Consider the following 56340-nt stretch of genomic DNA (forward strand, 5'->3'; position numbering starts at 1 on the left):
CAACCAGAGGCCGGAAATGAAGAACATCCAGAAAACCAGCATGCCTGCACAGATGCTGGGGTACAGCCGCCTGTGCTCTGAAAGTGTGTCATTGATCTGCAACGTCCAGGCGGACAACGCGTAAAGAATGATTGTCAGAAAGATAAGAGTGGCCCAGAAAATGGACAGCAGAAAAACCTGAAACGCCACGAATTGCTCCAGGGCCGGCGGGCAATTTCCCGTGTTGGAAGGGACGCAGGCCCACAATTTCAGGCCCAGCGGCCCAATGACCAGGCACAGGGTCAGTGCTGTTCCCATTGCGAGCATTCCACGCCAGAAGACCCGCCTGAGATAGGTCGGCGCCGATCGGCTTTGCCCCAGCCCGACAATGGCCCCGCCGGCGTACAGCCCGAACAGAAGCCAGAACAACAGGGCAGGGTTCTGGAAAACCGAGACAGGTATCCGGTCGGTCATGACCGCTGCGGCACCAATCAACAAAAAGACGTTCAGCGTCGCAACCGCACCGAAGAAGATCCATGTGAAAAGATGTACCAGCTGTGCCGCAAGTGTATTCCTGCCATTGGGCTGGTCCGAGGCAACGCCTTTGCGGATGTGGGTTTGCTCGACATTGTCCATCGCCAGATATCCCAACGCCAGAACGACCCAAATCAGGTCCAGCACGGTTTTGATCGCTCCTTTCGGGGCCGGAGAGCGATCAGCCCAATAAACTTCGGCAAACAGGGCCTTGTCCTGAGGAACAGCCGGGTCAGTCACCGTGCGCAGATTGACTTCGAACAGCTCTGCATTTCTTGGATTTCCGTCGAAGGTGGATTCGGCCAGTTCGATCATACCGCGTTCGACTTCGATCGGTGGTCTGGGGTTTCCATCCAGCCAGGTTGTTGCTGCGCCAACGACCTGATCGACGGTTTCGCCGGGTTTTTGTTCACCGATTCCATGTACCGTGAGGATCAAATGTCGACCCATTGCGTTCTCCAAAATCTCTTTAAGTAACGGCAGGAGCGTATCACGAATGGCGCCAATGCCCAAAAATGACGTTTTGCGTGGTCTTGCACATTCCCGCGCTTGTGCTTGGCGCTATGATCTGAAACCGTCGGTCCATGGCGATGATTTCCGTTGAAACTCAGTTCGGACGACTTGGTGTTGAAGAAACAGACGGAGCCCTTACACGGCTTGTCTGGAACGGCAGGGACAAGGGTGAGCCGACTACGCTGCTGCGCGAAGCCGCCGCCCAGTTGAGGGCCTATGATCAAGGGCGTCTTGACCGTTTCGATCTGCCGTATCGCATTGACGGATCAGAGTTTCAAAAGCAGGTCTGTGACCTGATATATGCCATCCCGCTTGGAGAAACGCGCACCTATGGCGATATCGCCAAAGAACTGGGGCAACCCGCCCAGCCGGTTGGCCAAGCCTGCGGATCAAACCCCATTCCCGTGATCATTCCCTGCCACCGGGTACTGGCCGCAAATGGCCTGGGCGGTTTTTCGGGCGACGGTGGTGTTGAGACGAAAGTTGCCCTGTTGCGGCATGAGCGGGCGGCAGGTCTTTTGATCTGAGCGTCGAAATTCGGTTGCAATCCGCTTTTTGCAGACACAACTTGTAACTATTGCTGAATTTGAAGGACCGCATTGCATGACCACTGAACAAGACCGTGCAGCCCGCAAGAAGGCCATTATCGACCGGTTGATGTCGCTTGAAGCGCAAGAGCTTGCAACGGCGCAGGCGCATTACGATGCATTTTTGAAAGATGCCCAGTTGGACGACCGGGAAGGTCACGACAAGGATGACATTGCCGCATCGCGGGAAAACGCCGATCTGGCGGCTGCCTTTGATGCCCCGGTCCATGCGCATCATGCAAAGATTGATGTCATCGAAAATACCGATTTCAGCCTTGCCGACACGGTCAGGCCAGGAGCTGTGATCAAGTTCAACAACCGCAGATTTGTTGTGTGTGTTTCAACAACGCGGTTTGAAGTGGATGGCAAGACCTATATGGGCATTTCAACCCAAAGCCCGATATATCTGGCGATGGCAGGTCTGCAAAAGGGCGACGTCTTTACCCATAACGGCACCGAATTCGAGGTGCAGGACGTTCTGTAAAACGGGACGGGCAGCGCTGCGTCAGGCGCGGCGCTGCGGAACAACCTGTTGGGCGATGCCTGCGAAGGTCAGGTACAGGCTGGTGATGACCAGCCCCCAATGGGCCCAGCTTTCGGGGTGAAAATCGACCCATGCGGCCCAACCCGCGAAGAACGTCCATGCCAGCGCCATCGGCAAAGTCAGGCTGCGCCAGCGCTCGGTGCGCACGGGATGAACGAATTTCAGCGGCAGAAACATGGCCAGCGACAGCAGGGTGACCAGCAGCAGGATGATCCAGAAATTCGGTTCCAGTGCGAAGATCACGATCACGAACATGTTCCAGCACCCGGGAAAACCGGAAAAGGAATTGTCCTTGGTCTTCATGCGTGTATCCGCGAAATACATCGCGCTGGCAAATGTGATGACGATGATCGCGAACCATCCGGTCCAGCCGTCCATCAGCCCCGATTTGAACAGGGCAAAAGCCGGGATGAACACATAGGTCAGGTAATCGATGATCAGATCCAGCAGAACGCCGTCGAACTCGGGCGCGTTGTGCTTGACGTGATAATGTCGCGCCAGCGGGCCATCTATACCGTCTACAATGAAAGACACGACAAGCCAAAGATACATAAGGCTCCATTTCTCTTCAACGGCAGCCAGCATGGCCAGCATGGCAAAAACAGCGCCTGTTGCTGTAAAGAGATGAACGGAAAGAGCTTTGAATCTGAGTGTCATGCGAGCGTCATGACTGATGCGCGTCCGAGATGCAAACCAAAAGCCCGGGTTTTCGAGTCATGTGCACGTCAGGCTTTGGGATGCGCCCGGTTGTAGACCTCCATCAACCGCGCAGTGTCCACTGCCGTATAGGCCTGCGTCGTCGACAAGGAGGCGTGGCCAAGAAGCTCTTGGATGGCACGCAGGTCGCCTCCGGCTGACAGCAGGTGGGTGGCAAAGCTGTGCCGCATCGCGTGGGGTGTTGCGGTTGAGGGCAACCCCAATTGCATACGCGCCTTGGCCATAACCCCTTGGATTGCACGTGGGTTCAATGGCCCGCCACGGACACCTCGAAATAGGGCTTTGTCCTGTGCTTGTGGATGGGGGCATAACTTCAGGTATCTGTCGACCGCTTCGCGAGCGGCAGGAAGAACCGGTACGACCCGTTCTTTGTCGCCTTTCCCGACGATGCGCAGCGTGGCGGGCAAAGGCACGTCCGCTCCGGTCAGGGACAGCGCCTCGGATATGCGCAGGCCGCATCCGTACAGCAGCGTCACAACCGCGACGTCGCGCGCCGCGACCCAGTCGGATGTGGATTGCAGTTCCACCGTATCGATCATGGCGCGGGCTGCATCTTCGGCCAGTGGCCGGGGCAGTTTCTTGGTGAATTTCGGCGCGCGGGTGGACAGAACGGCGGTGGGCTCGAACCCCTCACGCTCTGCCAGCCAACGGTAGAAGCTTTTGACCGCCGACAGTTTGCGCGCCAAAGACCGCGCGCTGACGTCCGCGCCGCGCTGATCCGCCATCCAGGCGCGCATATCCGACACTGTGATCCGTTCCAGCGCCTTCAGGCCATGCCGTTCGGCGTGATGCAGGGTCATGAACGTCAGAAACTCGACGACGTCGCCACGATAGGCGTTTAGCGTATTCTCGGATCGTCCGGCCAGTGCGCTCAGGCCGTCCAGCCAATGCTGAAGCGCGTCGCGGCAGGCAGGCGAGATCAGGCTCACGACAACCAGTGGCGCATCGAGCGTTCGAACACGCCGGCAAAAAAGGCCAGAAGATCGGTGCCCAACTGCGGTGTGAAATGCCGCGGGTCGCGGGCGGCCATGACGATCATGCCAGGCAGGCGACCGGCCCCGAGGTCCAGCTTCAGGCAGGCCTCGGAACGAAGCTGATCGGCCTGTGACCCGAAAATACGCCGACTCGGCTGATGGATTTCCCGCAAGATCACATCCCGCGCAGGACCGCCGCGATCAATGGTCAGGTACCGGTCGATGAAACCGGGTTCCGCGATCGTCAGGACCCCGCCCAACGTGTCGATTGCGGGATCGTTCTGAACCACGGTTGTTTCCAGAACCAGCGTAACGCTGTCGACGCGCAGGATGTCCGCCACATCGGCGCCCAGCGCGCGCAGGAAATCTTCGAACTCGACAGGTTCCAGCAATCGCAGAATGGCGCGGTGGACCTGATTGGTGCCCGCGAGGTTTTCATAGGCCGCAGCGATGACGGAACGGTGGGTGTCTTCCAGCCGATCCAGCCGGGCCTCGAGCCGTTGCATCGCAATGCCGCGCAGGTCAATCACGTTGTCGCCGCGCGCTTGCTCGTTGGCAGCGACAAGCGCCTGCATCAGGTCTTTGTCGTCCAGTACGACATCCGGCTCGGCCAGAATCGCCGCGCGGAGGTTATCCTCGAGTTTGGGGGTGCTGCTCATGTCCCGTCCGGTCTTTTTTGTTGTCGCGGCTTATAACATGCCGGACCGGATTTGCCTTGGAAAAAATGCACGCAAGGGTGGATTTCCTTGCATGCTGTGGCAAGGGTCTCCCGCCCGCCATGCCCGATCACAGATCAGGCATTTGGCCGTTGGGCCGGGCGCGGCGCCTTTCGGCACCGCGCGGTCGGGTCTGAGATCAGAGGATCTTCTGACCGGTTTTAGCCCAGTCTGCGAGGAAGGTTTCCAGGCCTTTGTCCGTCAAGGGATGGTCGGCCAGTTTCTTGATCACGGCAGGCGGTGCGGTGATCACATCGGCCCCGATGCGGGCGCTGTCGGTCACGTGGTTGACGGTACGGATCGATGCGGCAAGGATTTCGGTCTCGAACCCGTAGTTGTCATAGACCTGACGGATGTCTGCGATCAGGTCCATGCCGTCGAGGTTGATATCATCAAGCCGTCCGATGAATGGCGAGATGAATGTCGCGCCCGCTTTTGCAGCCAGAATCGCCTGATTGGTCGAGAAACAGAGCGTCACGTTGACCATCTGGCCTTCGTCGCTGAGCGTCTTGCAGGTTTTCAGGCCGGCCCATGTCAGCGGCACTTTGACGGCGATATTCGGCGCGATCTTGGCCAGTTTGCGGCCTTCGGCGATCATGTCGTCAGCTTCGGTGGCGACAACCTCGGCCGATACCGGGCCATCGACCAGATCACATATCTCTTTGGTCACTTCCAGAATGTCGCGACCTGATTTCAGGATCAGCGAAGGGTTGGTGGTTACGCCGTCCACCATGCCCAGATCGTTCAGTTCGGCAATGGCGTCGATCTCGGCGGTGTCTACGAAGAATTTCATGAGGGCAGTCCTTTGATGGGTTGGCCTTGGTCGCGGATGGCTTTACCTCAAAGAGACCCCTGCTGGAACCCCCTGCGAAGGATATGCCGTGAGCGCTAACGGATTTTTCGACCAAGGAGAGCTGGTTGCGGTGCTTACAACGCAGCCGCTGGACCGGACGCTGGATTACAAGGCGCCCGAAGGCGGGTGCGTTCTGGGCGCTTTTGTCGAGGTTCCTTTGGGCCCGCGCAAGGTGCTGGGGGTGGTTTGGGGGCCGGGGCAGGGCGGCTTTGACCTGAGCAAGGCGCGCTCGGTGATCCGGGTTCTTGACGTTGCACCGATGCGTGAAGAGATGCAGGTGTTTCTGGAAAAGGTCGCCGATTACACTCTGACTCCCATGCCCGCGATGCTGCGTCTGGCGACGCGGGCACCGGGCTTGGGTGATCCGCCCTCGATGCGCAAGGTCTATCGGTTGGGTGAAGGTCAACCAGACCGAATGACCGATGCCCGGGCCCGGGTTCTTGAGGTATTACGCGACTACGGCGGACTGGCTTTTACCTTGAAGGAACTCGCCGAGCAGGCGGGTGTAACGTCATCTGTTGTCAAAGGGTTGGTCAAACAAGGCGCCGTGCGCGAAGAGGACAGCCCGCGCGACCTGCCTTATCCTCATCTTGATCCGGACCTTCCCGGGAAAGACCTGACAACGGATCAGGCTGCGGCGGTCGAACGGCTTCAGGCCGGGCAGCGGACCGGCGATTACGGCACCACGCTGCTGAAAGGCGTTACCGGTTCCGGTAAGACCGAGGTTTATTTGGAGGCTGTGGCCGAGGCACTGCGCATGGGGCGGCAGGCCTTGGTTCTGCTGCCCGAGATTGCCCTAACCGCAGAATTTCTGACCCGGGTCGAGGCGCGGTTCGGTGCGCGCCCGGCGGAATGGCATTCCGGCGCAACCATGACGGAACGGCGGCGGGTCTGGCGGATGGTCGGGCAGGGCAATGCGCAACTGGTCGTTGGCGCCCGGTCGGCGCTGTTTCTGCCATTTCGCGATCTGGGGCTTCTGGTCGTCGATGAGGAACACGACACGTCCTACAAACAGGAAGACGGCGTGCACTACAGCGCACGCGACATGGCGGTTCTGCGCTCGGCGATCTGTGGCGCGCGGGTGATTCTGGCCAGTGCGACACCTTCGCTTGAAAGTTGGGCCAATGCCGAGGCGGGCAAGTACGAAAGGCTTGACCTGACCTCGCGCTTCGGAGCGGCGGTATTGCCCGAGATGAAGCCCATCGACATGCGGGCCGAGCAGATGTCGCCCGGAACGTGGGTTTCTCCGTCTTTGCGGCAAGCGGTGCAGCAGCGGATCGAAAAAGGTGAACAATCGCTGTTGTTCATCAACCGCCGTGGCTATGCGCCGGTCACCTTGTGCCGGGCCTGTGGCGAGCAGATCGCCTGTGATCAGTGCGACGCACGCATGGTCGAGCATCGGTTTCTCAAGCGATTGATGTGCCACCAATGCGGCGAAACCAAGCCGATGCCCGAAGCCTGCCCCTCCTGCGGCGTGGAGGGTAAGCTTGCCCCGGTCGGGCCGGGGATCGAACGGCTGGCGGAAGAAGCCGAGGCGACCTTCCCCGAGGCGAAAATCGCGATGCTGAGTTCCGATCTTTTTGGTTCAGCCCGGGCATTGAAAGCCAAGATTGAAGAGATCGCCGCCGGGGATGCCGACATCATCATCGGTACGCAATTGGTGGCGAAGGGGCACAACTTCCCCAAGCTTACATTGGTCGGTGTGATTGACGCTGACCTTTCCCTGCACGGCGCGGATCTGCGCGCCGCTGAGCGTACGTTTCAATTGATGCGGCAAGTGGCTGGGCGCGCGGGACGGGCGGACAAGCCGGGGCAGGCGCTTTTGCAGACCTTTCAACCGGAACACCCGGTGATCCGGGCCATCCTGTCGGGTGATGAGGAAGGGTTCTGGAAAGCCGAGGCAGCGGGTCGTCAGGCGGCAGGCGTGCCGCCCTATGGTCGCATGGCCGGGATCGTGTTGTCGGGCCCCGAGGTCGGGCCGGTGTTCGATATCGGCAATGCAATGGCCCGCAACGATGCGCCCCTGCGCGCCATCGGTGCTCAGGTCTTTGGCCCTGCGCCTGCACCCATTGCGCGTATACGCGGTCGCCACAGAGTGCGCTTGTTGGTGAAAGCCCCGAAAGGGGCGCCGATTCAAGATGCCATCGCCCGCTGGATCGCCCCATTGCGTCTGAAGGGCGATATCCGCCTGACCGTCGATATCGACCCACAGAATTTTTACTGACCTCTGCATCTGTGCAGGGTGATTGTGCGCAGCCCGCTTCCCTCTCGCCAAAGCAGCGAAATGGGCGTAGAGGGGTCTCATGCTGAAACCCATGCCCCTTACCAAGGCGCAGAGCCTGCCGTTCTGGCGCCGCCCCATCACGCTGTTGTTCATGATGGCGCTGACCATGCCCATTGCGTTCAACGCTTGGAGCGCGCTGCTTAACAACTTTGTTATTGAGGTGGCGAACTTTGATGGCGCGGATATCGGTCTGCTGCATACAGTGCGCGAGATTCCGGGGTTTCTGGCGGTTGGCGTGATTGCCGTCATCATTTTCATTCGCGAGCAGGTGCTGGCGATGATCTCTCTGATAATGCTTGGTGTCGCAACGGCGGTGACCGCGTGGTTTCCCAGCCTGGGCGGGTTGCTGTTTGTGACCTTGTTCAGTTCGATCGGGTTCCATTACTACGAGACCGTAAACCAGTCGCTTCAATTGCAGTGGCTGCCCAAGGATCGTGCTCCGCAGGTGCTGGGATGGCTGGTTGCGATGGGATCGGCGGCGACCATGGTGGTGTATGGGCTGATCGTACTGACCTGGGATCGCTTTGATCTGTCCTACAACTTTGTATTCATGGCGTCGGGTGGAGTTACGGCTGCGCTGGCACTGTTCTGTCTGTTCGCCTATCCGCAATTCGATGCGCCCACGCCGCAGACCAAGAAGCTGATCCTGCGTCGCCGGTATTGGCTGTATTACGCATTGCAGTTCATGGCAGGCGCGCGGCGGCAGATATTTGTCGTCTTTGCCGGGTTCATGATGGTCGAGAAATTCGGCTTTAAAGTGCATGAGCTCACCAGCCTCTATCTGATCAATCTGATGATCAACATGATGGCCGCCCCATTGCTGGGAAAGGCGGTGGCAAAGTTCGGTGAGCGGCGCACGCTGATATTTGAATACACCGGTCTGGCCATCGTGTTCGCAGCCTATGGCGGCATCTATTGGTTCGGCTGGGGTGTTCTGCTTGCGGCAATCCTTTATGTGATCGACCACGTGCTGTTTGCGCTGGCTTTGGCGTTGAAAACCTATTTCCAGAAAATCGCCGACCCTGCTGATATCGCGCCGACCGCTGCGGTGGCCTTTACGATCAATCATATTGCGGCGGTGTTTTTGCCCGCTTTGCTTGGCCTGCTTTGGGTCGTGTCGCCGGGCGCCGTGTTTGGCCTGGCTGCGGCGATGGCGATCGTTTCGCTGCTGTTGTCGCTGTTGATCCCGCGTCACCCCGAGCCCGGCAACGAGACCATCCTGACCAAATACGCTCCGGCCCCTGCGGAATAGGTCTCGGCGCTTGACCTTGACGGCGCGGCGTCCTAGGCGCGGTGTCAATCGAGACAGGAGGCCCCAATGCCCACATTCACCGCACTGACGACGCTGACAGGTAAGAAGGCCGCCGAAGGTCTGGGCGAGGCAATGGAACGTCTGGAGCCCGAGCCAACCGGCGTTGGTGTATTCGAGGTCGAAGACGGATCCGGCCTGTGGGAGGTCGGCGGATATTTCACCGAAGCCCCTGACGAGACCGCACTGGCGGTTCTGGCAGCGGCGTTCGAGGCCAAACCGTTTGTTGTTTCAGAGCTGCCGGAAACCGACTGGGTTGCGCATGTACGGCGCGAGCTTGCGCCCGTCGAGGCGGGGCGTTTCTTTGTCTATGGAAGCCATGATGCCGACAAGCTGCCCGAGGGCCGCATTCCATTGCTGATCGAGGCCGCAATGGCCTTTGGCACCGGCCACCATGGTACGACGTTGGGGTGCCTCAAGGCCTTTGACAGATTGCTGGACGAAGGGTTCACCGCGACGAAAGTGGCGGATATCGGCTGCGGCACCGCCGTTCTGGCCATGGCCGCAGCCCGGGTTTGGGACGGCGACATCATTGCCAGTGACATTGATGAAGTGGCCGTTGACGTGGCCGAAGCCAACCTCAAGGCGAACGGGATGTCCGGTGCCGTACGGTGCGTGGAAGCCGCTGGTTTCGACCACCCCGATCTCAGGGCGCACGCGCCCTACGACCTGATCTTTGCCAATATTCTCAAAGGTCCTTTGGTCGCCCTCTCGCCGGAAATCGCGGCGAATCTGCGTCCCGGAGGGTATGCAATCCTGTCGGGGATCCTCAACGAACAGGCCGATGATGTGGTGTCCGTTTATTCTCAAAATGAATTCAATCTTACCCATAGGGACGAGATTGGTGAATGGACGACCCTAATCTTAACGAAACAGGGCGCAAACTAGGCCATTTGCAGGAGTTTTGTGGAATTTTGCCACGTTTTTGTCGTAATCTCTTTTTACCGTTTTCTGACTGAAGTCGAGGGGGGCGGTTTTTGGAGGCTGCCATGACGGGTAAACAACTGGAGTTCACTCAGCGCGTTAATCGCCTGAACAAAAAACATCAAAAGATGAGCCGTGGCTATCGCGCGACGATGCGAAAGGATGGCCTGGTGGTCATGAAGCCGCAGCGGGTAAGCTCGGCAGTGCCGGCCAGGGTGCTGTTGCTTACGCTTCTGAGTGTTGTGGCGTTCAAGGCGTTCCTTTTGTCCAGCCTTGGCCCGACCGGATACCAATATCGGATCGACAGTTTAAACGAAGGCACATCGGTCGAAAAAGCAGGTGCCTGGGTGATGCAGATTGACCCGGTGTCGCAGGCGATTGCCGTGCAACTCAACAAGATTTTATACTGAATCTCAGTTTTGACTCAGTTTTCGGACGAAAAACACCGCGTGCCCGGGGCGCGCGGTGTTTCTGTTTGCCCCTCAAGGGAGGAGGAAGGGGCGTATGCGAGTGGTGGTCGGTATTACCGGCGACCTTGGGCGATGGCGTCGATGTCGCCACGGCACAGGCCGATATCTTCCAGTTCACGATCGGTTAGACCGGTCAGCGCGTTGCGGGTAACGCGGGCGTCATTCCATTCGACGGCGGCGTTCACGGCCGATACAAAAAATGCGCCGATACGGCCAACGAGGCCGAACGAGCCAGTGGAGGCGAAGCGGGTGGTGTCCAGTGCAGCCATATCCTGTTTCCTTCTGGTTGGTGTTCACTTTGCGGTCTTGCGATCTGCCCGGCATTTAGTGCCGCCAAATCGCCCGCACAAGTTCAGTTTTTGCATGTGTCCTATGCGTTTCCTGCAATGCTCCAAAAGGCTGTAATCCCCTTAAATAATTGGTGAAAACGCGTTCACAAAAGTGTCGAATTCGGACTTTTTGAAGTCGCAAATGGCGTGTTGAGTCGCCTATAGGACAGGTGTGTCGTTTTCAGGCTTTGGGTCAATTCGCTTGGAAAATGTTCACGCTTCGTGCTAGGCGTTGAAAAAAGATCACAGAACCCGAGCAGGCCGAGGCAAAACATGCGAATTCTGGGCATTGATCCGGGGCTTAGAACCCTGGGGTGGGGCGTCATCGAATCAAGTGGCAGCCGCCTGAGCCACGTGGCCAACGGTTTGTGCAAGTCGGATGGGGATGATCTGGGTGAGCGGCTGTTGTCTCTCCACAACCAGATTGTCGAAGTCATCGCCGATCACCAACCGGACCAGGCAGCCATCGAACAGACCTTTGTGAACAAGGATGGTGCCGGTACGCTCAAACTGGGTCAGGCGCGAGGCGTGGCGTTGCTGACGCTGGCACAGGCCGGATTGCCGGTGGGGGAATACGCCCCGAACCGGGTCAAGAAAACGGTCGTGGGTGTCGGGCACGCGGAAAAGGAGCAGGTGCTGCACATGGTCAAACTGCAATTGCCCGGATGTCAGCCCAAAGGGGCGGATGCAGCAGATGCTCTGGCGATTGCGATTTGCCATGCCTATTACGGCAAGACCCAACAGGCGCGTGTGAAAGAGGTGCGGGCATGATCGGAAAACTCACCGGAAGGCTGGACTATCGCGCAGCAGATCACGTGCTGATCGATGTCCGGGGTGTGGGCTATATCGTCTATTGTTCTGACAGGACCATGGCGGCATTGCCGGGCGTGGGCGAGGCGGTTTCGATCTACACGGACATGGTCGTGCGCGAAGACTTGATGCAGCTTTATGGCTTTCTTTCGCTGGTCGAGAAGGAATGGCATCGCCTTTTGTGCTCGGTTCAGGGGGTCGGAGCGAAAGTCTCTCTGGCGATCCTCAGCGCGCTGGGGCCGGACGGTGTCAGCCGCGCAATCGCACTGGGAGATTGGGCGGCGGTCAAGGCGGCGAAAGGTGTGGGCCCGAAAACGGCGCAGCGGATCGTTCTGGACCTCAAGGACAAGGCGCCGGGCGTGATGGCCATGGGTGGCGCCGTGACCGATGCGATGGATGGCCCCTCGAGCGAAGTTGTAGAGCCTGTCGAGGCGGCGCCTGTTGCGAAGCGGACGCCAAAACCGGCCTCTGGGGCCGCTGCGGCATCAGCGGGTGCGCTGTCTGCCTTGTCCAATCTGGGTTATGGGCCGTCGGATGCAGCAGCCGCGGTTGCCGAGGCGGCCGCCAACAACCCGGATGCAGACGAAGCGGGTTTGATCCGTGCCGCGCTGCAATTGCTGGCTCCGAAAGGCTGAATGAATGGTAGACGCTGATCCCACCGTGCGCCCCGATCCATTGCCCGAGGACAACGACCGCGCATTGCGCCCGCAGGGCTTGGATGAGTTCATCGGTCAGGCCGAGGCGCGCGCCAATCTGCGCATCTTCATCCAATCCGCCCGCCAGCGGGGCGAGGCGATGGATCACACATTGTTCCATGGCCCTCCGGGGTTGGGCAAGACGACGCTGGCGCAGATCATGGCGCGTGAACTGGGGGTGAATTTTCGCATGACGTCCGGGCCGGTTCTGGCGAAAGCGGGCGATCTGGCTGCGATCCTGACCAATCTCGAAGCGCGTGATGTCCTGTTCATCGACGAAATCCACCGCCTGAACCCGGCGGTGGAAGAGGTGCTTTACCCCGCGATGGAGGATTTCGAGCTTGATCTGGTGATCGGCGAGGGGCCCGCTGCGCGAACCGTACGGATCGAATTGCAACCCTTCACGCTTGTTGGGGCCACGACGCGCATGGGTTTGCTGACCACACCTTTGCGCGACCGGTTTGGTATTCCGACCCGGTTGCAGTTCTACACCGTGGACGAATTGCATGAGATCGTCACCCGAAACGCGCGGAAACTCGGCGCTCCGGCAGATGATGAGGGCGCACGCGAGATTGCGCGCAGGTCACGCGGAACACCGCGCATCGCCGGACGTCTGCTGCGGCGGGTGGTGGATTTCGCCATTGTCGAAGGAGATGGGCGGATCACCCGCGAACTGGCTGACGGAGCCTTGACGCGGCTGGGGGTGGACCATTTGGGGCTGGATGGTGCGGACCGCCGGTATCTGAAACTGATCGCCGAGAATTACGGTGGTGGTCCTGTCGGGATCGAAACGATGTCAGCCGCCCTGTCTGAAAGCCGTGACTCGCTGGAAGAAGTGATCGAGCCCTTTCTGTTGCAACAGGGGTTGATCCAGCGAACACCGCGTGGGCGGATGTTGGCGCAAAAGGCCTGGACGCATCTGGGCATGACTGCACCCAAACGGCAAAGCGATCTGTTCGGTTGAAGCTTGCGCTTGGAAATTTTATGCCTTCGGCGAGAGTATTTTCGAAAAGATGAAGGCCTGACCGTGACACCGGAAGAGATTGAGGCGCTGTTCACGCGCGAAAGCGGTGAGTTTCTGTTTGCCCGCTGGGGACGACCCATCGTGCCGATTGTGTTTGGTGTTGAAGAAGAAACGCTGTCCACTGTGAAGGGCGCCTTCGAGGCGGTTGTCACCTTGGCCGGTCACAAAATGGCCGAAACCGACCCCGAACTTGGTGCCAACTGCATGGTCTTCTTCTTCCGGGATTGGCAAGAGCTGCTGGACGTGCCTGATCTTGATCGTCTGATCCCCGATCTGGCACCGTTGGTCGGGCGCTTGGTTGAAGCGGATGCAAACCAGTATCGCATTTTCCGGTTCGAGGAAGATGGCGCGATCCGTGCGGCTTTTGTTTTTCTGCGCATGGACAAGCAGTTGTCCAAGGTACCGGCGGAAACGCTGGCACTGAGCCAGGTGGTGCAGACCATCCTGCTTTGGTCTGATACTGCGTTTCGGACGCAATCTCCGCTGGCCGTGGCGGGCGAAACGACGATCCTGCGCCCCGATATTGCTGCGTTGATTCGGGCTGCTTACGATCCGGTTTTGCCTGGTTCGGCTCAGGATGCGTCTCATGCGCTCAGGTTGTTTGCCCGGTTGGAGCCACTACAATGAAACATACCTATCCGGTTCGCGTATATTATGAAGACACCGACATGGGCGGCGTCGTCTATCACGCGAACTATCTGCGGTATATCGAACGTGCGCGTTCGGATTGGGTGCGCAATCTGGGCAATGACCAGAACGCGATGCGGGAAGAAGGCATTGTTTGGGTCGTGCGGCGGGTCGAGGCCGATTACCTTTCGCCCGCCAGGTTCGATGACGAACTGATCGTCGAAACCGAAGTCACGGAAATCTCGGGTGTGCGGCTGACCATGGCGCAGCTGGTCCGACGTGGCGAGACCGAGATTTTTCGCGCCTCGGTCACTGCCGTGTGCATCAACAAGGATGGCAGACCGATCCGGCTTCCGGCAGAGATTCGCGCATTGATGTAACAATTTGCGGGTCAGGGGTGGTTATGTTGGCATTTCAGCCCCAACTGCGATAGCGTTTGGCAAAACAAGGCCAAACAAACGGCCGTCAGGCAAAAACAAAGAGCAGGTTCATGGAAGCTGAAACGCTGGCGCTGGCGCAGGAGATCGATTTCTCCATGTGGGGGCTGTATGCCCGCGCGACCTTTATCGTCAAATTGGTGATGTTGATGCTGATCGGTGCATCCATCTGGTCCTGGGGCATCATCATTCAGAAGCTGATCAATTATCGCGCGGCCCGTCGCGAGGCGCAGGCATTTGACGAGAGCTTCTGGTCCGGCAACCCTTTGGACGAGCTGTTCGAGCAGATCGGAACCCAGCCGGATGGCAGTTCTGAAAAGATTTTTGCTGCCGGAATGATCGAATGGCGCAGGTCGCACCGAAATGATGGCGGATTGATTGCCGGAGCGACCGCGCGGATAGACCGGTCCATGGATGTGGCCATAGCGAAAGAGGCAGAGACCTTGCAGAAAGGTCTGCCAATCCTGGCCACGGTTGGATCGACTGCGCCGTTCATCGGCCTGTTTGGTACCGTCTGGGGCATCATGAATGCCTTTATCGAAATCGCCGAACAGCAGAATACCAATCTGGCGGTCGTGGCCCCGGGTATTGCCGAGGCACTATTGGCAACGGGGCTTGGCCTTCTGGCCGCGATCCCGGCGGTTATTTTCTACAACAAGCTCAGTGCAGACTGTGACCGCATCGTGGGCGGCTACGAAGCCTTTGCCGACGAGTTCGCGACCATCCTGTCGCGTCAGTTGGACAGCTGACAATGGGCGCGGCGGTTCAGCAATCCTCGGGTGGAAACGGGCGCAGACGCGGCCGGCGTCGCGGGCGCGCGCAACCCATGGCCGAGATCAACGTGACACCGTTTGTGGATGTCATGCTGGTTTTGCTGATCATCTTCATGGTGGCCGCGCCATTGCTGACCGTCGGTGTTCCGGTAGATCTGCCCAAGACCGCCGCCAGTGCTTTGCCCGGTGACAATGAAGAACCTTTGACCGTGACCCTGACGGCAGATGGACGTGTGCAGATCCAGACAACAGACGTGTTGCGCGAGGAACTGATCGCCAAGCTGCGGGCCATCGCCGCAGAGCGGAGCAGTGACCGGGTTTTCCTGCGCGCCGATGGCGCGATTCCTTACGCGCAGGTCATGCAGGTCATGGGCGCGCTGAACGCGGGCGGGTTTTCCAACGTTGGGCTTGTGACCGATACGGGCGGGCCGACGCTGGACGAAGGTGGAGAGTGAGGGCGCACGGTGGATACCGGCACCAAGATTTCGGCGATTGCGCATGTCAGCCTGATCGGAGTGGCGCTTTTCGGCGGTACCTTCCGGTCCGAGCCTTTGCCGATGGCCGTACAGGATGTGTCCGTGATCACCGCTGAACAATTCGCGGCCATGACGGCCCAGCGGGATGCGCCTGAGATCCCGGAGGTGCCGGCGGCATTGCAACAACCGCCCGAACCACAGGCTGATAGCACGCCGCCAGAACCTGTGGTCGAGGAACAGCCCCGCCCTGAACCCGTCGTGCCTGCCGAACCCGAACCCGAGCCTGCGCCCGTTATCGTCGAAGCACCGCCGGAACCGGACGTGCCGGATGAGCTGCCGGTACTGACAGAGCCCGAGGTCGAACCTGTCGCACAGCCTGTGCCTCCGGGGCCTGAGGCGCAGCCGCGCCCGTCCGATCGTGTTGCCCCCGAGGCCATAGCGCCACCACCGCCCGAGGCAAAACCGGATGATTTCGAAACGCCGCCCGTTTCACTGGATGAGGGCGCCGAGGTGCAGCAGGAACAACAGGATCAGACCGCGCCGGAAGAAGCGGCCCCCGAGATCGTGACCGAGGCAGAGGAAACCAAAGAGCAGTCTCCGCTTACGTCTCCGCGACCGCGGGTGCGTCCGAACCGCCCAAGCCCACCGCCCGAACCCGTTGTGGCAGAGACGCCCGAGGCGGCGCCCGAACCGAACGCGCAGGCCGACGAGGCCGCGATCAATGACGCTCTGGCCGAAGCCTTGGGCAGTGGAACCCAGCCATCCGGCCCACCGCTTACCAGCGGCGAGAAGGACGCGATGCGATTGGCCGTGTCCAAGTGCTGGAATGTGGGCTCTTTGTCTACGGATGCACTGAGTACTGTGGTCGTTGTGGCTTTTTCGCTAAACCGTGATGGTACGGTTGTGGATGGCAGCATTCGGATGCTGGACAGTTCTGGTGGGTCTGCTGGCGCGGCCAATCAGGCCTATCAGGCCGCCCGGCGCGCGATTTTGCGCTGCGGGGCCAGAGGATATGACTTGCCTGCTGACAAATACGCTCATTGGCAGGATGTTGAGATTACATTCAATCCCGAGAGGATGCGGATCAAATGATGAAACTTCTGACCAGCCTCTTTGTCGGCCTGACGCTGATGTCTACGCCGGTTCTTGCACAGAACGGTCCCCTGCGATTGGAGTTGGACCAGGGCATTATCGAACCCTTGCCCTTTGCGGTGCCGAGCTTTGTCCCCGATGGCCCGTCAGCGGCGCAATATGCACAGGACATCTCGCGCGTGGTGGCGGCTGATCTGACAGGAACCGGGTTGTTCCGCGAGATATCATCAGATGCCTTCATCAGTCGGGTCAGCAGCTTTGAGGCTCCGGTTCAGTTTGCCGATTGGAAAGCGATCAATGCCGATGCGCTGATTACGGGGGCAGTCAATGTTTCGGGCAAGAACCTCACGGTTCGGTTCCGGGTCTGGGATGTGTTTTCGGGTCAGGAATTGGGCAATGGGTTGCAATTGGCAGGCACCACCGAGGGCTGGCGGCGCATGGCCCACAAAGTGGCCGATCAGGTGTACAGCCGGATTACAGGCGAGGGCGGTTATTTTGACAGCCGCGTGGCCTTTGTTTCGGAAAGTGGGCCGAAAAACCAACGCCTGAAACGTCTGGCGATCATGGATTATGATGGCGCGAACGTGCAGTACATGACCGACAGTGCTGCTATCGTTCTGGCGCCGCGCTTTTCGCCTACTGGCGATCGGCTGCTGTACACCAGCTATGAAAGCGGAAGCCCGCGCATCTATGTTCTGGATGTGGGCCGCGTCAAACGGCAGGAACTGAAGACGCAGGACGGAACCATGAGCTTTTCGCCCCGCTTTTCGCCGGATGGCCGGTCGATCGTGTATTCCTTGATTCAGGGCGGAAACACGGACCTGTGGAAAATGGATCTAGCGTCGGGGCAAAGCACTCGTCTGACCAACACGCCGGCGATAGAAACAGCCCCCAGCTATTCGCCGGATGGCAGCCGGATCGTGTTTGAAAGCGACCGTTCGGGTACGCCGCAGCTGTACGTGATGCCCGCGAATGGCGGCGAGGCCACGCGGATCAGCTTTGGCTCGGGTCGTTATGGCACGCCGGTATGGTCGCCGCGCGGCGATCTGATTGCCTTTACCAAGCAAAATCAGGGCCGCTTCCACATCGGGGTGATGCGCACGGACGGATCAGAAGAACGCTTGTTGACCGCCTCGTTTCTGGATGAAGGCCCAACCTGGTCGCCCAATGGCCGCGTCATCATGTTCACCCGTGAAACGCAGGGCGCCAGTGGCCGGGCCTCGCTTTATTCGGTGGATATCTCGGGTCGCAACCTGCGCCCGGTGCGTACACCGGATGGCGGCAGTGATCCGTCATGGGGCCCACTACAGAATTGATCGCAGCAAAGTTCACAACGAATCGTCCCTGTGGTAGACAGGCGGCAACAATCAAAACACGAGGCACTTGAAATGAATGTATTGAGCAAAGTCCTGGCGTTGGGCGCGCTGAGTGTGATCGCCGCCTGTACGAACAATGACCCATCCGCCTTGGGCGGCAGCGGTGCCGGCGGCACAGGCGCAATCGTACCGGGCTCGCCCAGTGACCCGCGTTCGCCTGCGTATTTCCAGCAGACCGTCGGGGATCGTGTTCTGTTCGCCGTGGACCAGTCCACCCTGACACCACAGGCGCAGACCGTTTTGCAAGGGCAAGCGGACTGGCTTCTGGCCAATCCGGATTTTGTTGCCACGATCGAAGGGCACGCGGACGAGCAGGGTACGCGCGAGTATAACCTTGCGCTGGGTGCGCGTCGCGCAAATGCCGCTCGTGAGTATCTGATTTCGCGTGGTGTTGCTGGCAACCGTCTCAAAACCGTCAGCTACGGCAAGGAGCGCCCAATCGAGATTTGCAGCGTTGAGGAATGCTATTCCAAGAACCGCCGCGCAGTGACTGTGCTGACCGGATCAACACTGGGGTAAGACAATGCGTATGGCAGGATGGGTATTGGCGGCGGTCATGGCGACAGCCGGTGTTGCACAGGCACAGGATCAGCAAACCCTGGCCGACATACGTCAGGAGCTGACGGTGCTGCATGTGGAAATTCAGCGTCTGAAGCGCGAGTTTTCCACCACAGGATCGCCAGCTCCAAATTTGTCCGGCAGTTCGGTCCTCGAACGGGTTGATGCCATTGAAGCGGAACTGCAACGCCTGACCCGACAGACCGAGCAGCTGAACCAGCGTGTGCAGAACATTGTCTCGGACGGCACCAATCGCATCGGAGATCTGGAGTTCCGCCTGTGCGAGCTTGAGGCAAACTGCGAGATTTCAGGCGAACCGACCAGCACACTGGGCGGAGAGGGCACAGATGTAGGTACGGCCGTCATCACGCCTGCCACGCCATCCCAAACCGATCAGGGTGAACTGGCCGTGGGCGAGCGGGCGGATTTCGACGCGGCATCGCAAGCACTGGCCGATGGGGATTACCAGACTGCGGCTGATTTGTTTGCGCAGTTTGATACGAACTATCCCGGCAGCCCTTTGGCGCCCGAAGCGAATCTGAAACGGGGTCATGCGCTTGAAGGCCTTGGCGACACCCGCGAAGCGGCACGGGCGTTCTTGGCAAGCTTTACCGGAGATTCCGAAGGAGCATTTGCCCCCGAGGCCCTGTTCGAGCTGGGCGCGGCGCTGGGGCGTCTGGGGCAGACCGATCAGGCCTGCATCACGCTCAATGAAGTTGGCGTGCGCTTTCCATCCGCACCGGCGTTTGCGGATGCGACGCAAGAGATGTCTGCGCTGGGGTGTTCTTGAACCGTCACAGCGAAAACCTGCTTGCAGAGCTTCGCGCCCGGCTTCCCCAAAGGATTCCGCCTAAACTGGGCGTGGCGGTCTCGGGCGGTGGGGATTCCGTCGCGTTGATGCATCTATTGCATCAAGTCGCCCAAAACGAAGAGATTGCCCTTTTTGTGGCCACGGTCGATCACGGCTTGCGCCCCGACGCAGCGCAGGAGGCCGTGACAGTGTCGCGCCAGGCCGCTGCTTTGGGGCTGCCGCATGACATTTTGCATTGGGCGGGTTGGGACGGATCGGGCAATGTTCAGGACGAGGCGCGCAAGGCGCGTTACAGCCTGCTTGCCGATTGGGCGCAACAGCGCGGAATCGACGCCATCGTGTTGGGGCATACGGCGGATGATCAGGCGGAAACGTTGCTGATGCGACTGGGTCGTTCATCAGGTGTCACGGGACTGTCCGGCATGTCGGCAAACCGGCAACGGGAAGGTGTGACATTGCTGCGGCCAATGCTGGGGATCACACGCAAGGATCTGAGAACCTACCTGACCGGTATCGGCGCAACATGGGTCGAAGACCCGTCGAATCAGGACCCTCGTTTCGACCGGATCAAGGCACGAGAGGCCATGTCCGGCCTCGCACCACTGGGAATTGACGCGCTTTCATTGTCGCGAGTGGCCGAAAATCTGGCGCAGGCCCATGCAGCCCTGGGTGTGTTTGCGCAGGAATCCGCACGGAATGTCGCCCAGGTCGAACAAAGCGACGTGAAGGTGGACAGGGCCGGTTTCGCCGCATTGCCCAAGGAAATCCGACGCCGCGTGTTGCTTGGATGCCTTGGCTGGATCGCAGGGCAGGGATATCCCCCGCGTCAGGCGGCGGTCGAGCAGGCCATGAAGGCCATAACCGACGGGCGGGCAGGGTCGCTCAGCGGTTGCCTGTTGGTCCCGGACGGGATGAGTGTTTGGATTTGCAGGGAATTCAAGGCCGTGGAGGCTCGGGTTTCAGCACCTGACGAAGTTTGGGATGGCAAATGGGTCTTGACCGGTCCCGAAATTTCCGGTGCCGAGATCCGCGCTCTGGGTGAAGACGGGCTGCGACAGGTGCCCGAGTGGCGCGAAACAGGCCGGCCCAGGTTGGCCTTGAGCGCGACGCCCGCGGTCTGGAAGGGGGGCGCGGTGCTGGCCGCTCCGCTTGCGGGATTCGCGAATGGATGGCGCGCGGACACGACGCCGGAATGGCCCGAGTTCCACGCATCTTTTTTATCGCATTGAACATACCACAATCCTCTCTATTTTAAGAGGTAACTTGGCAGCTCCTCACCTGCCGGAACTTTTGGGAGAATTTCCTTGGGCAACGCTCGCAATATCGCGTTTTGGGTCGTTCTGTTCCTGCTGATCCTTGCACTGTTCAATCTGTTCAGTGGACCGGGCGGAACGCTTCAGAGCAATGAAAGAACTTATTCCGATTTCGTCGGCGCCGTGCAAAGCGGTGAAGTCAAGAACGTAACGCTGGACGGCGAACAGATCCGCTATACGACCGAAAGCGGTGCGACTTACGTCACGATCAAACCCGGCGACGCCGAGGTCACCAAGCTGTTGATCGATGAGAACATCCCGGTTCAGGCGGTCAAGCAACAGCAATCGGGCTTCCAGTCTTTCCTGATCACGCTCTTGCCGTTCCTGCTGTTGATCGGTGTCTGGGTCTATTTCATGAACCGGATGCAGGGCGGCGGCAAAGGCGGTGCGATGGGCTTTGGCAAGTCGAAGGCCAAGATGCTGACCGAAAAGCATGGCCGCGTCACATTTGACGACGTGGCGGGCATCGACGAGGCCAAGGAAGAACTGGAAGAGATCGTTGAATTCCTGCGAAATCCACAGAAGTTCAGCCGCCTTGGCGGCAAGATCCCGAAAGGCGCGCTGCTGGTCGGTCCTCCGGGTACTGGTAAAACATTGCTGGCCCGCGCCATCGCGGGTGAGGCAGGCGTTCCGTTCTTCACCATTTCGGGGTCCGACTTCGTCGAGATGTTCGTCGGCGTCGGTGCATCCCGTGTCCGCGACATGTTTGAACAGGCCAAGAAGAACGCGCCTTGCATCGTGTTCATCGACGAGATCGACGCCGTGGGCCGCCATCGTGGCGCCGGTTACGGCGGTGGTAACGACGAACGCGAACAGACCCTCAACCAGTTGCTGGTTGAGATGGACGGGTTTGAGGCCAACGAAGGCGTGATCATTCTGGCGGCCACCAACCGCAAAGATGTTCTGGATCCCGCGCTGCTGCGTCCGGGCCGTTTTGACCGCAACGTGACCGTTGGTAACCCCGACATCAAAGGCCGTGAGAAAATTCTGGGCGTGCACGCGCGCAAGACGCCTCTGGGCCCCGATGTCGATCTGCGCATCATTGCACGCGGCACGCCGGGCTTCTCGGGGGCTGATCTGGCAAACCTCGTGAACGAAGCTGCGCTGATGGCCGCCCGCGTGGGTCGCCGCTTTGTCACTATGGAAGATTTTGAGAACGCCAAGGATAAGGTGATGATGGGGGCTGAGCGCCGCTCGATGGTGCTGACCCAGGACCAGAAGGAAAAAACCGCCTATCACGAGGCGGGCCATGCCGTTGTCGGCCTGACCCTGCCGTTGTGCGATCCTGTCTACAAAGCCACGATCATTCCGCGCGGTGGTGCGCTGGGTATGGTGGTTTCGCTGCCTGAAATGGATCGCCTGAACTACCACCGTGATGAGTGTGAGCAAAAGCTGGCCATGACCATGGCCGGCAAAGCCGCTGAGGTTATCAAATACGGTGAAGACCATGTTTCGAACGGCCCGGCCGGGGACATCATGCAGGCCAGCCAGTTGGCGCGTGCCATGGTGATGCGCTGGGGCATGTCGGACAAGGTCGGTAACATCGACTATGCCGAGGCGCACGAAGGCTATCAGGGCAACACCGCAGGGTTCTCGGTGTCGGCCCATACGAAAGAGCTGATCGAAGAAGAGGTGAAACGCCTTATCCAGCAGGGTTATGAGCGCGCGCACCAGATTCTGACCGAACAGCGCGAAGAATGGGAACGCCTAGCGCAGGGCCTGCTTGAATACGAAACCCTGACGGGTGATGAGATCAAGCGTGTCATGAATGGTGAATCACCCAGCGAGGATGATGATGAAGGCGACAAGCCGGATGAAGGCAGCGCGCCCAGTGTCACGGCCATTCCCAAGACAAAGGCCAAGAAATCTCCGCCCGATGGCGGGATGGAGCCTGAACCCACCGCATAGTCAAAAAAGACCCGGCGCATAGTCCGGGTCTTTTTTCTTTTCATCGGTGTTTTGCCGGGCAATATGCACGCAAGAAAAAGAGCGAAAAGGGAAGGCTATGCCATTTTTGCGTGAAACCGAGTTTGCCGCCGAAGCAGTCTGGCTTGGCCATGTCCCTGCGGGAACCTCCTTGCGGGCCAAGGCTGTTGACACGCTGGATCTGGGTTTTGACGGCGTGAAGGGTGAGCGCCACGAAGGCCTCAATCGGGCGTCCTGTGTCAGGGTCTCGAACCTTTACCCGAAAGGCACTGAAATTCGCAACGTGCGTCAGCTTTCAATTTTGTCCGAGGAGGAGTTGCAGCAAATTGCGCAGGACATGGGGTTGGATCAGCTTGATCCGTCCTATCTTGGGGCTTCCATTGTGCTGCGCGGAATCCCGGATTTCTCACATATCCCCCCGTCTTCACGTCTTCAGGCAACGAGGGGGGCGACAATAACGGTGGACATGGAAAACGCCCCTTGTGTTCTGCCGGGGCGCGAGATCGAAGCGGATCAACCGGGGCATGGCGCAACTTTCAAACCTGCGGCGGCCGGGCGTCGGGGCATCACCGGATGGGTCGAACGTCCGGGGCGCATTCAACTGGGGGACCGGCTGAAACTGTTTGTTCCTGATCAACCTGCCTGGGCTTGTGAAAACGGGCTTGTTTCCGATTAGAAACCCCTGAAACGAACTTACGACGCTTCGCGACGCCAGAATGTCGGAATCCATGGCTATCGGGATTGTACACAAGGGTATGGAATGCACAGCGCCGACGCCCCGCGTCGGTTTTGCACGGTATTCAATCAAGGACCCCGGCCAATGAGCTACAAATCCGATATCGAAATCGCCCGCGAAGCGAACAAAAAGCCGATTCAGGAAATCGGTGCCAAGATCGGCATCGACTCTGCGGATCTGCTGCCTTACGGCCATGACAAGGCGAAGGTCAGCCAGAACTTCATCAACTCGGTTCAGGACCGCGAAGACGGCAAGCTGATCCTGGTGACTGCAATCAACCCGACCCCGGCAGGTGAGGGCAAGACCACGACCACAGTGGGTCTGGGTGACGGCCTCAACCGCATCGGCAAAAACGCGATGATCTGTATCCGCGAAGCCTCGCTTGGCCCGAACTTCGGCATGAAGGGCGGCGCCGCGGGTGGCGGTTATGCGCAGGTCGTTCCGATGGAAGAGATGAACCTGCACTTCACCGGTGACTTCCACGCCATCACTTCGGCCCACTCGCTGCTGTCGGCGATGATCGACAACCACATCTATTGGGGCAACGAGCAGGAAATCGACACCCGCCGCGTCGCATGGCGCCGTGTGGTCGACATGAACGACCGTGCCCTGCGTCAGATCACCGCCAGCCTGGGTGGTGTATCGAACGGCTTCCCGCGTGAAGCAGGTTTTGACATCACCGTGGCGTCCGAGGTTATGGCGATCCTCTGTCTGGCAAACGACCTGAAGGACCTGGAAAAGCGTCTGGGCGACATCATCGTTGCTTATCGCCGCGACAAGACACCGGTCTACTGCCGTGACATCAAGGCCGAAGGCGCAATGACAGTTCTGCTGAAGGACGCGATGCAGCCGAACCTGGTGCAAACGCTGGAAAACAACCCGGCCTTCGTCCACGGCGGCCCGTTCGCGAACATCGCGCATGGCTGTAACTCGGTCATCGCGACCAAGACCGCTCTGAAAGTCGCTGACTATGTCGTGACCGAAGCCGGTTTCGGTGCGGATCTGGGTGCCGAGAAGTTCATGAACATCAAATGCCGCAAGGCGGGCATTGCCCCGTCGGCGGTTGTTCTGGTTGCGACCGTGCGCGCGATGAAGATGAACGGCGGCGTTGCCAAAGCCGATCTGGGTGCGGAAAACGTTGAGGCCGTCAAATCAGGCTGTGCCAACCTGGGCCGTCACATCGAGAACGTGAAGTCGTTTGGCGTGCCGGTTGTCGTCGCCATCAACCACTTTGTCACCGATACCGATGCCGAAGTTCAGGCCGTGAAAGACTATTGCGGCGAGCACGGCGTCGAGGCGGTTCTGTCGCGTCACTGGGAGCTGGGTTCCGAAGGGTCTGCGCCTTTGGCCGAGAAAGTCGTCGAAATCGTCGAAGGTGGCACCGCGAACTTCGCACCGATCTACCCCGACGATATGCCTCTGTTCGAGAAGATCGAAACCATCGCCAAGCGCATCTACCGCGCTGACGAGGTTCTGGCTGACAACAAGATCCGCAACCAGCTGCGTGAATGGGAAGAAGCCGGATATGGCAACCTGCCGGTCTGCATGGCCAAGACGCAGTATTCCTTCTCGACCGACCCATCGCTGCGCGGTGCACCCACGGGCCATTCGGTTCCGGTGCGCGAGGTACGCCTGAGCGCGGGCGCGGGCTTCATCGTGGTCGTCTGCGGTGAGATCATGACCATGCCGGGCCTGCCGCGCAAACCGGCTGCCGAAACCATCTGCCTCAATGACGCAGGTGAGATCGAGGGCTTGTTCTAAGCCGCCGAATAGGACATCTCGTGGTCCGGGGATTCATTCCCGGGCCATGAGGAGATGACGATGCCCACTCTGACACCGCCTCAGAACTGCAACACGATGCAGGAGCTGCGGGCTGAGATCGACAAGCTGGATCGCCAACTGATCGAAATGTTGGTGACGCGCGCGACGTATATTGACCGCGCATCGCAGCTGAAGCCGGGCGAGGGCCTTCCGGCCCGTATCCCGGAACGCGTCGAAGAGGTGGTGCAACGCGTGCGTGCAAGCTCGGACGCGCTGGGGATGGACCCGGATCTGGCCGAGAAGCTGTGGCGCATATTGATTGACTGGTCGATTGCACGCGAAGAGCGCGTGATTGGCACCGACTGACTGACCGGGCGTTCTGTGCGCCCGATCCGTTTTTTGAAAGAAGGGATCGAAGTATGGTAGCTCAGGTTATCGACGGTAAGGCCTTTGCCGCAAAAGTGCGCGGTCAAGTTGCCGATCAGGTCGCAAAGCTGAAAGAAGAAAGCGGCATCACCCCCGGCCTGGCCGTGGTTCTTGTGGGCGAAGACCCAGCCAGCCAGGTCTATGTCCGGTCGAAGGGCAAAATGACCGTTGAAGTCGGCATGAATTCATACGAGCACAAACTGGACGCCGCGACGTCGGAAGAAGATCTGTTGGCGCTGATCGACAAGCTGAACAACGACCCGGCCGTGCATGGCATTCTGGTCCAGTTGCCGCTGCCCAAACACCTGAACGAGGATCTGGTGATCAACTCGATCGACCCGGCCAAAGATGTGGATGGTTTCCACATTTCGAACGTGGGCCTGCTGGGCACCGGTCAGAAATCGATGGTGCCCTGCACCCCGCTGGGCTGCCTGATGATGCTGCGTGACCACCACGGCTCGCTTTCCGGCATGGACGCCGTTGTGATCGGTCGCTCGAACATTGTGGGCAAACCGATGGCGCAGCTGCTGCTGGGCGATAGCTGCACCGTGACCATCGCGCATTCGCGCACCAAGGATCTGCCGGATGTCGTGCGCCGTGCCGATATCGTCGTGGCTGCCGTGGGGCGTCCGGAGATGGTTCCGGGGGACTGGATCAAGGAAGGCGCGACCGTGATCGACGTAGGCATCAACCGCATCGAACGCGACGGAAAGAACAAGCTGGTCGGTGACGTGGACTATGCCAGCGCGTCCCAGCGTGCTGGCGCCATCACTCCGGTTCCGGGGGGGGTAGGTCCGATGACCATTGCATGCCTGTTGGCCAACACTTTGACTGCGTGCTGCCGCGCCAACGCTCTGCCGGAACCAGAAGGTTTGACGGCGTAAGGTAATCTGGTCGGGTCGATCATGTCGGCCCGGCACACTCCTCGGTTGTGCATGACCCCGCGGGACAATCATCGGACGCTCCAGTCAATTTGCCCTGAATGGGTTTGACAGCTTAGAAAATCGTGATATCCCTGTATTCCCAGTTGGTTACAGGTAAGGTGCTTCAGTGCTTGTCGTGCTAAGGTTGAATTTAATTAAGTCATGCGCAAAAGCGGTATGACGTCTGGGATTAACACTGTTCGGAATGCTTGTACCCCACAGCGAGTGACGGCGGGCCTTGTCTTTCTTCCATTGCTTGCTTACGCGTTTCCTCCGTTTCTGGTCGCGGATCTGAGCTTCGGTTTGCGTCTTCTTTTCTGGACCGGGGTGATGGTTCTTGCCCTGACAGTCACCGGGTTGGCGCGCAACTTGATGCAAAAAAACCCCGTTCTGTTGAATGTTCCCGTCCGTGATCTGGCATTCGCGGCACTGATCCTGGTTCTGTTCACGCCGTCCCTTTGGATGTTGGCATGGATCCTGTTCACCTGCGGAGGTCACATGGCACCAGGCGCCCAGACCGTCGCGGTATATGGGGTCCTGTTTGCAACGGGTTTGGTTCTTGTGCAACGCAATGATCTGAACCCATTGATGGCCTCGACACCTGAAACCGAGAGGCCGCGTCTGATCAGGCGTCTGCCGCCTGACTTCCATGGTCAAATCCATCGTTTGACGGTCAGGGATCACAATGTGGATATTGTCACTTCGGAAGGCACGTTCACGGTCCGCTCGCGCTTTACGGACGCAATTGCCGAGATGGAGCCGGTTCCCGGACACTGTTCGCACCGTTCACATTGGGTGGTGGACGCATCAATCGTTGGGGTTGAAAAATCGGGGGGCAAAACTTTTTTGCGCTTGATGAACGGCGATCTGGTTCCAGTAAGCCGCAAGTACAAACCGAAGTTGGAAGAAGACGGGTTGATCTGAACTCAACGCGGCATTGGGATCATCTGCGGTTGCTGGCCGGTCAGAATGGCCATGGCGTCCGCGCCCAAAAGATCGGAAAGTGCCCGATCCGAACTGCGCAACCCCCCGGTGTAAGTTCCGTAGGCAGGCAGGATCAGCCGATTTCTGTCCAGCAGAAAGGCAGGTCGTGAAATGTGCCTGCCTTTCGTCCGAATCTGTGCTTTCGGATGAAAATGGCCTGAAATTTCACCTTGCGGCCGATCCTGGGCGATGTGACGAAAGACGAGAGGGCCGCACTGCCATTCGACCAGATGAGAGCCCCCCATCTCGATCGGGCCGGGATCGTGATTGCCTTCGATCCATATCCATTGGCGCCCGGCCTGCAAAGTCGCAATCCTCAACCCTTCTGCGTCGGGCAAGGCTTGGGCCGCTTCGAGATCGTCAAAGCTGTCACCTAGGCAGATGACGGTTTCGGCGTTGGTGTGTTCCAGATCGCGGGCCAGCCGGTCAAGCGTTTCGCGACTGTCATAAGGCGGCAGCGTAGCCCCGCGCCGACGGGCCATACGTTCGGATTTTCCCAGATGCAGGTCCGAAACACAGAGCAGTCGCCGCGCCGGCCACCATAATGCGCCAGACGGCAACGCATCGAGTTGCTGGCCTGCAAAGGAAAACTTGCACACGTTCATGATACGTTCTTGACCTGATTCCACATCTTGCGCAAGGGGCTCAAAGCTGGTCCAACCCGGCGGCTTCCAGCAGGCGTGCGCTTTCTTCTGCAAGCAGCCTTTCTTCGGCGGCCCCTTTGACAGGCACCTTTCCGACCTCAAGAAACAGCGGCGCGGCCAGTGGGGAAACGCGGTCTAGACGCAGCAGGTCGACGCGGTCGCCGATGCGCGCCAGCATTGCCTCGATCCGACCGAAGTCAACCAACCCGCGCATGGCTTCTTCGCGGGTGATCTGCATCAACAGATGATCGGGATCATATTTCAGCAAAGTGTCATAGAGAATATCCGACGAAAACGTGGCTTGCCGCCCGGTTTTCCGTTGCCCGGCCATGTTGCGTTCGATCAGACCGGCAATCGTGGCCGACGCGCGAAAGGTACGCTTCATGACTGCGTTGCCTGCCAGCCATGTGTCCAGCCCGTCACGCAGCGCTTCGGGTTGAAACAAAGGGCGTGGGTCAGTGACCGCATCCAAACCCCAAATCAGCGTGGCATAGTCTGTGGCGACAAACCCCAGCGGCGCCAAACCGGTATCCTCCATCCGCTTGGTCAACAGCAGCCCAAGTGTTTGTTGCGCGTTGCGGCCGGCGAATCCGTACACGCACAGATGCTCTCGCCCGTCGCTTGGAAAGCTTTCGATCAGCAGACGATCGCGTTGAGGCAGGCGGGACATTTGGCGCTGCAAGTCCAGCCAATCAGCCGTATGGGAAGGCAGGTGCGGCCAGTCAGTTTGGGCGAACATGCGCAGAATGCGGTCGCTGAGTCGCGTTGAGGTCGCAAATTTCGTGCCCGAGAAGGTCGCGATCTTTGGTTTGCGATCGGCGCGACGGCTGACTTCGACCACCATTTCGCGCAGACCTTCATACCGTACGATCTGTCCGCCGATCAGGAAGGTATCGCCGGGGGTCAGCGAAGCAGCAAAGGCTTCCTCGACTTCGCCCAACGGTTTACCGCCACGGCTGCGTTTAAGGCGAACTTTGAGTGTATCCGTGTCCTGAATCGTGCCCAGATTCATGCGAATACGCGACGCTGCGCGAGGATCGCGCAATTGCCATTGCCCGTCGGCACGCTTCTGCAACCTTTGCCATCGATCATAGGCGCGCAAGGCGTAGCCGCCGGTGGCACAGAAATCCAGACAGGCGTCAAATTCCGGTCGGGTCAACTGTGCGTAAGGTCCGGCGGATGTCATCTCGGCATATAGATCATCAGCGTCAAAGGGCCCGGCACAGGCCGCAATCAGAATGTGCTGGCACAACACATCGCGGGGGCCGGGGCCTCGGGGTTCTCCGTCCAGTTCATGGGCTTTGGCAGCCTCGAGCGCAGCGACGCATTCGACAACCTCAAAACGGTTCGCAGGAACCAGCAGCGCCTTGGAAGGCGCGTTGTAGCGGTGGTTGGCCCGACCAATCCTTTGCACCAGCCGCTTGACGTTCTTGGGCGCACCGATCTGAATCACCAAATCGACATCGCCCCAATCAATGCCCAGATCGAGGCTGCCGGTGCAGACGATGGCGCGCAATTCGCCACGCACCATCGCGGCCTCGACCCGCTCGCGTTGCTGCCGGTCGAGGCTGCCGTGATGGATGCCGATGGGTAGGCCGTCGTCATTCGCCAGCCACAGATTGTGAAAGTATATCTCGGCCTGCGCGCGGGTGTTGTGAAAAATCAGAGTGGTCTTGTGCCGCCGGATCTGGTCCAGCACAGCCGGAATCGAATAGGCCGCGCCTCCGCCGGACCAGGGCGGCATTTCCGTTGTTTCCAACATCTGGATGTCCGGGTCCGGGCCGGGATCGGCCTGCACGATCTGGCAGGGGTCCGGGTGGCGCGCCAGAAAGCCGGCTATTGCCGCGGGGTCTTCGACTGTGGCTGACAGGCCTACACGACGCAGACCTGGGTTGAGGCGGTGAAGACGTGCCAGGGCCAGCATCAGCTGATCGCCGCGCTTGCTTTCCGCCAGCGCGTGGACTTCGTCGACGATGATCCGCTGTACCCCATCGAACATGCGCGCCGCATCCTCGTAAGATGTCAGTAGTGCCAGACTTTCCGGTGTGGTCAGCAGGATATGGGGCGGATCAGCCCTTTGGCGTTTTTTCTGCGTGGCCGAGGTGTCACCGGTGCGATCCTCGATCCGGATGGGCAGGCCGATCTCTTCCACCGGGGTGCGCAGGTTACGTTTGATATCCGCTGCCAGCGCCTTGAGCGGCGAGACATAGAGCGTATGCAAACCGTTGTGGCCACCGTCGGCCAGCTCGGACAGGGAAGGCAGAAATCCGGCCATGGTCTTGCCGCCACCCGTTGGGGCGATAAGGAGGGTTGCCGGCTCCTTCGCCCGGTCGAACATCTCTTTCTGATGCGGGTGGATGGACCAGCCTTTGGAGGAGAACCACGTACCAATCCGAGCGGGAATCTGCGTCATGGTTGCAGATTACCCGCCCGGAGGAGGGATTGGCACGGCGTTATTTGACGATTTTCTCGTCTTTTACGAACATGTTGGCCCAGGCACGGTCAATCAGGTCCGGACTCATCTGATAAGGGATGCCTTCGAACTCGCAGATCGAGATCATCTGATCAATCAGGAAGATCGGTTGGTAGTTGGCATAAATATTGTTGATAGTCGGGTACTTGACCTTCAACAGGTGTACCAAGGCCGCCTCGTCCAGTGGCATACCTCGTTTGCGGGCCACCATGGCAAAGATTTTCAGGAAGTTCTCCTGATTGGGGCCGTCAATCTTGATCTTGAAGAAGATCCGGCGCAAGGCCGCTTGGTCGAAGATCTCATTGGGGTGGAAGTTGGTCGAGAAGATGACCAGCGTGTCAAACGGAACTTCGAACTTTTCACCTGATTGCAGGCCGAGGATATCCTTGTTTTCTTCAAGCGGGACAATCCAACGGTTGACCAGCGCCTGCGGCGGTTCGGCCTGACGGCCAAGGTCATCTACGATGAAAATGCCACCGGTGGATTTCAGCTGCAACGGGGCCTGATAGGTTCTGGCGGTCGGGTTATAGACCAGATCCAACATACTGAGCGAGAGCTCACCACCGGTTACGACGGTGGGGCGTTCACACTGAACATAGCGAGAATCGAACCGCTTGCGACGGCGCAGGCTGTTGGGGTCGTCCGGCTCCTGTTCGATCGCCGTGTGCACGATCGGGTCATAGACCGTGATCACCTGACCTGCATATTCGATAGCATAGGGCACATAGACGTTATCACCCAACGCATCCCGGATGCCGTTCGAGATCGAGGATTTACCGTTGCCCGGAGGACCGTACATCAGAATCGACCGGCCCGCGCTAACCGCCGGGCCCAGATGGTCCAGCAGGCTGTCGGGCAGAACGAGATGACCCATTGCGCCAACCAGTTGCTCTCGCGTGACTTGAATATTTCGGATCGACTGGCGTTTGACCTGCTCGCGATAGACATCCAGCGGCACCGGCATCGCGCCGAAATATTCGGATTGGCTCAGCGCATCCAGCGCACGGGCCTTGCCTGCATCGGTCAGCTGATACCCCATCTCATTGCCGCTGTTGGCGTTCAGTGTCCCGGTCGCTTCAAGCAGTTTCTGATCGCGCGCGATATCGACCAGTTCCTGAGTTACCGATCCCGGGAGACAGATCGCTTCGGCCACTTCAGATACCGTGCTCGCGTTTTTGCGAAAAACCGTCTTCAGAAGGATGTCCCGCATCATTACAAGCGGAAGCTTCATTTCGCCCAAACCCTTGGGGGCAGGGGGGGCCATAACAGAGGAATTCTGCATATTCATGCGCGGTGCTCGTCCATCAATTTGTCACGCCAAGAACCCGAAAAAGGGCGTCTTGAAGAAAAATGAACCAGCTTTGTGGCGGGACAAAGGCAGCGACAAGGCGCGCTGATGATAGTTTACGATCCGAGAACAGTACCCAAAATCAGGTACATGGCCAATGATCCGCCCAGGGCGAAACCCATCGGAAACTGCTTGCCCCGGCTCCAGCTTTCCCAATGCGGCGCGATCGTGCGCAGCCTTGTGATTTTGGCCAAACGATGTGTGACCACGGCAGCCAGAACACACGCGGTCAGGATCATCAGTATAATTCTCAGATCGCCCAGCCAGACAAACGCCGAAGCGGCGGCCAGAAATTTGGCATCGCCAGCGCCCATGGTGCCCGCGGCATTCAGGAAGATGCCAATAACCAAAACCACGACAATATGCAGCAATTGCCAGAAATAGATCGGCATAGACACGGTGACCGGCCCCAGATTGCCGCTGAGGCTGCCTGTAGACCAGGGTGGAATGGCGATCAGACCTATCACGATGTAAACCAGCGTAAGCGCAAGGACTGCATGGTTCTTGATCCGCATCTCACGCATATCCGTGAAGGCCACGTAAAAGCAGATCGGCAGCACAAACGGCAGAAACCAGGCCGCTGCCACTGCGGGTATTTGCATGTGTCAGGCCCCTTCAAGTGCCCGAAGCGAGCGGACCGCCTCGTCGAAATGCTGCGGGTGGGTTGAAATGGCTTCGCGGAACAGGTTCTTGGCGGTGGTTATATCGCCCTGTTTGACTGCCGAAATACCCATCGTGTTGAGCAGACGCGCCCGCTCGACCTGAGTCATCGGGACGACTGGCAGGCTGTAGTTGCCTTGCGCCGATCGGGCCAAAACCAGGTTGTTCTTGGCGGTAAACAGCGAATTGTCCTGTCGGATCGCTTCCGAGAACAACCGCTCGGCTTCGGCGTATTCGCCGCGGGTCAATTTGGAATATCCCCAGTTGTTCATCACACTGCCCGGACGCGTCGTCAGCCCGACAGCGGTTTCATAGAAATGATCCGCGCGTTTCCACTCTTTCCGGGAATCCGCAACGACTGCCTCGAGGCGATACCTTTTGAAAGTTTCAAAGGTGGGGGGAACCGAATCCAGAACCGTTTTGGCCTGCGACCAGTCGCCGTTTCGGACCAAGGCGTCCGCGTATTCAACCTTGTCCGCGGCGTTCGAGCCCTTCATCGTTGTGACGCGCTTCCATGCGGTCACGGCCTCGGTCGTGCGTTTGGCGCGGCCCAAAGAAATTGCCAGTCCGCGCTGAAGATCGATCCGGTCCGGGTTCTTGAGTGCCGCACCATGGAAATAGGTCACCGCCTCGTTTGGATCTGCGGCGCTCAGAAGCACATCGTTCAGGTTTGTTTCGTCAATGACGTTCACTTCCTGAAACGTTCGTTCAACCTTTTCCTCTTCGGTTTCCTTTGCACAGGCCGAAAGGATCATACCACTGATAACAACAGTCGGAATCAAGAATTGCTGGCGCATTTTTTGCGTCCTTTACTGCTCTCGCCTCAATTACTGGATCTTGCGTAGCGTGAATTGCCCGTCGCCAAGCTGCTCCAGTGTGTATTCTTGTTGTTCTTGTGGGGTATTATTAACAGGATTTTCCATTTTTGCGAGCGCTAAGCGCAGATTGTCCCGGATTGCGTCACTTTCGCCATTGTCCAGCGCATAGGCCCGCTGAAACACTTGCGCGGCCTCGGGGTATTCCTGTTTTTCCATCAGTAGGACACCGAGATTGTTCCAGGCCACCGGCCAGTCCGTGTCGTCTTCGACGGCTCTGCGCAGCAGTTTTTCGGCCTGTCCCAAGCGGCGTAGCCCCACATTTGCGGTACCCAGAGAGGTTAGGACCTGGGGCGTCATACCCTGTTCAAGCGCGGCCCGGGTAAAGGTATCAAGCGCCAGTTCGTATTCTCCGGCGGCCATCAATCTGTTTCCGACCTCGATGTTGTCCTCTGCCTGACCCTTGGCGTCAATTCCCGGTGCATCCAATCCGTTGGATGACAGGCCTTCTGTGCAAGAAGCCACCATGGCAAAAACCATGGTGGCCCGGAGCATTCGGCGAAACCCGGAAGGGAAGCACCTGAATTCAGCTTTCATATGGTTCTATCCGACCTAGCGTCCAAAACTCGAAATAACATTCGCCGACGGGCCAACCAGAATAATCAGCAGCGGTGGGACCGTCAGCATCATTGTGACAAGAGTCATCTTGGTCGGCAACTTGTTCGCGGCCTCCTCGGCGCGCATCACGCGTTTGTCGCGCATCTCGCCGGCGTAAACCCGCAATGCCTCGGCAATCGATGTACCAAATGTCGCCGATTGGATCATAACGGTGACAAAAGAGTTCACATCCTGCACACCACATCGCACGCCGAAATCACGCAGGACGGTGTCCTTGTCCTTACCAGCCTTCATTTCGTGCGCGACAGTTTCGAATTCCTGCGCGATATCCGGATACGACGCACTCATTTCGCTGGCAACGCGAACGATGGCCTGATCAAGCGATTGGCCGGCCTCGACACAGACCAGCATCAAATCGAGCGTATCAGGAAAGCCAGCGGTAATTGCTTCCTTCCGTTCTTCAACCCTGCGCGTGATCCAGTATTTTGGAGCGAAATAGCCAATCGCACCGGGGACAAGCACTCGGATCATCATCTGTGTTCCGGTAAATTCCTGGCCGCCGGAAAAGACCGTGACCAGCAGAACACCAATGAAAATACCAAGGATACCCAAGGAAAACTGCGCAAAGTGGAAGAACCGAACCGAATCCTTCGACCTGTAGCCCGCTTGGCGCAGCTTCAGCTCGACGGCCGAGTATTCTTCTTCGTTTTTGGGCTCAAGGAATGTAGCAAACTTCTCAAGCTGCTCGTTTCGGCTTGAGTTTCGAAGCTGCTCTTTCTTCCCTTTTTTCTGCTTGGGAGGAGCCGCATTCGATCTTTGCAGTTTCTTCAGCGGGTCTTCCGGCTGCTTCATCATCAGCGTGACAGCGACCAGAACCATAAGCAGGCCAAGTACGCCGACAATGATAAGAGGGCCGAATTCGCCCAGGTGCTGGGTTAACAGGTCATTGATGCTGGTCAGGAATTCCATTGTGCTGCCCTCAGACCTTGATGTTGGTGATGATTTTCATGACGATCAGGTTCAATGTCAGCAAGATGGCGACAACAAAACACGCGGGAATAAACCATGGGTGATCCAGCACCTCGTCGTAATAGCCCGGGTCTTTGACCAGGATGAAAATCAGACAGGCAACGGGAAACCCGGACAGGAACTTGCCGGACCATTGTGCCTCGGCCGTAATCGCCTTGACGCGACGGAACAGGCGAAAACGAGCGCGGATCACCTTTGCCAATCCGGCCAGAATTTCGGCAAGGTTGCCGCCGGATTGCTGCTGAATACCCACGGCTACGGCAAGAAAGCGCATATCCTGCATGTCCAATCGTTCAGCCATGTCCTTCAGCGCCTCGCCCACATCGCGACCATAGGCACATTCATCAGCGATAACGCCAAATTCGGTTCCCAGCGGATCCTGAACTTCGTTTGCAACCACCTGAATCGTCGACACAAATGGATTGCCAACACGCAGAGATCGAACCATCAGCTCAACCGCATCGGGCAGTTGTTCTTCAATCATACCCATGCGTTTCTTGGCCTTGTGGTTGACCCAGGCGTAAACGCCGCCGATGCCGATTGCGATGGAAACAACGATACGAAGTGCCGTGTCCGTAGCGGTGCCAATGCTCAAACCGACAAAGGCCATGGCTGATACCAGACCCATGATCATGATCAATTGACGTGGAGAGAACGCGATTGCAGCCTTTTGCGCCTTGTCAGCAAGAAGTGAGTACAGAGGAATGCTCTGCGATTTCATATGCTGCTGCATCTCTTTGCGCAGCTGCTCCAGCACCTGTTCGCGTCCGGCACCCTTTTCCAGCATATCCAGGCGTCGGTTGACCCGGCTGTTCAGGCTGATGGACTTGCCGAAGGCGACAAGATAGATGCCCTCGACCAAGGCAAGAACCCCCACAAAGATGGCGACATAAATGATCGCCTCCATAGGCAATTGCATACCCGGTTCTCCTACATTGTGGTTGGGTCGTAGATGGACGCTGGCAGGTCAAAGCCCCACAGACGGAAACGTTCCGAATAGTGGCTGCGGACGCCGGTGGCGGTGAAATGCCCGATGATCTTGTTGTCTGGTGTCAGGCCAACGCGTTGAAAACGAAAGATTTCCTGCATGGAAATCACGTCACCTTCCATCCCGGTGATCTCGGTGATCGAGGTCATCCGGCGTGAACCATCCTGTAGGCGGCTGGCCTGTACGATCAAGTTCACAGCCGAGGCGATCTGACTGCGGACCGCCTTAATCGGCATTTCGATCCCGGCCATCGCGATCATGTTTTCCAGACGTGAAATGCCGTCACGGGCCGAGTTGGCGTGAATCGTGGTCATTGATCCGTCGTGACCGGTGTTCATGGCCTGCAACATGTCGATGACCTCGGCGCCGCGTGTCTCACCCACGATGATGCGGTCAGGACGCATACGCAGGGCGTTTTTCAGACAGTCGCGCGGGCTGACTTCACCTTTGCCTTCCACGTTGGGCGGGCGGCTTTCCATCCGACCCACATGCGTCTGTTGCAGTTGAAGTTCAGCCGTGTCCTCGATGGTCAGGATCCGCTCGGCATCGTCGATGAAGCTGGACAGGGCGTTGAGCGTGGTTGTTTTACCCGAACCCGTACCCCCGGAAACGATGATATTCAGTCGGGTGGACACGGCGGCCTGCAAATACGCGGCCATTTCTTCGGTGAACGCACCGAAATTGACCAGATCATCAATGCCCAGCTTGTCTTTCTTGAATTTACGAATGGAAACAAGCGATCCGTCCACCGCGATCGGAGGCACCATGGCATTGAAACGCGATCCATCGGCGAGACGGGCGTCAACATACGGATTGGATTCATCGACGCGGCGGCCCACGGCGGACACGATCTTGTCGATGATCCGCATCAGGTGCTTCTCATCCTTGAAGGTAATGTCGCTGAGTTCCAGCTTGCCGGCACGTTCCACAAAAATCTGTTGTGGACCATTCACCAGAATATCGTTGACCGAATCGTCCTGAAGCAGCGCCTCGAGCGGGCCGAGACCCGTTACCTCGTCATACAGTTCCTTGTTCAGTTGGGACCGGTCTTCGCGGTTCAGAACAATGTTTCTTGTTTCCAGAACTTCGCTGGCGATAGCACTGATTTCAGTGCGCAACTCGGCTTCGCCGGCGTTTTCCAGCGCTGCCAGGTTCAGGTTCTCCAGCAGCTCGCGGTGCAGTTCGATCTTGATCTCACCCAACCGCTCCTTGCGTTTGCGGTCTTTGTCTGAACTTGCGACCTCACCTGCAATCTTTTTCACGGGTTTGCGCGCCACCGCGGTCGCAACAGGTGTCGCCTGTGCAGAAGACGCCGTTGTTTCAGCCGGTTGTGCCGGCGTTTTGACGGGCTGCGCTGCAGGTTGCTTTTTGTATCTTGAAAACACGGCTTATCCCCCCTTTGGGATGATGTTACGCAGCTTCTTCGGCACTGCTGCCGAGGCTGTGAAGCGACTTCGCCAGCTTTGCGATTTCCCGGCGCAACGGGTTCTTGGCGGCCGCATTTGCCAGAGGCAGACCATGATCCCCACTTTGCATGACCGGTTTGCCACCATCAGGCAGCAGCAGGTCGATGGAGATTCCAAGACTTTCCCCCATGCGTTTCACGCGGCTTTTCCCGTTCAGATCAGTAAATTTCGGCGCTCGGTTCAACGCAAAACGCAGCTTGTTGAATGGCAGTTCCTCTGCCTGCAACGCACGCTTCAGACGCAGGGCATTCTGGGCGGACCGCATGTCCAGCTCGATCAGGGCGAAATACACATGGGCGGCCTGCAAAACTGTTTCCGACCACAGGACCAGCGTTTTTGGCATGTCGACAATGACATAGTCGAAATGCGCGCGCGCCATGTCGATCACGCGCTGAATGTCTTCCGGAGTGATCAAGTCCAGTGGCACCATGTCGGAGGGTGCGGTTAAAACCTGAAGCTTTTCTTCATATGTTTGAAGGGCTTGCGAGAATACTTCGCTGTCCATCGCATCGGTGTCCGACAGCATTTCAAACACGGTCTCGCGTCGCGGCAGATCCAGATAGGTGGAAACAGTCCCGTATTGCAGGTCCAGATCAATCAGACACACGGTCGGCGCGTCTTTGTCAGAGGCACATGCCAGTTCCCAAGCCAGGTTAACGGCCAGTGTCGTTGCACCGACACCACCTGCCAGGCCCTGAACGACAAACAAAGCGCCTTCTTTGGACGCGCCGCCGGCCAAAGGAACGGCGGCTGCTTGCGCAACGGCAACCGGGTCGGGCTGCTTCATACGCTCAATGGCTTCCTGCAATTCGCCTTCGGGAAGAGGATAGGGCACGAACTCGTCAGCACCCTTGCGTAGCAGTTGGTGCAGGGATGCCGGAGTAACATCCTCGGCGATCAGAACGACTTTTACTTTCTTTTCATTGGCTTGAGTGATTATCTCACCTAGCAGAGAAAGGTTGTCTTCGTCTTCTCCGTCGATCGCCAGTGCTACGAATTCCAGCGTTTCTGCTTCGGGTTGGCTGAAAAAGGCCAACGCTTCTGCAAATCCCAGGTCTCCCCAGCGTTCGCCCAAGATGGCTTCCATGTCTTCGATCAGAAGGTCGAAATTCTGAACATCCCGACTGATGGTGCAGGCCAAGATTGCAGTATTGTCGTCTTGCGGCGTCGCGCTGGTCATAAACACTATCCTCGTCGTGAGGGCTCAGCATGTCATATGAACGAAATCCGCCAGATTGATGTGCTGTCGCCCCAATACGGTCAAATTTGGCCGCAGGTCACCCTATTGTTCACAATGTTGCTTTGAAGTTGGGCGAGAATTGGGCGCAAAAGAACCAATTGTAGGGAAATGGGCGACGATGTCGCCCATTTCAAACGTATTATCCACCGCTGCCAGCGTCTTGGGCGTTCACTTCCTGAATCTGGCTTACAGCGGTCGCACTTTCCACGTATTCGCGGTAAATGATCTGAGCGTACTTGCCGTCCAGAAGCTGCGGGTTGCGATCAACGAATCCCGAAACTTCAGTGACCGTTCTGCGATTCCTGCGATCCCGGTTTTGCGTTGCGATCAGCGGTTGCGTTTTGCCAAACGATACCACCGCCTCAAGCCGTGAGCGCGAGATACCCTGCTGCCCCAAAAACGCGACAACTGCTTGCGCGCGGCGAAGGCCAAGACTTTTGTTGTAGCTGGCCGACCCCACAGCATCCGTATGTCCGTAAACGCGGAACCGGGCCTCGGGGAACTGCTTGATCCAGTCAGCCTGTTGCAAAAGGATGCGCTGAGCCGAAGCATCCAGTTGCGAGCTGTTGAACGCAAAGTTCACCTGGCTGGGTACATCCGCGGCAAACCGGCGGCTGAGAATCTGCGCGTAGGTCAATTCGCCGCTTTGTACCTGGACGTTGTTGAGCGTCGCGTTTCCGAAAGTGCCTGTATCGATCTCGTACCCGGCCTCGCGGGTGCATGCGGCGACAGCGACCGAAAGACCCAGTGTGATGATCCACTTATGCATTGGTCCTATCCTCCTGATCAATCTAGGACGTAGCCGTAGGAGCTGCCGAAGTTCTGCTTGGCAACTTCTGACGCTCCGCCGGCGCCCGTGCGCTGTGTGCGCGCCACCTGGCCGTTCAAGAACAAGTCAAATTCGCTGGGCGGTTTGACCCGATCGGTTGGAAGCGCAAGAGTTTCGCCCCGAGTCGGTGAAACCAGATGCGCGGTGATGATAACGACGAGTTCACTTTGCTCGCGCTGGTAGTTGGCGCTGCGGAACAACGCGCCCAGAACCGGCACATCCCCCAACCATGGAATCTGGTTGCTCAGATCCGCGAAATCGTCCTGGATCAGGCCTGCAATGGCAAAGCTTTCACCATCGCGAAGTTCAATCGTTGTTTTTGCCCGACGGGTGATGAAACTAGGAACCGAATCCCCGTTGATGGTAAAATCCGAGCTATTGTCGATACTTGAAACAGCCGTGCCCATCTCAAGGTTGATCAGATCGCCATCCACGACGCGCGGGATGAAGTCCATTTCAACGCCGAAGGCCTTGTATTCGATGGCCACAACGCCGTCATCCTGCGGTACCGGGATGGGAACTTCGCCACCGGCTAGGAACGATGCCTCCTGGCCGGACAGCGCGGACAGATTCGGCTCGGCCAGGCTGCGGGCCAGCCCCTTGGTTTCCAGAGCTTCCAGCAACAGGCGAACCTGCGTCGAACCCGCGCCAAACCCAAACAGGATGGCACCGGTATTGGCCTGAACTGCCGGAATGTTGTTCGCCAAAGCGTTGTTCAGTGCGAACTGGTTGTTGAGCGTGTTAAAGCCTCCGGTAACGTCGCTTCCACCGAAGCCAAGCGACGCTGTCAGGCTTTTGGCGACCGAGCGGTTCATCTCTGCAAAGCGGACCTTCAGCATGACCTGCTGCACACCACCGACCGACATCAGGTTCGAGACACGCTCGGGGGCATACCGTTCAGCCAGTTCCAGCGCGCGCGCCAGTTTGGCCGAGCTGGAGATCGTACCGGACAAAACTATGCCATCATTGGCTGTGCGAACCTCGATGGGTTCGTTGGGCAGGATTTGACGCAGACGTTCCTTGAATTCTGTAACATCCGGTGCGACCCGGACGCGGACATTGGCCAAAAGATTGCCCGCGCCGTCAAACAGTGTCAGCGTGGTCAGGCCAGGCGCCTTGCCCAGAACATAGATCGTGCGCTCCGACAACGACGAGATGTCTGCAATACCGGCATTGGCAATGCTGAGCTCTGCGAAAGGTTGTTCGCTTTCTACGACAATTGCGCGGTTCATCGGGACGTCCAGTGTTTCCACAGTCCCTTTTTTCACCACGCGCAAAGTTTCAGCCCAGGCGGTGTCGCCAATGGGGCCCATAACAAGCGACAACCCCAGCAGGGTTGCGCTGATCCAGGTACGTATTGTCATGTGACCTGCCTCTCCGATCACGCCTCGTTTTTTGGGTCTTATGCCCTATGGAAGGAGAGACTGCGCGAAATCCGAATTTATTGCAATAATCAATGGTTTCCGTAAGTTTCCTTATGTGGGGAATTGGCAACATCCGCCAAAAAATGAGCCGCACCAAGGGCGCGGCTCTGAACCTGTAACGTTCTGAATTGGCGTCAATTTGTGCAGGGGATAGGCACATTTACAATTTCGCCACCGCGGCGAATACGTGTTGTGCATACCCTTTCGGCTTTTGCTTCTGGTTCCGGCGCGGCTTCTTGAATTCCCAACAGCTTGCGCTGATCCACTTCAATCGTAGAGGCAACGGACTCATCCTGCACCCCAACCAAAGCCAAGGAAAGACGCCCCGTGTTCTGAGCCTGTGCCAGTGCCGCGACTTGTTCAGGTGTGGCTGCGACCGTGACTGTACGTGCAATGGTTGTGTTGGTGACGTCTGAACCAGCGGTCTGATCGACGGCAATAAGCTGCACGTTGGTTTCGATCAGGCGGGTAATTCCGCCGCTGTTCCCTTCGATGGTTCCACTGGAACCGGTCCAATAGATGTCGACACTGTCGCCGGGCCGCAGGAATCCTGAAACGCCAGAAGCTACGTCAACGCTGATCGCGAAGGCACGCATACCTTTTTCCAGACGTGACGTCAGGCCAGCTTTTTCGCCAGGACGAGTGATCTTGACCTCCATGATCGCTTCGTCTTTTTCCATTGCCCTCAAAACGAAACGTTCATTTGCGCCGCTTTCGGGGAACAGGGCTGTGAGCTCTGTGAATGTACCTTCCGGAATCGCGTTTTCCGGCCAGTCAACTGCGCGGATATCTTCCTCCGTCAGTCGCTCGCCGTATTTTAGGGCGCGGTTCGACACCAATACAGTGACTGTCGGAACAACATCGACTTTGGCATTGGCCAGAGCCTCTTCCGCAGCAAGCCTTTGGCGTGCCAGTTCACTTTGGTAAGCCGCGATATAGTTTCGCGCCATGTATACGGCGCCCCCGGCCAGTGCAACGCCGACAATCAGGACAAGTCCGAAAACTGCTCGCATGCGTGTACCTCATTCTTTTGTTTGGTCGAATACTTAGCGGCCAAGGAACCACATTGAAACAGCCTATTTGCTAACCGCAAATTGTGTCGAAATGTGGGACAAAAATGCCTGATTGTCAGATTTCTGCGCCTTCTTCCGCACAATTCCGCATGGTTATTGTTACCTTTCCAATGATTGCCAGCGGACCGAGCGTAACAAAACAACGCTGCACCCAACGGGCGCAGCGCTTTGCTTCGAAAGGGTTAAGCAAGACGTTTTTGGAAACCAGCCAGAGCGCGCACCAGCTGCAACTTAGCCGCCGCCGCCGGCAGTTCCCGCCGTGATAATACCAGAAGGTGCAGTATTCGAGCCGGTGCTGACGACGGCGCTGTTCATGGCCCCGTTGATATTGCCGCCCATGCTGTCGACGCTTGAGCTTATTACAAGGTAGGTCGCGCCCGACAATCCTATGACCACTGCGGTCAACACCACCCAGTCAACTGTCACCGCTCCTGCTTCGTCAGATTTGAACTGATTAAGGAACCTTAACATGTGCTTATCTCCAAATACGTCGCGTCAGTGCTAACAACAGGTTGGCCTAAAACTGGTTCGCATGGATGGCGAAAGTTGGGCTAAATATTGATTTCGTAGGGAAATTTTGAGCTCCTACCAGGTTTCGCGCGTTAGTCGAATTGATTGGAGCAGAAGAAACGCGGCAATTACAGCAAAACGCCATGATCGTCGCGATTGCCTTCACAACTTGCGCGCGGGCAGGCTCCAGCGAACTTGGGATGGAGCAGTTTCAGATCATAAAAAAGGCCGCGCCCGATGAGCGCGGCCTTGGAAATTCTCTAGATCAGCAACTTAGTTGCTTTTGCCTTCGCCGGTGATACCACCTGTCGCGGTGTTGCTGCCGGTGCTCAGCGATGCGGCGTTCAGCGCTTCGTTTACGCCGGTTGCCAGGCCAGTGGCGCCAGCCGAGATCTGCTGATAAGCAACGGCGGCCAGGCCGATGACTGCTGCGGTCAGAACAACCCAGTCAACTGTTACTGCGCCGTCTTCGTCTTTGCGGAAGTTCTTGATGAACTTGATCATGTTACGTCCCTCCTAAAGGATCAAAAAGAGTTTAACAAACCTAGGCGTCTTTCAGAGCTTTCTCTCTCAGTCCGCTCATGTCCGTCTCGGTATGGGACTATGTTTGACCGTTGGGCGTGGCAGGAATTGGGCCAAACACAGATTTTTTTTCGCACGGCTTAACTTTTTGGTTATATTTTTTATAACATCATGAAAATAAAAGATAAAAAAATCACAACGATTGAAGCAAAGGCTCTATAGCGATGCAAAATTGCGCCAAATGAGGCGAAACTGCCCCATTTCGCTTTGTTTTTCTGGCCTTGCGGGAAGATTCGGGGTTCAAATCGCCTAAAAAGAAAACATGAGGCAGGCAAATGAACCTCCGGAACGCACTTCAATGCGCCGGTGTGCTGGCGTTTCTGATATCGGGCACCGCATCTGTGAATGCGACCGAGACAGAGCCGCGCGGCGTATACAAGCGCGTCAAAGCCCCAAAACCCGGTGAACGTCCGCGTGTGACCGTGCAGATTACTCCGGAAGAACACGCAGCTAACCCTTCAGCGCCCAGCACGGGCACTGAACTGGTAGTCCCGGAAATTATCGCGCGTACCAAAGTCGCCCCGCTGCCAGCGCCGGGTGCGGAAGTCAAACGAGATCCCAAAGGATCGTACAAGGCTTTCTGGAACCGGATTTCACCGCACATTGATGAAGGCGGGGCCGGGCGGCTTGACGCGGCGATCAACGCCCTGGCCGCAACCAACGTGAGATCACCGCGACTGCAATCGCTGCAAGATATCGCAAAGGAACGCGGGATCGATATCCTCCGTTCCACTGTGGGAACTAATGTTTCACCTGCGCTGGTGCTTGCGGTCATCTCGGTGGAATCGGCCGGACGTGCAGACGCGGTCAGTTCCGCAGGCGCACAGGGGCTTATGCAATTGATGCCCGCGACAGCGGCCAGATTCGGGGTAAAGGACAGCCTTAAGCCCTCTGAGAACATTGCGGGCGGTGTGAAATACCTCAACTGGCTGATGGAAGAGTTCGGGAATGATCCAATACTTGTATTGGCTGGATACAACGCGGGAGAGGGGGCCGTGCGCAAACACAGCGGCGTGCCACCCTATGCTGAAACTCGGGACTACGTGCCAAAAGTCCTCGCCGCGTTTCAGATCGCGCGGGCTTTGTGCGCAACGCCGCCAGACCTGATTTCTGATGGCTGTGTTTTTCAGACGTCCAACTAATAAGGCCCGCCGTGATCCGGCGGGCCTTTCCATTTGATCAGGAAACGATTGTCGCTTCCGTTGCGGCGCGCAGCTCATCTTCGCTGACGCCTTCCGCCAGTTCGACGATTTTCAGACCGCCTTCAACCACATCCAGCACACCCAGATTGGTGATGATGCGATCCACGACGCCCTTTCCGGTCAGTGGCAGGGTGCATTCCTTCAGGACCTTGCTGTCGCCATGCTTGTTGGTGTGATCCATCACGACAATCACTCGGCCGACGCCTGCAACCAGGTCCATCGCGCCGCCCATGCCCTTCACCAGCTTGCCGGGTATCATCCAGTTTGCCAGATCGCCCTTCTCATCCACTTCCATGGCACCCAGAATCGCCGCAGCGATCTTGCCACCGCGGATCATGGCGAAGGATGTGGCACTGTCGAAATAGGCCGTGCGGGACAGTTCGGTGATCGTCTGCTTGCCTGCATTGATAAGGTCCGGGTCTTCTTCGCCCTCAAAGGGGAAGGGGCCCATGCCCAGCATGCCGTTTTCCGATTGCAGAGTGATGTCCTTGTCACCCACATAGTTTGCCACCAGCGTCGGGATCCCGATGCCCAGGTTCACATACATGCCGTCTTCCAGTTCCTCTGCCGCGCGTGCGGCCATCTGATTGCGGTCCCAGGGCATTATGCTTCCTCCTTCTTGCGGGTGGTGCGCTGTTCGATGCGCTTTTCGTGTTCGCCCTGAATGATGCGATGCACATAGATACCGGGCAGGTGGATGCAGTCGGGGTCCAGCGAACCGCGCGGAACGATCTCTTCCACTTCGGCAACGCAGATCTTGCCACAAGTCGCAGCAGGAACGTTGAAATTACGGGCGGTCTTGCGGAAAACCAGATTGCCGGTGTCGTCAGCCTTCCAAGCTTTGACGATGGCCAGATCGGCAAAAATGCCTTCTTCCAGAATGTAGGTCTCGCCGTTGAAGTCCTTGTGCTCTTTCCCTTCGGCGATCACGGTGCCGACGCCGGTCTTGGTGTAGAAGCCCGGGATGCCCGCCCCACCGGCGCGCATCCGTTCGGCCAGTGTTCCCTGGGGGTTGAATTCCAGTTCCAGCTCACCGCTCAGATACTGGCGCATGAACTCGGCGTTTTCACCGACATACGAGCTGATCATCTTTTTCACCTGCTTGGTCTGCAACAGGATGCCGATCCCGAAATCGTCCACACCGGCATTGTTCGACGCAAAGCTCAGGTCTTTGACGCCCGAGTCCCTGATGGCCTCAAGCAACAGTTCCGGAATTCCGCAGAGGCCAAACCCGCCTGCGGCAATCAGCATGCCATCCGACAGCACCCCATCGAGCGCCTCGGTGGCATTGGCATAGACTTTCTTCATGGAAAACTCCCCCAATGACATGGTGATGGGCTGGTTGTGCCGCCGTGTCACGGGGAAGTCAATGAAACCAAGGGGGAGGTGGTATTTCTACCAGTGAAATGAGCTGTTGCAATGAACCGGACGGTTCAGCATAAGCGCCGTACCTTTATAGGAGATTGAAAACATGGAACGAATTTGGGTCGGAACGGTCGCAGGTGTTGCGCTTTTGGCTATGTCAGCCTGTGAGCCTGAGCAAGCGACCGTACTTCCGCTCGACGATAACAAGATCAAAGTTATAGGAACCGGTTATTCTGAGAAGTCTTCACTTGAATCCGCAATTTCAACCGCCAACGCACGGTGCGCACAGCAGGGCAAAGAAGCCTTCGTTCTGGCCAGCGACACCGGCTATCAGGGGGTGGACAAGAATGCAGCCCTGATCATCGATGTCCTGACGGCTGCTGCCCAGAACTCAGGCAGCGCACCCGGCTACTATCCTAGCTCAAGCAGCTCGGAAGACTGGCAGACGACGCTCGAAGTCCGGTGCGGCCCACAGCCCAAGTAACACGCTGACAGCCCCCCGTAATGCCGAAACGGCGATTGCGGGGGGCTGTTCAACCCCGACCACCTGACCGCCTAGGTTGTTGCTTTCTTGGTGGTTGCTTTCTTTTTAGACGTAGCCTTCTTCTTGGTGCCTTTTTTGGCAGCGCGCTCGTTGACAAGCTCGATGGCCATTTCCTGCGTTACGTCCTCGGGTTTGATGTCCTTGGGGATCGTCGCGTTGACCTTTTCCCATTTCACATAAGGCCCATAGCGCCCGTCCAGAACCTGCATCGCGCCGCCATCGGGATGCTCACCCAACTCCTTCAGAGGTTTTGCCGCGGCCCGCCGTCCACGACCGGGGTTTGCCCGTTTTTCGGCCAGCAACTCAACGGCGCGATTCATGCCGATTTCGAACACGTCATTGGGGTCTTTCAGATTGGCATAGACCGGCTTCGGCTCCTCCGGCAGCTGATGCATCAGGTAAGGCCCGAACCGCCCGAAATTCGCGCTGATCATGCCGCCTTCGGGGTGTTCGCCGATCTGACGAGGCAGGGACAGTAGCGTCAGCGCCTTTTCCAGATCCATGTCATCCTTGCTCCACCCGCGCGGAAGGGATGCGCGCGGGGGCTTTTTGTTCTCGGGCGTGGGTTCGCCCCGTTGAACGTAAGGACCGAAGCGGCCGGATTTCAACCAGATCTCATCCCCGGCATCTTCGCCCAGCAGCCTTTCGTCACCTTCCGCGCCTTCACCGGCAATCGGGCGCGTATAGGTACATTCCGGATAGTTCCCGCACCCAACGAACCCACCCGTACGAGAGGTCTTCAGGTGCAACTGACCGGTGCCGCATTTCGGGCAGATACGCGGATCGGACCCATCCTCGCGCGGCGGGTAGAGCTGCGGAGCCAGAGCTTCGTCGAGCTTGTCCAACACTTCCGAAATCCGCAGTTCTGATGTCTCGCCAATCGCGGCTGAAAAATCACGCCAAAACTTGCCCAGCAGGTCCTTGTAGTCTCGCTCCCCGGCGCTGACGTCATCCAGTTCTTTTTCCAGATTGGCGGTGAACTCATAGCCAACGTACTGCCGGAAGAAATTCAGCAAGAAGATCGTAACGATCCGCCCCTTTTCCTCGGGGATCAGCCGGTTCTTGTCCTTGCGGACATATTCCCGGTCCTGGATCGTCGTTACGATCGAGGCATAAGTTGATGGGCGCCCGATCCCCAGCTCTTCCATCCTTTTGACCAGTGTCGCTTCGGTATAACGCGGGGGCGGTTGGGTGTGGTGTTGAAGGGCCAGAACGGATTCGTTCTCGGACAGGATTGCTTCTTTCGCGATCTTGTCGCCGCTTTCGCCGGTCGCCTTGGCAAACTGATCCTTCAGAGAGGCTTTGGCAAATCGGGCCGGATCGCCCTGCGTGATCTGTGGCAGGCGCTTTTCATCCTCGTCCGCGACGTCATCCCGGCCTTCTTCGTATACCCGCATGAACCCATCGAACATGACCACCTGGCCCGTGGCGCGAAGGCCGACCTGACCGTCGTCGCTGCCGATCTCGACGGTGGTGCGCTCCAGACGCGCGGCAGCCATCTGACAGGCGATGGTACGTTTCCAGATCAGATCATAAAGCTTGCGCTGATCTTCGTCCGTGACCTTCAGCGCCTTGGCATCGCGCGACATATCCGTCGGGCGGATACACTCGTGCGCTTCCTGAGCGTTCTTGGCCTTGTTCTTATACATGCGCGGGCTGTCCGGTACATATTCTGCACCGTAGCGATCCGCGATTGTTTCGCGCGTGGCAGCCACGGCCTCAGGCGCCATGTCGATGCCGTCGGTCCGCATATAGGTAATGTACCCGGCCTCATAAAGCCGCTGCGCCACCTGCATTGCGTGGCGCGCGCCCATGCCGAACTTGCGGCTGGCTTCCTGTTGCAGGGTCGATGTCATGAACGGCGCGCTGGGGTTGCGGGCGGCGGGCTTGGCCTCGACCGAGGTCACGCTCAGCGCGCGGCTGGTGATGGCCTGAACCGCCAGCTCGGCCTGCGTCGCATTGGCCAGATCATGTTTGTCCAGCTTCTTGCCGGCCAGCGTGACCAGACGCGCCTCATAGGTCTGCCCGCGCGGTGTCTCGAACAGCGCCCGAACCGACCAGTATTCCACCGGCTTGAACGCCTCGATTTCCATTTCGCGTTCGACGATCAGACGCAGACAGACGGATTGCACGCGACCCGCCGATTTCGCACCCGGCAGTTTGCGCCACAAAACCGGAGACAGGTTGAAACCCACCAGATAATCCAGCGCGCGGCGGGCCAGATAGGCCTCGACCAACGGCATATCGACCTGACGCGGGTTCTGCATCGCCTCGGTCACAGCGTCCTTGGTGATGGCGTTGAAGGTCACGCGGCTGACGGGCGTATCCTTCTTGATCGAGCGGCGTTTGGTCAACGCCTCTTGCAGGTGCCAGCTGATCGCCTCGCCCTCGCGGTCGGGGTCGGTGGCGAGGATCAGCGCATTGTCTTCTTTCAACGCGTCGGCAATGGCCTTGACATGCTTGCGGCTGTCGTTGCCGACCTCCCATTTCATCGAGAAGTCATGTTCAGGATCGACCGATCCATCCTTTGGCGGCAGGTCCCGCACATGGCCGTAAGAGGCCAGAACCGTGTAGTCGGGGCCCAGGTATTTATTGATTGTTTTTGCTTTGGCCGGAGATTCTACAACAACTACGGGCATTTAAGGGGAAACCTCGCTCGACGAATTTGGCGCCTTCTATGGTGGTGCAAAATGTGTGGGGCAAGCGGGAATTGTCAATGCGTTCCTTTCGCCGGTGGAAAAGCGCCGTGATTTCAGTGCGCTACCACAAATCTTCAGAAACCGGGCACGCCGGAAGGAGGGTTCGATCAACTTGCCAGCGACAGCAGACCTCCGGGCTGACGCTGGATTCGCCCGTCAAGTTCAAGGTCGATCAGCGCCGGTCCAAGCTCACCGGCCGAAGCCGCGATATCCCGCAGCAATTGATCTTCGGCGATGGGTGAGGGGCCAAGCCGCGCGATGATTTGCTCGTGCAGGTCTCTTGCGGGACGCGCGAATGGTTCCGAGGGCTGTTCGATTGGCCGGGAAAACAGGTCGTCCTGCCTCGGCAAGGCTTCAATAACGTCTTCAGCGGATCGGACAAGTGTGGCGCCGTCACGAATCAACAGATTGCAGCCGGCGGCCCGCGCATCGAACGGATGGCCGGGAACGGCCAGAACCTCGCGCCCCTGATCCAGTGCGTCCCGTGCCGTGATCAGACTGCCGGACTTGGCGGCAGCCTCGACGACGACAACCGCCTGCGCAAGCCCCGAAATGATCCGATTTCGGCGTGGAAAGTGCCGGGCCTGGGGTGTTACGCCCATCGGTTGTTCCGAAATGCGCAAGCCGCGGGACGCGATGTCATGGGCCAGTTCCGTGTTTTCGGCCGGATAGACCACATCAACGCCACCGGCCATGACTGCCACCGTGCCGGTCTCCAGCGCGGCCATGTGCGCGGCTGTATCGATGCCGCGCGCCAGACCAGAGACGACAACGTGCCCCTTGCCGCCCAGTTCGGTGGCCAGGCCACGCGCCATCCGCGCGCCGAGCGAGGAACAATTTCGCGCGCCGACCATCGCAATTGCTGGTTTTTGCAGCAGCGAAACATCTCCGATCGCCCACAGCAGCGGCGGGGCTTCGTTCAGTTCAGCCAGGGTCGGGGGGAATTCAGCGGACCCAAGGCACAAAAGCCGCGCTTTAGCGGCTTTTGCGGCCTTGAGTTCCGCCTCGATCACGCCGGGGGGGCAGGTTTCATACCCTTTTATACCGGCGGCGCGTGCCATTTCAGGCAGCGCAGCCAGCGCGTTCTGCGCTGAGCCATGTTCGCGAAGCAGCCGACGAAATGTCGCCGGACCGACCTTGCGAGAACGCAACAGACGAAGCCACGAAAACCGGTCCTCTTCCGTGGTGGGTGGGAGTGGGGGGTGATTGGAAGAAAGCTGCTCTTCGGTCATCCGTTGCTCCGCCTTGTTGCAGAACTGGTTTACGGGACAGGCAGTTAACAGCTTGTGAATCGTTGAAAATTAGAAGTGATTTTTTACAATCTTGTCAGGGTTGTCGAATGTAAGATGTTGATAATAAATAAAATAGAAAACTTTCAGTCAAAAAGAGCGCTTTGAACACTAAAGGCGATCTTCGTGAAAAAAGAGGCGCCGGGTTAACCCTGCGCCTCTTGGATTGCGCCGCGTCCGACTCAGGCGGCCGAACCGCCGACAGTCAGCCCGTCCATCAGGACGGTCGGCTGGCCAACACCCACCGGCACCCATTGCCCGTCCTTGCCACAGGTTCCCATGCCGGGGTCCAGCGCCATATCGTTGCCCAGCCCGCGGATGCGTTTCAAGGCCGAGGGCCCGTCACCGATCAGCGTGGCGCCCTTGACCGGCGCGCCGATTTTGCCGTTTTCGACACGATACGCCTCGGTGCACGAGAAAACGAACTTGCCATTGGTGATGTCCACCTGACCGCCGCCGAATCCAACCGCCCAGATGCCGTCCTTGATATCAGCTACCAGGGCCTGCGGGTCGGCTTCGCCGCCCAGCATGATCGTGTTGGTCATGCGCGGCATGGGTTTGTGCGCATAGCTCTGCCGCCGCCCGTTGCCCGTAGGAGCAACTCCCATCAGCCGCGCATTCTGGCGGTCCTGCATGTAGCCGGTCAGCACGCCATCTTCGATCAGCACCGTGCGCGCGCTGGGCGTGCCCTCATCATCCACGGTGATCGAACCGCGACGATCAGCAATCGTGCCGTCATCCACCACGGTCACACCTTTTGAAGCAATCTGCCGCCCCATCAACCCGGCAAAGGCCGAGCTGCCCTTGCGGTTGAAGTCGCCTTCCAGGCCGTGGCCGATGGCCTCGTGCAGCAGGATGCCGGGCCAGCCGGGGCCAAGCGCAACTTCCATGACACCGGCCGGCGCAGGAACTGCGTCCAGGTTGACCAGTGCGATACGCAGGGCTTCGCGGGCCTTGGCCTGCCAGTCGGCGGGGTCGATCAACCCGCTCAGGCCAACCCGGCCACCACCACCGGCGGATCCGCTTTCGCGGCGTCCGTTCTGTTCGACAATGACCGATACGTTCACGCGGGTCATGGGGCGCACATCGCGAACCATCACACCGTCAGGGCGCAGAATCTCGATTTCTTGCACGGCTGCCGCGATCGTGGCGCTGACCTGAACCACACGCGGGTCCAGATCGCGGGCGAAGGCGTCGATCTCACGCAATGTCTCGATCTTGACCGGGAACGCGGCAGAATCAATCGGGTCTTCGTCCGTGTAGAGGCGCGTATTGGTGGAGCGCGGAGCATCCGCCAAGACCCCGCCGCCATCCCCGACAGCCAGTCTTGCCGTTTCCGCCGCCCGTTTCAGGGCAGGAATCGAAACGTCTGTGGAATGCGCATATCCAGCCACTTCACCTTGTACGGCACGCAGCCCGAACCCTTCCGACGCATCGTAAGACGCGGTGCGCAGACGGCCGTCATCGAACACGAGAGACTCGGATTTTCGCCGCTCGACAAACAGCTCTCCGTCCTCGGCCCCGTCCGTGGCCGAGTGCAAAATGGCAAGCGCTTCATCGTGCGGTAAAGCGCTTTCAAACGGGCGAAACGGGGCGTCGGACATGGGTTGGGACCTTTCGGGTTTGATCCAGATCAAAAATAGCGTCTGTTTGACGCAAGCATTTTGCTTTATCTACCCGAAGGAATATGGTTTTTAACGCGGCCAAAGACAACGGGAGAGGTGCGACCGATTCACACCTTTTCGCCAGGGACGCAAAGATCAAACGACCAGGACAGAACATGAAGAATGCTTTGATGCTTTCAGGGTTTATGACAGCCCTCTCCAGCCTTCCAGCCATGGCTCAGGAGCTTGAGATTATTGGCAAACCGGTTGACGGCGGTATGGGCTTTCAGCCGGCAGCCACCAGCCTTGCCACAGGAATTCAGCGTCTGGACGGCATGATTCTGGTGATCATCACCGTCATCTGCCTGCTGGTTGCTGGCCTGCTGGTTTATTGCATCGTGCGTTACAACGAACGCGTTAACCCGAAACCGGCACGTTTTTCGCACTACACCCCGGTTGAGATTGCATGGACCCTTGGCCCAATCCTGATTCTGGTCTTCATCGGTGCGTTTTCGCTGCCGGTTCTGTTCAAGCAGCAGGAGATCCCGGAAGGCGACATCACTATCAAAGTCGTGGGCAACCAGTGGTATTGGACCTATGAATATGTTGATCACGATTTTGCCTTCGACAGCTACCTGCTGGGCCATCCGGCCACTCTGGACGAGGGCGCGCGCCCGGCTGACGCCGACGTGACCCCGTTTGTGCTTGACGATGCCATGCGCGCGAAGCTGGCAGATGCGGGTTACAGCGATGACGAATGGCTGCTGGCCACGGACACTGCCGTTGTTGTTCCGGTTGGCAAGGTTGTCGTGATGCAGGTTACCGCATCTGATGTGATTCACTCCTGGACCATCCCATCCTTCGGCGTAAAGCAGGATGGCGTGCCCGGGCGTCTGGCGGAACTGTGGTTCGAGGCCGAGAAGGAAGGCATCTACTTCGGTCAGTGTTCGGAACTCTGCGGCAAAGACCACGCCTATATGCCAATCACCGTGAAAGTCGTCAGCCAGGAAGCGTATGACCAGTGGCTGCAAGGCGCGATCGAAGAATATGCCGGTTTGCCGCAAAGCTATCAGGTTGCATCGAACTGAGCACACTGAGGGCGGGTTGAAGCCCGCCTGACACGAAATGCAGGCTGTGCGGGCTGACCGCGCAGCTTTCGCCCCAGAAGGACCCGAGATGACCGACGCAAGCATCAATGCCAGCACAGCGACCGCCCACGCGGACGAGGCCAGCTTTGGCGATTACTTCGCCTTGCTGAAGCCACGCGTGATGTCTCTGGTCGTGTTTACGGCGCTGGTCGGTCTGCTGGCGGCCCCGGTTCCGGTCCACCCCTTCGTCGGGTTCTGCGCCATTCTGTTCATCGCCATCGGTGGCGGCGCATCCGGTGCGCTGAACATGTGGTGGGATGCGGATATCGACAAGGTGATGAAACGCACCAAAGGTCGCCCGATCCCCTCCGGCAAGGTGGAAGAGGGTGAGGCGATGGCCATCGGCCTGACCCTGTCGGGCCTGTCGGTGATCATGCTGGGCCTTGCGACCAATTGGTTCGCGGGTGCGTTTCTGGGCTTCACAATCTTCTTCTATGTCGTTGTCTACACGATGTGGCTGAAGCGCTCGACGCCGCAGAACATCGTGATCGGTGGTGCGGCGGGCGCTTTCCCTCCGGTGATCGGCTGGGTGGCTGCAACCGGGTCCATGGCGGTTGAGCCGTGGCTGATGTTTGCCCTGACCTTCATGTGGACACCGCCGCATTTCTGGGCTCTGGCCCTGTTCATGCGCTCGGACTATGACGATGCGGGCGTGCCTATGCTGACAGTGACACATGGTCGCCGAGCAACGCGTGTGCACATTCTCGTCTATACGGCCCTGCTGGCGATACTGGCGGTGGGAACCGCGTTCTCTAGCATCGGTGGTCCCATCTATCTGACCGTGGCTTTGGTGTTGAACGCGTTGTTCCTGCGCGGCGCCTGGCAAATTTCGCGTCGGACCGAGGATGACTCGGAGGCCGATAACTTCAAGGTCGAACGCAGCTTTTTCAAGCTTTCGCTGCTCTACCTCTTCCTGCATTTCGGCGCTATTCTGGCCGAAGCCTTGCTGAAACCCTATGGTTTGGGAGGATGGTCATGAGCCTGCGCAAAAGCCATGAACTGCATCAGCGACGGTTCAGCCGCAATCTGGGCGTTGGACTGACACTGGTTGCCTTTATCGTGATCATTTTTGGCCTGACGATCGTCAAGGTCTCGGGCACTGATTTCAATATGGCCACACAGGAGGTCCAGAACTGATGGCTTTGTCTGGTCCACAGAAAACGGTCGCTCAAACCGTGGGTGTGGTTGTCCTGATGGGCAGCCTGGCCTGGGCGGCGGTACCATTCTACGACTGGTTCTGCCGCGTGACCGGATTTGGCGGTACAACCGGTGTGGCCGAAGCCGCCCCCGAAGACATTCTGGACCGTACGGTCACCGTACGGTTTGATGCGTCCAAGGCCAAAAACATGGCCTGGGAATTCAAACCGGTCGTTCGCGAGATGGAAGTGCGCATCGGCGAGACCGGACTGGCTTTCTATGAGGCCTACAACCCAACGGATCGTCCAATAGCGGGTCAGGCCTCGTACAATGTGGCACCCTATTCGGCAGGCGGGTATTTTCAAAAAATTGCCTGTTTCTGCTTTGAAGAGCAGGTGCTGCAACCTGGCGAGCGGGTAGAGATGCCGGTGACCTTCTTCGTCGATCCTGAAATGGTCGAAGATCTTGAAGCAAAGTATGTTCATACGATCACGCTGTCGTATACATTCTACGAAATTGACCTGCCAGAGGGCTATGCCGCCCTTGAAGCGCAGGCAGAAACAAACACGAACTAACGCCTGTAGGTGAGGGACGCTGATGGCACACGCTAAAAACCATGATTATCACATTCTGGCCCCGTCGATCTGGCCTCTGATCGGAGCTGTCGGCGGCTTTGTGATGTTGTTCGGAGCCGTCCTTTGGATGCACGGATTGACCCCGTGGATGTTCTGGGCCGGTCTGGTCGCAGTTCTTTACACCATGTTCGCTTGGTGGTCCGAAGTTGTTGTCGAAAGCCGCCAGGGGGATCACACCCCTGTCGTTCGCATCGGTCTGCGCTACGGTTTCATCCTGTTCGTCATGTCCGAGGTGATGTTCTTCTTTGCCTGGTTCTGGTCGTTCTTCAAACATCGCATGTACCCGATGTACGACTATGCCGGCACCGAATACATCCAGCCGGACATCCACGCGGTTGACCCGTTCCACCTGCCGCTGATCAACACTCTGGTTCTGCTGCTGTCGGGCTGTGCTATTACCTGGGCGCACCACGCGCTGGTGCATGACAACGACCGCAAAGCGCTGATCAACGGTCTGGCCATCGGTATCGTTCTGGGCATTGCCTTTACCGGTTTGCAGGCGTTCGAGTATTACGAGCTGCTGGCCCATGAAGGCTGGAAGTTTGGCGATGATCAGTTCTATTCGAACTTCTTCATGGCGACCGGTTTCCATGGTTTCCACGTCATCATCGGCACCATCTTCCTGTCGGTCTGCCTGATCCGGGCCCTCAAAGGCGACTTCACACCGGAAAAGCATGTCGGGTTCGAAGCGGCGGCCTGGTACTGGCACTTCGTTGACGTTGTCTGGCTGTTCCTGTTTTTCGCGGTCTACATCTGGGGACAGGCCCCGCTGATGTAAGCCCGATCAGCTGATCCAATTGCAAAAGCCGCCCTTGAGGGGCGGCTTTTTCTCTGTTCCGGGCGCAAGATTGCGCCCCATACAATTGCGTGGTTGCAATTTAGCCCACACGACCCTTAACAAGACGCCGGTTCCTGAAACGAGGTTCGACCCTGCCATGCGCCGCATTCTGTTCCTGCTGATCTTCGGCCTCGCCGGTTTGGGCGTTCTGCTGTCGCTGGGGATCTGGCAGACGCAGCGTCTGGCCTGGAAACAGGGGCTGTTGGCAGAGATCGAAAGCCGCATTTCAGCCGACCCCATCGCCTTGCCCCGGCAGGTTTCAGAGGACACCGACAAATACCTTCCGGTAACGGTTTCGGGCGAGATGGAACCAGGCGAAATCCATGTGCTTGTTTCGGTCAAACAGGTCGGGGCAGGGTATCGCATCATCCAATCGTTCAGCACCGAGGACCGCACAATTCTGGTCGATCGGGGGTTTGTGCCGACAACGGCGAAACAGGCGCCGCGTCTGACCGGTCCGATGGAGATCACCGGCAACCTGCACTGGCCGGATGAGGTCGACAGCTATACGCCCGAGCCCGATATTGACGACAACATCTGGTTTGCCCGGGACGTGCCCAATCTGGCCGCCGCTTTGGGGGCCGAGCCGGTGTTGCTGATCGCGCGGTCTCAGACCGACCCGAACGTGACGCCTTTGCCGGTGGATACGGCGGGGATTCCAAATGATCACCTGCAATATGCAATCACCTGGTTTGGCTT

General features: G+C 58.3%; 59 protein-coding genes (2 of these 59 cut by a window edge). 33 read left to right on the top strand and 26 right to left on the bottom strand.

The annotated features are described in order from the left end of the window. On the bottom strand, positions 1 to 963 hold the 5' end (the start) of the coding sequence (locus ACR0C6_RS11405; RefSeq protein ID WP_480619377.1) for a lipase family protein. 996 nt of this gene lie to the left of the window's left edge; the window shows 963 of its 1959 coding nt (coding positions 1–963); the start codon lies at positions 961 to 963; the stop codon falls past the left edge of the window. A gap of 134 nt (positions 964 to 1097) precedes the next feature. On the opposite strand from ACR0C6_RS11405, the gene ACR0C6_RS11410 reads away from it, so the two are divergent. Further along, entirely contained in the window at positions 1098 to 1553 is a 456-nt protein-coding gene (locus tag ACR0C6_RS11410) for a methylated-DNA--[protein]-cysteine S-methyltransferase (protein ID WP_480619379.1), read from the top strand. Positions 1554 to 1629: 76 nt separating this feature from the next. Further along, the gene (locus ACR0C6_RS11415) at positions 1630 to 2097 is read left to right on the top strand and encodes a hypothetical protein (RefSeq protein WP_152457211.1); all 468 of its coding nucleotides are present in this window, start codon (positions 1630 to 1632) and stop codon (positions 2095 to 2097) included. A gap of 21 nt (positions 2098 to 2118) precedes the next feature. On the opposite strand, the gene ACR0C6_RS11420 is transcribed toward ACR0C6_RS11415, so the two are convergent. The 4 genes from ACR0C6_RS11420 to fsa all read right to left on the bottom strand — a co-directional run bounded on the left by ACR0C6_RS11420 (position 2119) and on the right by fsa (position 5357). Then, complete coding sequence (locus ACR0C6_RS11420; RefSeq protein ID WP_152457212.1) at positions 2119 to 2814, bottom strand: CDP-alcohol phosphatidyltransferase family protein; 696 nt, start codon at positions 2812 to 2814, stop codon at positions 2119 to 2121. Positions 2815 to 2882: 68 nt separating this feature from the next. Continuing rightward, on the bottom strand, positions 2883 to 3803 hold the full coding sequence (locus tag ACR0C6_RS11425) for a tyrosine recombinase XerC (protein WP_480447072.1): 921 nt from the start codon (positions 3801 to 3803) through the stop codon (positions 2883 to 2885). Further along, positions 3800 to 4507: a DUF484 family protein gene (locus ACR0C6_RS11430; RefSeq protein ID WP_480447071.1), complete on the bottom strand. Its 708-nt coding sequence runs from the start codon at positions 4505 to 4507 to the stop codon at positions 3800 to 3802. Before ACR0C6_RS11430 ends, ACR0C6_RS11425 begins: the two co-directional genes overlap by 4 nt. Before the next feature lie 196 nt (positions 4508 to 4703). After that, positions 4704 to 5357, bottom strand: a complete 654-nt coding sequence (fsa, locus tag ACR0C6_RS11435; RefSeq protein WP_152457215.1) for a fructose-6-phosphate aldolase — start codon at positions 5355 to 5357, stop codon at positions 4704 to 4706. Between the two features lie 88 nt (positions 5358 to 5445). Between fsa and ACR0C6_RS11440 the strand changes: the two genes are divergently transcribed. The 4 genes from ACR0C6_RS11440 (at position 5446) to ACR0C6_RS11455 (ending at position 10344) form a co-directional block, all read left to right on the top strand. Next, positions 5446 to 7641, top strand: a complete 2196-nt coding sequence (locus ACR0C6_RS11440; RefSeq protein ID WP_480619381.1) for a primosomal protein N' — start codon at positions 5446 to 5448, stop codon at positions 7639 to 7641. A gap of 79 nt (positions 7642 to 7720) precedes the next feature. Next, positions 7721 to 8953 carry an MFS transporter gene (locus ACR0C6_RS11445; protein WP_480619383.1) on the top strand — a complete coding sequence of 411 codons (1233 nt, stop codon included), beginning with the start codon at positions 7721 to 7723 and terminating at the stop codon, positions 8951 to 8953. Between the two features lie 66 nt (positions 8954 to 9019). Next, the gene (locus ACR0C6_RS11450) at positions 9020 to 9898 is read left to right on the top strand and encodes a 50S ribosomal protein L11 methyltransferase (protein WP_480619384.1); all 879 of its coding nucleotides are present in this window, start codon (positions 9020 to 9022) and stop codon (positions 9896 to 9898) included. An 89-nt stretch (positions 9899 to 9987) separates the two neighbouring features. Further along, on the top strand, positions 9988 to 10344 hold the full coding sequence (locus ACR0C6_RS11455) for a hypothetical protein (RefSeq protein ID WP_224857539.1): 357 nt from the start codon (positions 9988 to 9990) through the stop codon (positions 10342 to 10344). A 113-nt stretch (positions 10345 to 10457) separates the two neighbouring features. Here ACR0C6_RS11455 and ACR0C6_RS11460 read toward each other — a convergent pair whose 3' ends face one another. Beyond that, positions 10458 to 10673 carry a DUF1127 domain-containing protein gene (locus tag ACR0C6_RS11460; RefSeq protein WP_152457219.1) on the bottom strand — a complete coding sequence of 72 codons (216 nt, stop codon included), beginning with the start codon at positions 10671 to 10673 and terminating at the stop codon, positions 10458 to 10460. A gap of 333 nt (positions 10674 to 11006) precedes the next feature. Between ACR0C6_RS11460 and ruvC the strand changes: the two genes are divergently transcribed. The 18 genes from ruvC (at position 11007) to ACR0C6_RS11550 (ending at position 27421) form a co-directional block, all read left to right on the top strand. Then, positions 11007 to 11504 carry a crossover junction endodeoxyribonuclease RuvC gene (gene ruvC / locus ACR0C6_RS11465; RefSeq protein WP_480619386.1) on the top strand — a complete coding sequence of 166 codons (498 nt, stop codon included), beginning with the start codon at positions 11007 to 11009 and terminating at the stop codon, positions 11502 to 11504. After that, a complete protein-coding gene (gene ruvA / locus ACR0C6_RS11470; RefSeq protein ID WP_480619388.1) occupies positions 11501 to 12178 on the top strand; it encodes a Holliday junction branch migration protein RuvA in 678 nt (225 codons plus the stop codon). The genes ruvC and ruvA overlap by 4 nt, the downstream gene beginning before the upstream one ends. Positions 12179 to 12182: 4 nt before the next feature. Further along, a complete protein-coding gene (gene ruvB / locus ACR0C6_RS11475; RefSeq protein ID WP_171616306.1) occupies positions 12183 to 13202 on the top strand; it encodes a Holliday junction branch migration DNA helicase RuvB in 1020 nt (339 codons plus the stop codon). Positions 13203 to 13265: 63 nt separating this feature from the next. After that, complete coding sequence (locus tag ACR0C6_RS11480; RefSeq protein ID WP_480619531.1) at positions 13266 to 13889, top strand: hypothetical protein; 624 nt, start codon at positions 13266 to 13268, stop codon at positions 13887 to 13889. Next, the gene (gene ybgC, locus ACR0C6_RS11485; protein ID WP_171205628.1) at positions 13886 to 14269 is read left to right on the top strand and encodes a tol-pal system-associated acyl-CoA thioesterase; all 384 of its coding nucleotides are present in this window, start codon (positions 13886 to 13888) and stop codon (positions 14267 to 14269) included. Before ACR0C6_RS11480 ends, ybgC begins: the two co-directional genes overlap by 4 nt. Positions 14270 to 14379: 110 nt before the next feature. Then, the gene (gene tolQ / locus ACR0C6_RS11490) at positions 14380 to 15075 is read left to right on the top strand and encodes a protein TolQ (protein ID WP_152457225.1); all 696 of its coding nucleotides are present in this window, start codon (positions 14380 to 14382) and stop codon (positions 15073 to 15075) included. Positions 15076 to 15077: 2 nt separating this feature from the next. Then, positions 15078 to 15554, top strand: coding sequence for a protein TolR (gene tolR, locus ACR0C6_RS11495; protein ID WP_480619390.1), 477 nt, complete (start codon positions 15078 to 15080; stop codon positions 15552 to 15554). 9 nt (positions 15555 to 15563) lie between these two features. Further along, positions 15564 to 16667 (top strand): energy transducer TonB, encoded by a 1104-nt coding sequence (locus ACR0C6_RS11500; protein ID WP_171170864.1) that lies wholly within the window; start codon positions 15564 to 15566, stop codon positions 16665 to 16667. Then, on the top strand, positions 16664 to 17983 hold the full coding sequence (tolB, locus tag ACR0C6_RS11505) for a Tol-Pal system beta propeller repeat protein TolB (RefSeq protein ID WP_480619392.1): 1320 nt from the start codon (positions 16664 to 16666) through the stop codon (positions 17981 to 17983). The genes ACR0C6_RS11500 and tolB overlap by 4 nt, the downstream gene beginning before the upstream one ends. Positions 17984 to 18055: 72 nt before the next feature. Further along, a complete protein-coding gene (gene pal / locus ACR0C6_RS11510) occupies positions 18056 to 18562 on the top strand; it encodes a peptidoglycan-associated lipoprotein Pal (RefSeq protein ID WP_152457229.1) in 507 nt (168 codons plus the stop codon). Between the two features lie 4 nt (positions 18563 to 18566). Further along, a complete protein-coding gene (gene ybgF / locus ACR0C6_RS11515) occupies positions 18567 to 19391 on the top strand; it encodes a tol-pal system protein YbgF (RefSeq protein ID WP_480447063.1) in 825 nt (274 codons plus the stop codon). Beyond that, positions 19382 to 20641, top strand: coding sequence for a tRNA lysidine(34) synthetase TilS (gene tilS, locus ACR0C6_RS11520; RefSeq protein WP_480447062.1), 1260 nt, complete (start codon positions 19382 to 19384; stop codon positions 20639 to 20641). The genes ybgF and tilS overlap by 10 nt, the downstream gene beginning before the upstream one ends. 75 nt (positions 20642 to 20716) lie before the next feature. After that, positions 20717 to 22633 (top strand): ATP-dependent zinc metalloprotease FtsH, encoded by a 1917-nt coding sequence (gene ftsH / locus ACR0C6_RS11525; protein WP_171117497.1) that lies wholly within the window; start codon positions 20717 to 20719, stop codon positions 22631 to 22633. 97 nt (positions 22634 to 22730) lie between these two features. Next, on the top strand, positions 22731 to 23327 hold the full coding sequence (locus ACR0C6_RS11530; RefSeq protein WP_171229588.1) for an MOSC domain-containing protein: 597 nt from the start codon (positions 22731 to 22733) through the stop codon (positions 23325 to 23327). Between the two features lie 144 nt (positions 23328 to 23471). After that, on the top strand, positions 23472 to 25148 hold the full coding sequence (locus ACR0C6_RS11535) for a formate--tetrahydrofolate ligase (protein WP_171170859.1): 1677 nt from the start codon (positions 23472 to 23474) through the stop codon (positions 25146 to 25148). Positions 25149 to 25208: 60 nt separating this feature from the next. Next, the gene (locus ACR0C6_RS11540; protein ID WP_171117503.1) at positions 25209 to 25514 is read left to right on the top strand and encodes a chorismate mutase; all 306 of its coding nucleotides are present in this window, start codon (positions 25209 to 25211) and stop codon (positions 25512 to 25514) included. 53 nt (positions 25515 to 25567) lie between these two features. Beyond that, positions 25568 to 26458: a bifunctional methylenetetrahydrofolate dehydrogenase/methenyltetrahydrofolate cyclohydrolase FolD gene (folD, locus tag ACR0C6_RS11545; protein WP_171229589.1), complete on the top strand. Its 891-nt coding sequence runs from the start codon at positions 25568 to 25570 to the stop codon at positions 26456 to 26458. A 216-nt stretch (positions 26459 to 26674) separates the two neighbouring features. Beyond that, entirely contained in the window at positions 26675 to 27421 is a 747-nt protein-coding gene (locus ACR0C6_RS11550; protein WP_480447060.1) for a LytTR family DNA-binding domain-containing protein, read from the top strand. Positions 27422 to 27423: 2 nt separating this feature from the next. Here ACR0C6_RS11550 and pdeM read toward each other — a convergent pair whose 3' ends face one another. From pdeM to ACR0C6_RS11625, 15 genes are all read right to left on the bottom strand, one after another. Next, a complete protein-coding gene (gene pdeM, locus ACR0C6_RS11555; RefSeq protein WP_480447059.1) occupies positions 27424 to 28086 on the bottom strand; it encodes a ligase-associated DNA damage response endonuclease PdeM in 663 nt (220 codons plus the stop codon). Between the two features lie 40 nt (positions 28087 to 28126). Next, positions 28127 to 30538 carry a ligase-associated DNA damage response DEXH box helicase gene (locus tag ACR0C6_RS11560; RefSeq protein WP_480619395.1) on the bottom strand — a complete coding sequence of 804 codons (2412 nt, stop codon included), beginning with the start codon at positions 30536 to 30538 and terminating at the stop codon, positions 28127 to 28129. Between the two features lie 40 nt (positions 30539 to 30578). Further along, positions 30579 to 31886 (bottom strand): ATPase, encoded by a 1308-nt coding sequence (locus ACR0C6_RS11565; protein WP_152457240.1) that lies wholly within the window; start codon positions 31884 to 31886, stop codon positions 30579 to 30581. 116 nt (positions 31887 to 32002) lie between these two features. After that, positions 32003 to 32548: a prepilin peptidase gene (locus tag ACR0C6_RS11570; protein ID WP_152457241.1), complete on the bottom strand. Its 546-nt coding sequence runs from the start codon at positions 32546 to 32548 to the stop codon at positions 32003 to 32005. 3 nt (positions 32549 to 32551) lie between these two features. Next, positions 32552 to 33403, bottom strand: coding sequence for a tetratricopeptide repeat protein (locus ACR0C6_RS11575; protein WP_480619397.1), 852 nt, complete (start codon positions 33401 to 33403; stop codon positions 32552 to 32554). 30 nt (positions 33404 to 33433) lie between these two features. After that, a complete protein-coding gene (locus ACR0C6_RS11580; RefSeq protein WP_480447056.1) occupies positions 33434 to 33976 on the bottom strand; it encodes a tetratricopeptide repeat protein in 543 nt (180 codons plus the stop codon). A gap of 57 nt (positions 33977 to 34033) precedes the next feature. Beyond that, positions 34034 to 35008, bottom strand: coding sequence for a type II secretion system F family protein (locus tag ACR0C6_RS11585; protein ID WP_171170844.1), 975 nt, complete (start codon positions 35006 to 35008; stop codon positions 34034 to 34036). A 10-nt stretch (positions 35009 to 35018) separates the two neighbouring features. Next, entirely contained in the window at positions 35019 to 35987 is a 969-nt protein-coding gene (locus ACR0C6_RS11590; RefSeq protein WP_152457244.1) for a type II secretion system F family protein, read from the bottom strand. A gap of 11 nt (positions 35988 to 35998) precedes the next feature. Continuing rightward, the gene (locus ACR0C6_RS11595) at positions 35999 to 37441 is read right to left on the bottom strand and encodes a TadA family conjugal transfer-associated ATPase (protein WP_171170842.1); all 1443 of its coding nucleotides are present in this window, start codon (positions 37439 to 37441) and stop codon (positions 35999 to 36001) included. Positions 37442 to 37466: 25 nt separating this feature from the next. Continuing rightward, positions 37467 to 38702 (bottom strand): CpaE/TadZ family protein, encoded by a 1236-nt coding sequence (locus ACR0C6_RS11600; protein ID WP_152457246.1) that lies wholly within the window; start codon positions 38700 to 38702, stop codon positions 37467 to 37469. Between the two features lie 199 nt (positions 38703 to 38901). Next, positions 38902 to 39531, bottom strand: a complete 630-nt coding sequence (locus tag ACR0C6_RS11605) for an OmpA family protein (RefSeq protein WP_152457247.1) — start codon at positions 39529 to 39531, stop codon at positions 38902 to 38904. A gap of 17 nt (positions 39532 to 39548) precedes the next feature. Then, a complete protein-coding gene (locus ACR0C6_RS11610; protein WP_152457248.1) occupies positions 39549 to 40955 on the bottom strand; it encodes a type II and III secretion system protein family protein in 1407 nt (468 codons plus the stop codon). A 194-nt stretch (positions 40956 to 41149) separates the two neighbouring features. Then, entirely contained in the window at positions 41150 to 42028 is an 879-nt protein-coding gene (cpaB, locus tag ACR0C6_RS11615) for a Flp pilus assembly protein CpaB (protein ID WP_152457249.1), read from the bottom strand. 291 nt (positions 42029 to 42319) lie between these two features. Then, entirely contained in the window at positions 42320 to 42559 is a 240-nt protein-coding gene (locus tag ACR0C6_RS11620) for a hypothetical protein (protein ID WP_152457250.1), read from the bottom strand. A gap of 312 nt (positions 42560 to 42871) precedes the next feature. Beyond that, a complete protein-coding gene (locus tag ACR0C6_RS11625; RefSeq protein ID WP_117869713.1) occupies positions 42872 to 43102 on the bottom strand; it encodes a Flp family type IVb pilin in 231 nt (76 codons plus the stop codon). A gap of 353 nt (positions 43103 to 43455) precedes the next feature. On the opposite strand from ACR0C6_RS11625, the gene ACR0C6_RS11630 reads away from it, so the two are divergent. Further along, complete coding sequence (locus tag ACR0C6_RS11630) at positions 43456 to 44322, top strand: lytic transglycosylase domain-containing protein (protein ID WP_480619401.1); 867 nt, start codon at positions 43456 to 43458, stop codon at positions 44320 to 44322. A 37-nt stretch (positions 44323 to 44359) separates the two neighbouring features. On the opposite strand, the gene ACR0C6_RS11635 is transcribed toward ACR0C6_RS11630, so the two are convergent. Both ACR0C6_RS11635 and ACR0C6_RS11640 read right to left on the bottom strand, forming a co-directional pair. After that, positions 44360 to 44986, bottom strand: a complete 627-nt coding sequence (locus ACR0C6_RS11635; protein WP_152457252.1) for a CoA transferase subunit B — start codon at positions 44984 to 44986, stop codon at positions 44360 to 44362. Continuing rightward, a complete protein-coding gene (locus ACR0C6_RS11640; RefSeq protein WP_152457253.1) occupies positions 44986 to 45690 on the bottom strand; it encodes a CoA transferase subunit A in 705 nt (234 codons plus the stop codon). Before ACR0C6_RS11640 ends, ACR0C6_RS11635 begins: the two co-directional genes overlap by 1 nt. A 163-nt stretch (positions 45691 to 45853) precedes the next feature. Here ACR0C6_RS11640 and ACR0C6_RS11645 point away from each other — a divergent pair, with 163 nt between their 5' ends. Beyond that, a complete protein-coding gene (locus ACR0C6_RS11645) occupies positions 45854 to 46231 on the top strand; it encodes a hypothetical protein (protein ID WP_171170838.1) in 378 nt (125 codons plus the stop codon). A gap of 71 nt (positions 46232 to 46302) precedes the next feature. Here ACR0C6_RS11645 and topA read toward each other — a convergent pair whose 3' ends face one another. From topA to tldD, 3 genes are all read right to left on the bottom strand, one after another. Next, the gene (gene topA, locus ACR0C6_RS11650; RefSeq protein WP_480619403.1) at positions 46303 to 48930 is read right to left on the bottom strand and encodes a type I DNA topoisomerase; all 2628 of its coding nucleotides are present in this window, start codon (positions 48928 to 48930) and stop codon (positions 46303 to 46305) included. 167 nt (positions 48931 to 49097) lie between these two features. Beyond that, positions 49098 to 50222 carry a DNA-processing protein DprA gene (gene dprA / locus ACR0C6_RS11655; protein WP_480619404.1) on the bottom strand — a complete coding sequence of 375 codons (1125 nt, stop codon included), beginning with the start codon at positions 50220 to 50222 and terminating at the stop codon, positions 49098 to 49100. Positions 50223 to 50461: 239 nt separating this feature from the next. After that, positions 50462 to 51883 (bottom strand): metalloprotease TldD, encoded by a 1422-nt coding sequence (gene tldD / locus ACR0C6_RS11660; RefSeq protein WP_480447051.1) that lies wholly within the window; start codon positions 51881 to 51883, stop codon positions 50462 to 50464. Positions 51884 to 52059: 176 nt separating this feature from the next. Here tldD and coxB point away from each other — a divergent pair, with 176 nt between their 5' ends. The 7 genes from coxB to ACR0C6_RS11695 form a co-directional block, all read left to right on the top strand. Further along, entirely contained in the window at positions 52060 to 52971 is a 912-nt protein-coding gene (coxB, locus tag ACR0C6_RS11665) for a cytochrome c oxidase subunit II (RefSeq protein ID WP_171229600.1), read from the top strand. Between the two features lie 88 nt (positions 52972 to 53059). Further along, positions 53060 to 54010 (top strand): heme o synthase, encoded by a 951-nt coding sequence (gene cyoE / locus ACR0C6_RS11670; protein ID WP_480619406.1) that lies wholly within the window; start codon positions 53060 to 53062, stop codon positions 54008 to 54010. Further along, entirely contained in the window at positions 54007 to 54168 is a 162-nt protein-coding gene (locus ACR0C6_RS11675) for a hypothetical protein (protein ID WP_171170832.1), read from the top strand. Before cyoE ends, ACR0C6_RS11675 begins: the two co-directional genes overlap by 4 nt. Continuing rightward, positions 54168 to 54743, top strand: a complete 576-nt coding sequence (locus tag ACR0C6_RS11680; protein WP_152457260.1) for a cytochrome c oxidase assembly protein — start codon at positions 54168 to 54170, stop codon at positions 54741 to 54743. Before ACR0C6_RS11675 ends, ACR0C6_RS11680 begins: the two co-directional genes overlap by 1 nt. A gap of 22 nt (positions 54744 to 54765) precedes the next feature. Beyond that, on the top strand, positions 54766 to 55581 hold the full coding sequence (locus ACR0C6_RS11685; protein WP_152457261.1) for a cytochrome c oxidase subunit 3: 816 nt from the start codon (positions 54766 to 54768) through the stop codon (positions 55579 to 55581). A 134-nt stretch (positions 55582 to 55715) separates the two neighbouring features. After that, positions 55716 to 55763: a hypothetical protein gene (locus tag ACR0C6_RS11690; RefSeq protein WP_480619533.1), complete on the top strand. Its 48-nt coding sequence runs from the start codon at positions 55716 to 55718 to the stop codon at positions 55761 to 55763. Then, positions 55748 to 56340 carry the 5' portion of an SURF1 family protein gene (locus tag ACR0C6_RS11695; protein WP_480619534.1) on the top strand. It continues 76 nt past the right edge of the window, so 593 of the gene's 669 nt are visible here — the first part of the coding sequence; the start codon lies at positions 55748 to 55750; its stop codon lies off the right edge, out of view. Before ACR0C6_RS11690 ends, ACR0C6_RS11695 begins: the two co-directional genes overlap by 16 nt.

The sequence above is a fragment of the Ruegeria sp. AL12 genome, from assembly GCF_056540885.1.

Bases quoted from the DNA above. Each gene is read 5' to 3' on its own strand.
- folD (WP_171229589.1), top strand. From the start codon at position 25,568: ATGGTAGCTCAGGTTATCGACGGTAAGGCCTTTGCCGCAAAAGTGCGC.
- ACR0C6_RS11585 (WP_171170844.1), bottom strand. From the start codon at position 35,008: ATGGAATTCCTGACCAGCATCAATGACCTGTTAACCCAGCACCTGGGC.
- tolQ (WP_152457225.1), top strand. From the start codon at position 14,380: ATGGAAGCTGAAACGCTGGCGCTGGCGCAGGAGATCGATTTCTCCATG.
- ACR0C6_RS11605 (WP_152457247.1), bottom strand. From the start codon at position 39,531: ATGCATAAGTGGATCATCACACTGGGTCTTTCGGTCGCTGTCGCCGCA.
- ACR0C6_RS11685 (WP_152457261.1), top strand. From the start codon at position 54,766: ATGGCACACGCTAAAAACCATGATTATCACATTCTGGCCCCGTCGATC.
- ACR0C6_RS11580 (WP_480447056.1), bottom strand. From the start codon at position 33,976: ATGCTCCGGGCCACCATGGTTTTTGCCATGGTGGCTTCTTGCACAGAA.
- ACR0C6_RS11460 (WP_152457219.1), bottom strand. From the start codon at position 10,673: ATGGCTGCACTGGACACCACCCGCTTCGCCTCCACTGGCTCGTTCGGC.
- ACR0C6_RS11420 (WP_152457212.1), bottom strand. From the start codon at position 2,814: ATGACACTCAGATTCAAAGCTCTTTCCGTTCATCTCTTTACAGCAACA.
- ACR0C6_RS11640 (WP_152457253.1), bottom strand. From the start codon at position 45,690: ATGAAGAAAGTCTATGCCAATGCCACCGAGGCGCTCGATGGGGTGCTG.
- pal (WP_152457229.1), top strand. From the start codon at position 18,056: ATGAATGTATTGAGCAAAGTCCTGGCGTTGGGCGCGCTGAGTGTGATC.
- ruvC (WP_480619386.1), top strand. From the start codon at position 11,007: ATGCGAATTCTGGGCATTGATCCGGGGCTTAGAACCCTGGGGTGGGGC.
- tolB (WP_480619392.1), top strand. From the start codon at position 16,664: ATGATGAAACTTCTGACCAGCCTCTTTGTCGGCCTGACGCTGATGTCT.
- ACR0C6_RS11560 (WP_480619395.1), bottom strand. From the start codon at position 30,538: ATGACGCAGATTCCCGCTCGGATTGGTACGTGGTTCTCCTCCAAAGGC.
- dprA (WP_480619404.1), bottom strand. From the start codon at position 50,222: ATGACCGAAGAGCAGCTTTCTTCCAATCACCCCCCACTCCCACCCACC.
- ACR0C6_RS11610 (WP_152457248.1), bottom strand. From the start codon at position 40,955: ATGACAATACGTACCTGGATCAGCGCAACCCTGCTGGGGTTGTCGCTT.
- ACR0C6_RS11630 (WP_480619401.1), top strand. From the start codon at position 43,456: ATGAACCTCCGGAACGCACTTCAATGCGCCGGTGTGCTGGCGTTTCTG.
- ACR0C6_RS11635 (WP_152457252.1), bottom strand. From the start codon at position 44,986: ATGCCCTGGGACCGCAATCAGATGGCCGCACGCGCGGCAGAGGAACTG.
- ruvB (WP_171616306.1), top strand. From the start codon at position 12,183: ATGGTAGACGCTGATCCCACCGTGCGCCCCGATCCATTGCCCGAGGAC.
- ybgC (WP_171205628.1), top strand. From the start codon at position 13,886: ATGAAACATACCTATCCGGTTCGCGTATATTATGAAGACACCGACATG.
- ACR0C6_RS11620 (WP_152457250.1), bottom strand. From the start codon at position 42,559: ATGTTAAGGTTCCTTAATCAGTTCAAATCTGACGAAGCAGGAGCGGTG.
- ACR0C6_RS11450 (WP_480619384.1), top strand. From the start codon at position 9,020: ATGCCCACATTCACCGCACTGACGACGCTGACAGGTAAGAAGGCCGCC.
- ACR0C6_RS11645 (WP_171170838.1), top strand. From the start codon at position 45,854: ATGGAACGAATTTGGGTCGGAACGGTCGCAGGTGTTGCGCTTTTGGCT.
- coxB (WP_171229600.1), top strand. From the start codon at position 52,060: ATGAAGAATGCTTTGATGCTTTCAGGGTTTATGACAGCCCTCTCCAGC.
- ACR0C6_RS11535 (WP_171170859.1), top strand. From the start codon at position 23,472: ATGAGCTACAAATCCGATATCGAAATCGCCCGCGAAGCGAACAAAAAG.
- cpaB (WP_152457249.1), bottom strand. From the start codon at position 42,028: ATGCGAGCAGTTTTCGGACTTGTCCTGATTGTCGGCGTTGCACTGGCC.
- ACR0C6_RS11550 (WP_480447060.1), top strand. From the start codon at position 26,675: ATGACGTCTGGGATTAACACTGTTCGGAATGCTTGTACCCCACAGCGA.
- fsa (WP_152457215.1), bottom strand. From the start codon at position 5,357: ATGAAATTCTTCGTAGACACCGCCGAGATCGACGCCATTGCCGAACTG.
- ACR0C6_RS11675 (WP_171170832.1), top strand. From the start codon at position 54,007: ATGAGCCTGCGCAAAAGCCATGAACTGCATCAGCGACGGTTCAGCCGC.
- ACR0C6_RS11600 (WP_152457246.1), bottom strand. From the start codon at position 38,702: ATGACCAGCGCGACGCCGCAAGACGACAATACTGCAATCTTGGCCTGC.
- ybgF (WP_480447063.1), top strand. From the start codon at position 18,567: ATGCGTATGGCAGGATGGGTATTGGCGGCGGTCATGGCGACAGCCGGT.
- topA (WP_480619403.1), bottom strand. From the start codon at position 48,930: ATGCCCGTAGTTGTTGTAGAATCTCCGGCCAAAGCAAAAACAATCAAT.
- ACR0C6_RS11445 (WP_480619383.1), top strand. From the start codon at position 7,721: ATGCTGAAACCCATGCCCCTTACCAAGGCGCAGAGCCTGCCGTTCTGG.
- tldD (WP_480447051.1), bottom strand. From the start codon at position 51,883: ATGTCCGACGCCCCGTTTCGCCCGTTTGAAAGCGCTTTACCGCACGAT.
- ACR0C6_RS11625 (WP_117869713.1), bottom strand. From the start codon at position 43,102: ATGATCAAGTTCATCAAGAACTTCCGCAAAGACGAAGACGGCGCAGTA.
- tolR (WP_480619390.1), top strand. From the start codon at position 15,078: ATGGGCGCGGCGGTTCAGCAATCCTCGGGTGGAAACGGGCGCAGACGC.
- ACR0C6_RS11570 (WP_152457241.1), bottom strand. From the start codon at position 32,548: ATGCAAATACCCGCAGTGGCAGCGGCCTGGTTTCTGCCGTTTGTGCTG.
- ACR0C6_RS11530 (WP_171229588.1), top strand. From the start codon at position 22,731: ATGCCATTTTTGCGTGAAACCGAGTTTGCCGCCGAAGCAGTCTGGCTT.
- ruvA (WP_480619388.1), top strand. From the start codon at position 11,501: ATGATCGGAAAACTCACCGGAAGGCTGGACTATCGCGCAGCAGATCAC.
- cyoE (WP_480619406.1), top strand. From the start codon at position 53,060: ATGACCGACGCAAGCATCAATGCCAGCACAGCGACCGCCCACGCGGAC.
- ACR0C6_RS11540 (WP_171117503.1), top strand. From the start codon at position 25,209: ATGCCCACTCTGACACCGCCTCAGAACTGCAACACGATGCAGGAGCTG.
- ACR0C6_RS11590 (WP_152457244.1), bottom strand. From the start codon at position 35,987: ATGCAATTGCCTATGGAGGCGATCATTTATGTCGCCATCTTTGTGGGG.
- ACR0C6_RS11565 (WP_152457240.1), bottom strand. From the start codon at position 31,886: ATGAATATGCAGAATTCCTCTGTTATGGCCCCCCCTGCCCCCAAGGGT.
- pdeM (WP_480447059.1), bottom strand. From the start codon at position 28,086: ATGAACGTGTGCAAGTTTTCCTTTGCAGGCCAGCAACTCGATGCGTTG.
- ACR0C6_RS11410 (WP_480619379.1), top strand. From the start codon at position 1,098: ATGGCGATGATTTCCGTTGAAACTCAGTTCGGACGACTTGGTGTTGAA.
- ACR0C6_RS11430 (WP_480447071.1), bottom strand. From the start codon at position 4,507: ATGAGCAGCACCCCCAAACTCGAGGATAACCTCCGCGCGGCGATTCTG.
- ACR0C6_RS11575 (WP_480619397.1), bottom strand. From the start codon at position 33,403: ATGCGCCAGCAATTCTTGATTCCGACTGTTGTTATCAGTGGTATGATC.
- ACR0C6_RS11680 (WP_152457260.1), top strand. From the start codon at position 54,168: ATGGCTTTGTCTGGTCCACAGAAAACGGTCGCTCAAACCGTGGGTGTG.
- ACR0C6_RS11415 (WP_152457211.1), top strand. From the start codon at position 1,630: ATGACCACTGAACAAGACCGTGCAGCCCGCAAGAAGGCCATTATCGAC.